Here is a 54,659-nt window from a genome sequence, read left to right as displayed (position 1 = left end):
CCCTCAAAAGCTCAGTTTTTCGCTTAGATCAGCGAAACGCCAACGGCCTGCGGGCCTTTCGCGCCCTGCTCGACCTCGAACTGAACGCGAGCGTTCTCTTCGAGCGAGCGGTAACCGTTGCCGGTGATCTCGGAGTAGTGAACGAAAACGTCGGCAGCCCCACCGTCGGGAGCGATGAAGCCGAAGCCCTTTTCACTGTTGAACCATTTCACAGTGCCCTGTGCCATTGAACTTACTTCCCTCATTTACAAGCGCGACAACCAAAATGCGCGCGACTGACCCTAACACGCACCGAGCTATGGTTGCCCCGGCAGCAGCCTAATCATCAGGCCGTTGGCCTCTGCGAGCAAGTTTTTCTCGCAATCGAATAATTCGGCCTCCACGAACGCCTTGCGTCCCTCGGCCTCGCGGACCCGTCCGCAGGCGATCAACGGCGTGTCGATCGGAGTCACTTTTCGGTACTCGACGTGCAGATATGCGGTTCGGCTGATCGGCCGGCCCGCGGCGTGGATCACCATGCCGAACACCGAATCGAACAGCAGCGGCAGCACGCCGCCATGCACCGCGTAATTCCCGCCGACGTGGAAACGGCTGAACTGCACCTGCAGTTCGACACCGTCCGGATCGAACTTGGAGACCAGCCACGGCGGCATCAGCAGGCTGCCCGCGCCGGGCAGGCTCGGCATCCGGCTGGCCGGGCCCACCCCCTCAGCGGCCTGATAGGGCTCCAGGAGCTCCACCAGAGCCTCGACACGGTCCGCTGCGGCGTCCCAGGTGGCGCTGTCGGGGTCGGCCGAGACCGCGAGGTCCTGGGCGCGGCGCATCGCTGTGAGGAATCGGGCGAAACCCGGGCCCGGGTCAGCGGGCGTGAAGACCGGGAAGCCGCCGTGCTGCTCGAAGATCGACGGCTCGTCGCTCATCGCTGTCGGCTCTTCGCTCACGAGCCGCCCAGCACGTCGCGACGCACGATCGTCTGATCCCGACCCGGCCCGACGCCGATGCACGACATGTGCGCCCCGGCCAGCTCCTCGAGTCGCAAGACGTAGTCCCGTGCCTTGGCGGGCAACTCGTCGAACTCGCGGGCCGTGGAGATGTCCTCCCACCAGCCGGGCAGTTCCTCGTAGATGGGCTGGGCCCGGGCGATGTCGGCCTGGGTCATCGGCATCTCGTCGGTGCGCTTGCCGTCGACGGTGTAGCCCACGCACACCGGCACCGTCTCCAGGCTGGACAACACGTCGAGCTTGGTGAGGAAGTAGTCGGTGATGCCGTTGACTCGTGTCGCGTACCGGGCGATGACGGCGTCGAACCAGCCGCAGCGGCGCGGACGGCCGGTGGTCACACCGACCTCGCCGCCCGTCTTGGCCAGGTAGGCGCCGTGCTCGTCGAACAGCTCGGTGGGGAACGGGCCTGAGCCCACCCGGGTGGTGTAGGCCTTCAGGATGCCCAGCACCGTCGTGATGCGCGTCGGGCCGATGCCCGAGCCCACGGCCGCGCCGCCGGCGGTCGGGTTGGACGACGTGACGAACGGATACGTGCCGTGGTCGACGTCGAGCAGGGTGCCCTGCGAGCCCTCCAGCAGCACTGTTTCACCGGCCTCGAGGGCCTCGTTGAGCAGCAGCCGGGCGTCGGCGATGCGGTGCTTGAAGCCCTCGGCCTGCTCCAGCAGGTTCTCCAGCACCTCGGCCGGGTCCAGGGCCTTGCGGTTGTAGATCTTGACCAGCACCTGGTTCTTGAACTCCAGGGCCGCCTCGATCTTGTTGGACAGCTGTTCCTCGTCCAACACATCGGCGACCCGGATCCCGATGCGGGCGATCTTGTCCTGATAGCAGGGTCCGATCCCGCGGCCGGTGGTGCCGATCTTCTTGCTGCCCATGTACCGCTCGGTCACCTTGTCGATGGCGACGTGATACGGCATGAGCAGGTGCGCATCGGCAGAGATCAGCAGCCCGGACGTGTCGACGCCGCGCTCCTCCAGCCCCGATAGCTCCTTGAGCAACACACCGGGGTCCACGACGACACCGTTGCCGATGACGTTGGTGACGCCCGGGGTGAGGATGCCCGAGGGGATGAGGTGCAACGCGAAGTTCTCGCCCGTGGGTAGCACCACGGTATGACCCGCGTTGTTACCGCCCTGGTAGCGAACAACCCATTGCACGCGTCCACCGAGTAGGTCGGTGGCCTTTCCTTTGCCCTCGTCGCCCCACTGGGCCCCGATGAGCACGATTGCCGGCATGGCATTTCTCCCGCTTAAAGTGATGCAGCCGGTGACCCACCATATCGGAGCGGAGCCATAACAGAGGTGTCGACCACCACAGACGTCGCGTTGCTGCTGTTCGGGGGCCGTCGGATCCCGCGCGGGCTGGGCGACTGTAGTGCGGTGACGGTCGCCGAACCGGCCGATGTGGACACCGCTTTCGCGGCGCGGCGGCTGGTGGTGGTCGGCTCGGATGCCGACCTCGCGACCGTGTTGGGCCGGCTTCTGAAGGCCGATCGGCTCGACATCGAAGTCGCCGTCATGGGCCCGTTCCGGTCCGCCCGGCGCGCCCGCACCGGGCAGGCGCAGCGGATCCCGCTCATCCGGGACGAGACCGGAACGGTTCTCGTCGGCGCCGCGTACTGGCTACCGCCCGACGAGTCCGCACGGCAGATCGAGGGCGAGGCAGTCGTCGACGACACCGTGCTGTTCGACGGCGCGGCCACCGCGGTGCGGATCGAGCCGACGACCGGGCAACCGGGCCTGCGCGCCAGCGTGCTCAGCCCGCGGATGCGGGCCCGGCGCTGGGTGGCCGGGCGTGCCGTCCAGCTCGGCACGACGGGGGCGCTGGTGGTGCGTGACGGGGTCCAGGTTCCGCGTGCCGTCCGGCGGTCGACGTTTTACCGGCACACGCAGGGCTGGCTACGCGTCTAAACGGTAGTTTTCGTGGGGTGAACATCCGGCCCCTGCACCAGTCGGTACGCCCCAGCCCGGTCTTCCTGGCGATCGTCGCGCTCACCGCGGTGGCCGGCGCGCTGGCCTGGTTCTGCGGCGACGCGGTGAAGCCGCTGTCGTACGCCGCGGTGTTCGTCTTCGTCGTCGCGGGCTGGCTGGTGTCGTTGTGTCTGCACGAGTTCGGCCACGCCTACACCGCGTGGCGGTTCGGCGACCGCGACGTCGAGGTCCGCGGTTATCTGACGCTCAACCCGCTGAAGTACTCCAATCCGCTGCTGTCCATCGCCCTTCCGCTGGCGATCATCGCGATCGGCGGGATCGGCCTGCCCGGCGGCGCGGTCTACGTGCGGACCTCGTGGATGACGGCACGCCAGCGCACGCAGGTCAGCCTGGCCGGCCCCGCGGCCAACGCGCTGCTGGCGGTGCTGCTGCTGGTGGTCACGGCCCTGTTCTTCGACTCCGCCCACGGCGTCTTCTGGTCCGGTATGGCGTTCCTGGGCTTCCTGCAGGTGACGGCCCTGCTGCTGAACCTGCTGCCGGTCCCCGGACTGGACGGTTACGGCGCGCTGGAACCACATCTGGGCGAGGACACCCGCCGCGCGCTGGAACCGGCCAAGCAGTGGGGTTTCATCATCCTGTTCATCGTGCTGATGGTCCCGCAGCTCAACCGGGTGTTCTTCGATGTCGTGTTCTGGTTCGTCGAACTGTTCGGGGTACCCGAGCGGCTCGCGTTGATCGGCGGTCAGCTGACCCGGTTCTGGTCCGCCTGGGTCTGACCCTTGCGACATATGCGACTTTGCGCATATATTCACGGGCATGGGTGCAGGACATGATCACAGCCACGGCAGCGAGGCCCGCGTCAGCCGGATGATTCTCGGCGCGGCCATCCTCTCGGTGTTCTTCGTCGTCGAACTGGTCACCGCATTGTCGATCAACTCGATCGCCCTGCTGGCCGACGCCGGCCACATGCTCACCGACCTGGTCGCGATGTTCATGGGCCTGACGGCCGTCCTGCTGGCCCGGCGTGGCTCCACCTCCGCCGCCCGCACCTACGGCTGGCACCGGGCCGAGGTCTTCACCGCCGTCGCCAACGCCGTCCTGCTGCTCGGGGTCGCCGGATTCATCCTCTACGAGGCATTCGAGCGACTCGGCGACGCACCCGAGGTCCCCGGCCTGCCGATGATCATCGTGGCGCTGGTCGGCCTGCTGGCCAACGCCGTGGTCGTACTGCTGCTGCGCTCGCAGTCCGAGTCCAGCCTGGCCGTCAAGGGCGCCTACATGGAGGTCGTCGCCGACACCGTCGGCAGCGTCGGGGTGCTGATCGCCGGCATCGTCACCGTCACCACCAACTGGCCCTACGCCGACGTCGTGGTCGCGGTCCTGGTGGCCCTGTGGGTGCTGCCCCGCGCGTTCGCGCTGGCCCGGGCGGCGCTGCGGATCCTGTCCGAGTCGTCACCGAACCACATCGACGTCGACGAACTGCGCACCGCACTGGCGGCGGTGGACGGCGTCACCGGGGTGCACGACCTGCACGTGTGGACGCTGGTCCCCGGTAAGGACATGGCGACCGCGCACCTGACCAGCACCCGGGAATCCGCCGGCGTGCTCGACGACGCCAAGGCGGTGCTCAACGCACGCGGGTTGGCCCACGCCACGATCCAGGTGGAACCGCCCGACCAGTCGGAGTGCCGGTGCGAGGTGACGGACTAAACGACACCCAGTTCGGTGCGGGCGGCCGGATCACAGTCGTCGAGCAGGTCCAGGCAGCGCGCGTACTCGGGGGTCTCACCGATGGCGTCGGCGGCCTTCGCCAGCGCCGCCACACAGCGCAGGAAGCCGCGGTTCGGTTCGTGGCTGTAGGGCACCGGCCCGAAGCCCTTCCAACCGTTGCGGCGCAGCTGGTCCAGGCCACGGTGATAGCCGGTGCGGGCGTAGGCATAGGCGGTGATGGCCTTGTCGTCGGCCAGCGCCTCCTCGGCCAGCGTGGCCCACGCCACCGATGCACTGGGATGCGCGGCCGCGACGATGGCGGGGTTCTCCCCCGCGTCGAGCTCGTCTTCGGCCTCGACATCGCCCGGCAGTAGTACCGGGTCCGGCCCAAGGAGATCACCCATCCGCGTCATAAGACCCATTGTGCCGTGCGGGTGTTCACAGCCGATCGCTAGGCTTGCGCAGTAGCGTCGGCAAGGGAGGATCGCAGCAGGAATGTCGAACCCAACAGGGCCGGACGATGAGCGGGAATCCGCCAGCCAAACACCAGAGGGTGACGAGCCCGAGCGTCGGTTCACCGCGCCGTCGGGTTACGACGGCTCCACGCAGATCATCGACGCGGTCCCGGAGCCGCCGACCGAGATCTTCTCCACCGAGGACGCCACCGAACTGATCGCGGCGCAGAACGCCGACCTACCCAAAAATGTTGCGCCACAGGTCATTCCACCGCGTGGTGAATCGACCAAACCGGTGCGCACCCGGCGCAGCTGGGGCTGGGTCATCGCGGTCGTGTTGGTCATCGCGGCGCTGGTGGCACTGGCGGTGCTGGGCACCGTCCTGCTGACCCGCAAGAGCGCTCCCGCGGTGTCGCAGGAAGAGTTGGTTCGCACCACGATCGGCAATTTCGACGGCGCGATCCAGAAGGGTGACCTGGCGACCCTGCGCGGCATCACCTGCGGCGCCACCCGGGACAGTTACGTGCAGTACAACGACAAGGCCTGGGCCGAGACGCACGCCCGGGTCGCGGCGGCCAAGCAGTACCCGGTGGTGGCGAGCATCGATCAGGTCATCGTCCACGACCAGCACGCTGAGGCCAACGTCACCACGTTCATGGCCTACGCGCCGCAGACCCGCTCCACCCGCAGCTTCGATCTGCAGTTCCGCGACGAGCAGTGGAAGATCTGCCAGAACTCCTAGAACGACGTCGGCGCGCCCACCCCGCAGGGTGAGCGCGCCGAGATCGTGTGTGGACGTCTAGCCCGCCGAGACGCTCCGGCCGGCGCTGTGCAGGTCCTTGCAGGCCTCGACGACGCGTTCGGTCATCGACGCCTCCGCCTTCTTCAGGTAGCTGCGCGGGTCGTAGAACTTCTTGTTGCCGACCTCGCCGTCGATCTTCAGCACGCCGTCGTAGTTGGCGAACATGTGGCCCGCCAGCGGGCGGGTGAACGCGTACTGGGTGTCGGTGTCGACGTTCATCTTCACCACGCCGTAGCGCAGCGAGTCCTCGATCTCCGACTTCAGCGAGCCCGATCCGCCGTGGAAGACGAAGTCGAACGGCTTCGCACCGTCGGGCAGGCCCAGCTTGGCCGCCGCCACCTTCTGGCCCTCGGCCAGCACCTCGGGCTTGAGCACCACGTTGCCCGGCTTGTACACGCCGTGCACGTTGCCGAACGTCGCCGCCAGCAGGTACTTGCCGTGCTCACCGTGGCCGAGCGCGTCGATGGTCTTCTGGAAATCCTCGGAGCTGGTGTAGAGCTTCTCGTTGATCTCGGCTTCGACGCCGTCCTCTTCGCCGCCGACGACGCCGATCTCGACCTCGAGGATGATCTTGGCGGCCGCGGTCAGCTTGAGCAGCTCCTGCGCGATCTCCAGGTTCTCGTCGATCGGCACGGCCGAGCCGTCCCACATGTGCGACTGGAACAGCGGGTTCTGGCCCTTGGCGACGCGCTCGGCCGAGATGGCGATGAGCGGGCGGACGAAGGTGTCCAGCTTGTCCTTGGGGCAGTGGTCGGTGTGCAGCGCGACCGTGACCGGGTACTTGGCGGCGATGACGTGGGCGAACTCGGCGAGCGCCGTCGCCCCGGTGACCATGTCCTTCACTCCGAGGCCGGAGGCGAATTCGGCGCCGCCGGTAGAGAATTGGATGATCCCGTCACTGCCGGCGTCGGCGAAACCCTTGATGGCGGCGTTGACACTCTCTGAGCCGACACAGTTGATGGCCGGGAAAGCGAAGGAGTGCTCCTTGGCACGGCCCAGCATCTCGGCGTAGACCTCGGGCGTGGCGATGGGCATTGCAAACTTCCTCTCGGCTGTCCGGCTGACCCGGTCAGTATGACAAGAAGCTGGTCGACCGGCAGTGGCCGGTCTCGGTTAGCGTTGCCGGGGTGCGCACCGGTCCGGCCCTGATTCTGCTCGCCCTCTCGCTCGCCGGTTGTGCGCAGCAGCAGGCGCCCGCGCCCACATCGACCACCCCGCCGCCGCCCGCCGCTCCCCCGGCCCCGGTCCTGGCGACGACACTGCCGCCCGGGCAGGCACAGCTGATCGTCAACGGCCGCGACGCCGGGCCGCTGGGCCCGGTGGTCTGCTCCGCCGCCGACGGGTTCGCCCGCTACACCGTCGGCGAGACCTCACGCGGGGTGACCGTGGTGATCACCGATGACGACATGCCGTCGGTGCGGTCGGTGACCATCGGCGACGCCGGCGGTATCTCCATCGGCTACGCCGCCGACGTGTCCGAGGACCCGCCGCAGGCCTTCCGCAACGGCGACACCCTCACCGTGACCGGTGGCGGCAGCGCCACCGACACGACGAATCCGGCCCGCGTCATCCCGACCACCTATCAGATCGCCGTCACCTGTCCGTGAGGTACGGCCGGTATCTTGGGGCCTCATGACCGTCACCACCCTGGCCCTCATGCCGGATTTTCTCGACCCGCTCAAGCTGATCGAGCAATTCGGCACCTGGGCCCTGGTGGGCATCCTGGTCGTCGTCTTCGTCGAATCCGGGGTGCTGTTCCCGATCCTGCCGGGTGACACGTTGCTGTTCGTCGCGGGCATGCTGGCCGCGGGCACCGCCGCGCAGAGCGCCGAGGTGAGCACCAACTTCCAGCTGTGGCAGTTGCTCGTGTTCATCCCGATCGCCGCGATCCTGGGCGGCCAGGTCGGCTATTTCGTCGGCCGCTACCTGGGCACCTCGATGTTCAAGCCGAATGCCAAGGTGCTCAAGCAGAAATACCTCGACGAGGCGCACGCCTTCTTCGAGCAGCGCGGGCCGTTCGCGATCGTGCTGGCCCGCTTCATCCCCATCGTGCGGACACTGGCGCCCATCACCGCCGGCGCGGCCCAGATGAAGTACGCGGTGTTCACGCTGTACAACATCATCGGTGCCGTGCTGTGGGGCGTCGGCCTGACGTTGCTGGGCTACGGCCTCGGCCAGTTCGAGATCATCCAGAAACTGCTCGAGCCCATCTTCATCCTGATCGCCGTCGTCTCCGTCGCCCCGATGGCCTGGGAGTGGTACAAACGGCGCAAGGCCGCCAAGAACACCACCGAATAAGGCTGGCCACCGCCCTAGAGTGTCGTCATGGCGGAGCAGGACCGGGCGGTCGTCGACTTCATCGCGCGGCTCGGCTCCGCGATGCTCGGGGCGGACTACCCGGTCACCATCGTCAAGCGCACCCTGTCCCTCGTCGCCGACAACTACGGCGTGGAATGCCCGGTGCTGGCGTTGCCGAACTTCGTCCAGGCCGGCGAAGGTGAACTGATCCGGGTCGTCAACCGCGACAAGCCATTGCGGTATGACCAGACCTTCCCGTTGGGCGAGCTGGTGCAGCGCGCCGAGCAGGGGCAGGTGACGGTTGCCGAGGGCTGGGCCGAGCTGGACCGCATCCACGCGTTGCGGCGGCGCTTCCCGCCCTGGGTTGCGGTGCTCGGTTGCGCCGTGCAGAGCGCGGCGTACGCCCTGATCCTGCAGCCGACGGTGGTGGCGCTGGTCGCGGCCACCGGTTTCGGCCTGCTGGTGGGCGTGCTGGTGCGGATCACCGGCGACAATCCCGGGCTGCGGCAGCTGCTGCCGGTGGTGAGCGCGTTCCTGGTCACCTACGTCGCGTTCAGCCTGGGCCGGCTGCTGCACATGGGGCACGACAGCTTCCGCGTCCTGATCCCGCCACTGACGTTCTTCCTGCCGGGGGTGGCCATCACCCTCGCGGTGGTCGAGTCGTCGACGGGACAGCTGGTGTCGGGGGCCGCGCGGCTGACGGGTGGACTCATGAGGCTGGCGCAGCTGGCCCTCGGGATCATCATCGCGATCCAGTTGCTCGGCCTGTCCTCCGACGAACTGACCGACTCGCCCGTCAACACGCTGGGATCGTGGGCCCCGTGGCTGGGGGTCGCCGTCTACGCGGTGGGCATCATCCTCAATCTCGGTCCGCCGCGCGAATTCTGGCCATGGTTGCTGCTGGTGCTGTTCATCACCTACGGAGCGCAGGTCGCGACCGCCGCGGTGTTCGGCGGCTACGTGAGCGGCTTCGGCGGCGGCCTGGTCTTGATGTTGTGCGCACTGGCGCTGAGCAGATTGCCGTCGACGCCGGCCGCCCAGGTGGTGCTGGCGCCCGGATTCTGGCTGCTGGTACCGAGTTCCGTGGGTCTGATCGGCATCGCGGAACTCGCCGGTGGGCGCGGTGGCGGCGCCGTGCTGGCGATGCTGGCGTCGATGATGTCGATCGCGCTGGGGTTCCAGATCGGCATCGCGCTGTGGAGCATCTTTCCCCATCGCGACGGCATGGTCAGCGATACCGAGGACTGATGCCGCAACCAGAGTGGGTGTCCGGCACCCGCGCCACCATGACGATCCTCGCCACCGGACTGGGTGCCAGCATCACGGCGGCCGACCCGGTGATCCTCTCGGCGAACATCTCCGATGTGCGCGCCGGACTGCAGTTGTCCGCAGGCAGCACGAGTTTCATCGCCGGGCTGGCGACACTCACCTTGGCCGCAGCGGTGCTCGGTGCGGGCGCGCTGGGCGACAAGTACGGCATGAAGCGGATGTACACGGCCGGCCTGCTGGGCGCCGTGGTGTTCGGGGTGCTGGCCGCGGCGGCGCCGAATGCCGCGGTGCTCATGGTGGCCCGCGCCGGTGCCGGACTGGCGTTCGCGCTGCTGCTCGGGTTGTCGCTGGCCATCATCAACGTGGTGTTTCCCCCGGAGCGCCGATCGCAGGCGATCTCCCTGCACCTGGGTGCAAGCTTCGCCGTGGCGGTCCCGATGCCCGTCCTCGGCAGCCTGCTCGCGGTGCACATCGGTTGGCGCGCTTGCTTTCTGGTGGCACCGGCGGTGGCGCTCGTCGCTCTCGTCCTGGTGTTGCGCTACGTGCCGGACACCCCGCGTAGCGCGCGCCGGCTGGACGTGACCGGTCTGTTGCTGGTGGCCACCGCACTGCTGGCGACGGTGTACGGGCTCTCGCGTCTGCAGTCCGGCATCCACGCCGGCGCGATCGTGCCGATCATGATCGGCGCCGTCGCGCTGGCCGCCTTCATCGCCTTCGAGTTGCGCGTCCGCGACCCCGCTCTGGATCTGCGGATCTTCCGCAACCGCGCTTTCGACGCGGCAGTGTGTTCCGGGGTCGCGTTCAACTTCATCAGCGGTGGTTCGACGATTCTGCTGGCGTTCTATCTGGTCACGGTGCGCGGCGAATCTCCTGCGGTGCTCGGCTTTCTCATGGCTCCGGCCGCACTTCTGTCGGCGGTGGCGGCCGCGGGGGCGGGGCGGGCAGCGGCGCGATCAGGCCCCCGCCCCGTGCTCGTCGCAGGACTGGTGTCGGTGCTGGCAGGCCTGCTGGTGCTGACGACGCTCGGCGAGCACAGCGGGCTCGCGGTGGTGTTCGCGGCCGTGGGACTCAACGCGATCGGCGCCGCCGTCGCCGAGACCATGGAGGCCACCATCATGATGGCGGATGCGCCGGTGGCGCTGAGCGGCGCGGTGGCTGCGGCGAAAAGCGCTGTGGGACAAGCCGCCTACTCGATGGGCCCGGCGGTGTTCGCGTTGGTCGGCACCACCCTGTTCGTGCGGGAGAGCCACGGCATCACCCTCGAGGATGCCCGGGAGGCGCTGCGCCCGGCCCACGGCGGCGCCGGATCGGCGGCAGGCACCAATGTGCTGGACCCGCAACGGGCGCGGGAGGTGGTCGACGGCGCGCACGCCGGCATGATCGAGGCCATCCACACCCTGGGCTGGGTGCTGACCGCGGTGCCGGTGGCCGCGATCATTCTGGTGCTGGTGCTGGTTCCCCGTCGTTCGCGGTGATCGCGTGCGCCGCTTCCATCAGCATCCAGCCGGACAGCTGCACCGAGAGGTCGCGCTCGGGCATCGCGGACGCATAGACCGCGCCCTCGATGAACTCGGCGTCCGTGCTGCCCGTCGTCGGGAGCTCGGCCGAGCGATCCCAGAACGGGCCGAACAACGGCAGCCCGTCCACGGTCTGGCGGTAATCCCACGCCGACTGCGCGGACTTCAGCACCACGTCCCGCGCGGTGACCCGCGCCGCCTCGTCCTCGGCGGTGTCGCCGGGTAGGTCGGTGACCACCAACGCCAGGTAGCGGGCCAGGACCGCGTTGAACAGCCCGCCATCGCCACCACCGGCACCGGCGATGACGCCGTCGGTGGTCATCTGCTCGCTCACCGCGGCGACCAACCGGTGCACCCGGGGCGCGTGTTCGGGATCCTGGGTGCGCACGGCGAGTTCGGTTTCCAGGCCCACCACCACCCCTTGGCAGTAGGTGTACTGAGCCCGCACCATCGACCCGGCCTTGACGCCGTCGAACACCAGATGGGTCTCGGGGTCGATCAGGGTCTCGTCGATCCAGTCCGCCATCTGCTGGGCGCGACGCTGCCGGTCCTCATATCGGGCCAGGAAGATACCTGCCGGCCCGTTGGCCGGGGCGTTGAAGAACTGGTCCTGCTTACGCCAGGGGATACCGCCGCCGTCCTCCGGCACCCAGGCGTTGAGGAATTGTTCGGAGAGCCGCTTGAGCGCGCCGTCGCGGTGCACGCCTGCCAGCCGTCCGGCGCGTTCCAGGGCCAGCGCCAGCCACGCCATGTCGTCGTAGTAGTCGTTGGTCCACTTCAGGTTGCGCAGGTGATGCCCGCGCACCTGCCGGGTGATCTTCGCGATCCGTTCCGGCGCCGGATCGCGCACCTGCGCGTCGACCAGGCAGTCCAGTAGATGAGCCTGCCACCAGTAGTGCCAGGTGCCGAACGACTTCTGTTTACGGGCCGCCGGCCACGCCACGACGCCGAGCTGGGTGCCCGGCAGACCCCACAGTTTCTTCAGGTGCCGCTTGGCGATGGCGGCTTCGGAACTGGCTGCACGGTTGGCCCACACCTGATCCATGGGTTTGATACTGCCCTACAACCCCGCTACCAGGCCGCCGATATGTCGGCATGGGTGCGGATCCAGGCGTGCATGGCGATCCCGGCGGCCACCCCGGCGTTGATGCTGCGGGTCGATCCGAACTGGGCGATGGACACGGTCAGCCCCGCCCCGGCACTGGCCTGGGGGGTGATGCCGGGGCCCTCCTGCCCGAACACCAGCAGGCAATCACGCGGCAGGACAGCGGTTTCCAGCGGGACGGAACCCGGCACGTTGTCGACGGCGACGACGGTCAGTCCCGCCTGGGCGGCGAACTCCAGCAGGTCCTCGATGGTGTCGTGATGCGCCAGTCGCTGGTAGCGGTCGGTGACCATCGCGCCCCGCCGATTCCACCGGCGCTTACCCACGATGTGCACGGTGTGCACCGCGAAGGCGTTCGCGGTGCGCACGACGGTGCCGATGTTGGCGTCGCTGCCGAAATTCTCGATCGCGATGTGCAACGGGTGTCTGCGGGTGTCGATGTCGGCGATGATCGCGTCCCGGGTCCAGTACCGGTAGGCGTCGACGACGTTGCGGGTGTCGCCGTCGCGCAACAACTCCGGGTCGTAACGGGACCCTTCTGGCAGCGGGCCTACCCACGGGCCCACACCCGGGGTCTCACCCCACTCCGTGGGGCCCGGCTTTATTTCGTCCACAGCGCCGCATGGGTGGCCACCACCGACACCGTCGGGTAGAGCAGCGCGGCATTGATCTCGCCCTGGGTGCACATCGAGGCCCGGATCGCCACCGCGTCCAGCGAGGCCTCGGGCAGGACGAGCAGCGACGACCCGTACGCCGAACAGGCATGGGACAGGCCGCTGCCCGGCAGAGTCGGACCGGTGAGCACCATGAGCGGGCCGCCGCGGGTCGCCGAGTCGTCGCGGTACCGCTGCGCCGTGCCGTCGATGGACAGCCCGAGCAGCATGTAGCCGTTGCCGGAGAACGCATTCGGATCACCCAGCGAGGCCTGGGTCAGCTGGTTGCCGTCGGCCCGGAACGCGTCGACACTGGTCGAGTGCAGCACCAGACCCGCTTCGCTGTCCCCGGTGGGCATCAACCCGACGGGAAATGCCGCGGGCCAGGCCACCGTGGTCTTGGGGATGCGTTCCTCGGGTGAGTACATGTACACCCCGCGCACCTGACTCTGGTCCCGCAGCGGGCCCAGACACACTGTGCCGCTGAGATGTTCGGGGTTCGTGGCGGTGACGGGCTGCAGGCTCAACGTGGTGGCGTCGGCGCAGCCACCGATCGCATCGGACTCGATCGGATGAGCCAGCGCGCCGTACAGGCCGAAGCGCAGACTCTCCGGTTTCGCGTGCGCGCTTCCCGCCTGGGCCGGGGCGGCGTCGATGTCGACGAGCACCCGGTCGTTGTCGAAACGCAGATTGGCCACGGACACGTTCCAGCCCAGAATCGTCTGCGATTCACCGATGCGCGCCTGCTGCGCGCCGTACGGGCCTGCTTTGTCGTCACCGCTGGAGCACGCCGCGAGCATCAGCACCGCAAGCGCGGCGACCAACGTCCGCTTCACCCGCATTCAGGTCCGCCCACGGCCCTTACCCACACGTTTGGTCAAGCCTCGCACCAGGCTTCGCGGTGCCAGCCGGCCGGCCGTGGTCAGCACTTTGTACTGCAGGCCGGGCACGATCACCACCTCGCCCTTGGCGACGGCCGCCAGGCAGTCGCGCACCACGTCGGACACCTCCAGCCAGAACCACGACGGCGTGCCCGACATCTCGATGCCGGCGCGGTCGTGGAACTCGGTGTGCACGAATCCCGGGCACAGCGCGTGTACGCCGACGCCGCGGCCGGGCMGCMGCCCGGCCACGCTGGCGACGTTGATGACGGTGCCCTTGCCTGCGGCCAGCATGGGCGGCAGCGCGGCATGGGTCAGCGCCATGACGGCGGTGACGTTGACGTCCAACTGGGACTGCAGGGTGGCGTAGTCGGCGTTCCAGAATTCACCGGAGGTACCGAATCCGGCGTTGTTCACCAGAACCTGCACCCCGGCGGCCAGCCGGTCGCACACCGTACGGCGATCGGTCTCGCGCGCCAGATCGGCGGGTAGCACCTCGACGTGGGCGCCGGCGTGGTCCCGCAGTTCGGCGGCCAGCTCTTCCAGTCGCCCGGCGTCACGGGCCACCAGGACCAGGTCATAGCCGTCGGCGGCGTAGCGGCGGGCGAAGCCCGCACCGATACCCGACGTCGGCCCGGTGATCAGCGCTATGGGTTTTTCGGGGTTGAGCACCCCTGGCTACCGCTGGTAGTGCGGTGACTGCCGGCCGTTGCGCACCGGTGTGCGCTGGTCGACATAACGGCTCACGTCGGCACGGCCGGGCGGCAGGTCGCCGCGTCCGGCGGGCAGCTCGGCGGGCCTGGGCAGCAGCGGACGGCTGGGCGAACCGCTGCGGCGGGCGAGCGCGGGCTGGCCCGCGTGCACGCCGACACCGTTGCGGCCGGGCTGCGGAAGGGGTGGCAGGACGCGCAGCAGGTCGTTGAACTGCCGGACCGTGCGCAGGCCTTCGTCCCACTGGGCGCGGCTGCTGGTGATCGGCATGGCCACCAGCGTCCAGTTCTGCTCGTTCCACATGATCTCGGCGCAGTCGGGCGCGGTGTGGGCGAACGTCACCATCCGGCGGTCACAGGCGCGACGGGCGGCGTCGAGGTTGGTGGAGTACACCATCCGCGGGCCGATGGCGCCGAGCAGCCAGATGTCGCTCTCGCGGGGCTCCTTGATGTCCTTGAGCCGCAGATCGACGACGACGTTCGTGCCGACCTTGCGGTGCAGGGCGATCACGGTTGCCACGTCGTCGAGGTCGAAGATGAACACGGCCTCGCCGCGGATCTGACCGAGCACCACGTTGCGGGCGGTGACGTGCTCGCCGACGGTGGACATCACGCCGCGCTTCCAGCGATCGAGAATTTCGCTGGATTCGTGCTCGTAGTCGAAGCCATGCGACTTCGCCCACGACTTACGCCGCCGGCCCAACCCGCGCCGACGGTCGATATCGACATACAACAACACGGCCGCCCCTGTGAAACAGAGGGCGGACAGTGTGAACCAGAGAGGGACCATTGGGGTCGAGCTTACTTGCTGGGACCCGATTCGCCAGAACTCGTTGTGGTCACAACCCGGTTACTTGCACAAACACAGCGTCATTTCCCCGTCGCTTCGCTCGCCCCGCAATCCCAGCGGCCACTTGTTGCACATGCTTCTCGCGAATCCGTGCAACAAGTGGCCAGTCGGGATCAACCGAGGACGAGTGCCTCACCGTCGGCGCTGAGGTTGACCGGCACCACATCGCCGTCGTGCACCTCGCCGGCCAACAACAACTTGGCCAACTGGTCGCCGATGGCCTGCTGGATCAGCCTGCGCAGCGGACGGGCACCGTAGAGCGGGTCGAACCCACGCTCGGCCAGCCACTGCTTGGCAGGCAGCGACACCTCGAGGTTGAGCCGGCGCTGAGCCAGTCGCTTCTGCAGCTGAGCGAGCTGGATGTCGACGATCGACACCAGTTCGTCGGGCTGCAGCGGATCGAAGACGATCACGTCGTCGAGCCGGTTGATGAACTCGGGCTTGAACGCCGAACGCACCGCCGCCATGACCTGCTCCTCGGTGCCACCGGCACCGAGGTTGCTCGTCAAGATCAGGATGGTGTTCCGGAAGTCGACCGTGCGGCCCTGACCGTCGGTCAGCCGGCCTTCGTCGAGCACCGCGAGCAGCACATCGAACACGTCCGGGTGGGCCTTCTCGACCTCGTCGAACAGCACCACCGAGTACGGGCGCCTGCGGACCGCCTCGGTCAGCTGACCACCCTGGTCGTAACCGATGTAGCCGGGAGGTGCACCGACCAGCCGAGCCACCGAGTGCTTCTCGCCGTACTCGCTCATGTCGATGCGGATCATGGCCCGCTCGTCGTCGAACAGGAATTCCGCCAGCGCCTTGGCCAGCTCGGTCTTACCCACACCCGTCGGGCCGAGGAACATGAACGATCCGGTCGGCCGGTTGGGGTCGGCCACACCGGCGCGGGTTCGGCGCACCGCATCGGAGACAGCGGCCACGGCCTTGCGCTGCCCGACGACGCGCTTGCCCACCTCCTCCTCCATCCGCAGCAGCTTGGCGGTCTCGCCTTCGAGCATCCGGCCGGCCGGGATACCGGTCCAGGCCGACACCACGTCGGCGATGTCGTCGGGGCCGACCTCCTCCTTGAGCATCACGTTCTCGCGAGCCTCGGCGACCGGCAGCGCGGCCTCGAGCTTCTTCTCGATCTCCGGGATACGCCCGTAGCGCAGCTCGGCGGCCTTGGCCAGGTCACCGTCCCGCTCGGCGCGGTCGGCCTCGCCGCGTAGCCTGTCCAGCTGTTCGGTGAAGTCGCGGACGATGTCGATGGCGCCCTTCTCGTTCTGCCACCGGGTCGTCAGCTCGGAGAGCTGCTCCTTCTTGTCGGCCAGTTCGGCGCGCAGCTTCTCCAGCCGGTCCACGGACGCCGCGTCGGTTTCCTTGGCGAGCGCCATCTCCTCGATCTCGAGACGACGGACCAGCCGCTCGACCTCGTCGATCTCGACGGGTCGGGAGTCGATCTCCATGCGCAGCCGGGACGCGGCCTCGTCGACCAGGTCGATGGCCTTATCGGGCAGGAACCGCGACGTGATGTAGCGGTCGCTCAATGTCGCCGCCGCGACCAGCGCGGAGTCGGTGATGCGCACACCGTGGTGCACCTCGTAGCGGTCCTTGAGCCCCCGCAGGATGCCGACGGTGTCGTCGACCGACGGCTCGCCGACCAGCACCTGCTGGAAGCGGCGCTCCAGGGCGGCGTCCTTCTCGATGTACTTGCGGTACTCGTCGAGGGTGGTCGCACCGACCAGCCGCAGCTCGCCGCGGGCCAGCATCGGTTTGATCATGTTGCCCGCGTCCATCGCCGACTCTCCGGTGGCACCGGCGCCGACGATGGTGTGCAGCTCGTCGATGAATGTGATGACCTGACCGGCCGAGTTCTTGATGTCGTCGAGGACGGACTTCAGCCGTTCCTCGAACTCACCGCGGTACTTGGCCCCAGCCACCATGGCGCCCAGGTCCAGGGACACCAGCGTCTTGTCGCGCAGGCTCTCCGGTACGTCGCCGGCGATGATCCGCTGGGCCAGGCCCTCGACGATCGCCGTCTTGCCGACGCCGGGTTCGCCGATGAGCACCGGGTTGTTCTTGGTGCGACGGCTCAGCACCTGCACGACGCGACGAATCTCGTTGTCGCGGCCGATGACCGGGTCGAGCTTGCCCTCGCGGGCGGCCGCGGTCAGGTCGGTGGAGTACTTCTCCAGTGCCTGGTAGGTGCCTTCCGGGTCCGGGCTCGTCACCCGCGCGCTTCCGCGGACCTTGGTGAACGCCTCACGCAGCGCCTGCGGGGACGCACCCGCGCCCGTCAACGCCTTCGCGACCTCGGACGTGCCGGTGGCCAGTCCGACCAGCAGGTGTTCGGTGGAGACGTATTCGTCGTCCATCTCGGTGGCCAGGTGCTGCGCGGTGGTGATCGCTGCGATGGCGTCCGGGGACAACTGCGGTTGCGAGCTGGACCCGCTGGCGCTGGGCAACCGGCCGACGAGACGCTCGGCCTCGGCGCGGATGGTTGCGGGCTCGACTCCGACCGCTTCCAGTAACGGTCCGGCGATGCCGTCGTTCTGGGTGAGCAGTGCCATCAACAGATGAGCGGGAGTGATCTGCGGGTTGCCTGCGGCGGTGGCCGCCTGCAGCGCCGAGGTCAGTGCCGCCTGGGTCTTCGTGGTCGGATTGAACGAGTCCACGACACCTCTCCTTCTTGGGTTGCGCAGCCATCCACGGGCTGCCTGAAAATGCTTGTCGCCTTGAACAACGTCGTCAAGGTTGAGTCTGTTCCGCTCAACTCTAGAAATTTTGCCAGATTTGTCCAGCGGTTCGCGATACCCGGGCCGCCGCGGCATCAATCACGGCATTTCCCGAGGTACCGGGCTAGCGTCGTGGTCATGTCCGGCTACGGTGATTTCGAATTCGAGCGGAAGTTCGTCGTCCGCGAACTCCCCGTGCTCGCGGCATCGGACCCCACCCCGGCCCTGATCGTCCAGGCCTACCTGTTCGCGGCCGACGGGTACGCGGTGCGCATCCGGGTCCAGGGCCCGGCCCCCGCCGACTCCGACCGGACGGCCGGCGACCTGGTGGAGGCGCTCGGCGACGAATCGATCGGCACGATGACCGCCAAGGGCCCCGCGGCCGGCGGAACCCGCTACGAAGCCGAACGTGAACTGGACCCGATGGTCGCCGGGCAGATCGTGCGCCGCGCCGACCACGTCGTCGCCAAGATTCGCTACTCGGTCTGGCTGGGTGAGGACGGCTGGGTCATCGACCGGTTCCTCGGCCGCAACGCTCCCCTTGTCCTTGCCGAGGTCGAGCGCGGCGGACCCGTCGTCGATCTGGTGATCCCGGACTTCTGCGTGACCGAGGTATCCGAGGACGACCGTTTCCGTAACGAGTATCTGGCCCACCAACCGTTCGGCGGCTGGGCCGAGAGTTACCGGACCGAGCTCGGGATCAGCGGCCCGACATTTGTGGACACGTTGGGCCACAACGAATTCGAGGGCACCAGGCCGCCCCGGCACGGCTGAGGTTCAGCGGTTGAGTTGCGCTCGATAGGAAACCAGATCGAACCGCGGCTTGTCGCCGGCCACCATCGCGTCCACCGTGCGCTGGAGGTACTTGTACGCGCTCTCGGCGAGCGCCACGGGGGCGCCCAACGCCAACCGCGGACCCCCTGCCGCCGGAGCGGGCGAGCCGGTGCGCGACCGGGCGGGAATGCCGTAGGTCTCTTGGATCTCCGGCGAGAGGGCTCGGGCGACGCCGCCCAGGGTGCCTCCCGAGTGATTCTCTCCGGTGTCCACATGATGGATGGCACCGCGAAACGGAAGTGGGGCAAGTGGATAGCCATGTCGCTTGGCCCACTGCACCACCCTCATATGGGAGCCGATGATGGTCGCGAGGCGGTCGCCGAACACGTCGAGAACCGCGCCCTGATCCAGGGTGACCGAGGCGTCGTCCGGAACTGCGTATGCGCTGAACGGCAGGATGTATGACGTGCCGCATTGAAGGTGAAACGCGCGCAAACTGCGGTAGACATTCCGTGCGCTCGAATAACGCCAACCGCGCGATATGTACCACCCGGGCGAATCTGGATTACGGGCCGTGAACGCGACGACATCGCGATGCACGAAGTCATCGGCGTCGATGATCATCACATAGTCGGGCTTGTGGTCGCGGGCGGCGATGAGTCCGATCCCGAGTTTGGTGCCCTTGTCCCACACGATGGCCTGATACGAGGTGTCCGACCCGGGCCGGGCCGGCGCCGGAAAGTCCACCACCACCGACTTCACGCGGGCGGGCAGGGGAAACGACAGCGGCACGTTGCTGACGACGAAGACGAGATAGTCCTCCGACGTCTGGCGCGCGATCGAATCCAGCGTGCCTTTCAGCAGGCGTTCGTTTCTCGCGTAGTCCCGCGCATTATCCGGATGACGCAACGAGGTGATGAATGCCAGCAATGGACCCCCCAATCGCAGACTGTGAAAGTCGACGTCCCGAAACGGACTTTACAAGACGGCGCCAGGGGTGGCGATCTGAATTTCATGAACATCTCGGGCATGAATCGGCCCGACGGCCGCTGATCGGCGACACTGGATCGATGCGCACCACTACGTCGGCTCTTGGCGTGCTCGCCGCCGCGCTGCTCATCGCCATCACCGGCTGCACCACTGTGACGCCAGGCGCCGCCGTCGCGCCGCCCGGCGTCACCGCCGAGCCCCAGTCCGACGAGGACCAGATCGCCGACGTCGTCGACCGGTTCGAAACAGCCTGGAATGCAAGGAAGTTCGGCGAACTGCGCGACCTGATGTGCGCCGAGATGCAGGACCAGAGCGAGTTCGACGAGGACGGCCTGCGGGAGGCGCGGTCCAGTTCCGGCCGACTGGACCTCGAGATCACCGAACTTCAGGTCACCGGCGACAGCGCCGAGGCGATCATCGACAACGACGGGGAGGACCCCGACGACATCGCTTTCGTGCGTGAGGGCGACGAATGGAAATGGTGCGAGTTCTGAGCCAGGTTCATCTGAACGGATGACAAGGCTCAGCTCGGGTAGTCCCAGAACTGCAACCAGGTGATGCTCGCGAACACCGCCAACGTGACGACATAGACGCCGACCACCACCGCGGCACCACGCAGACTGACTCTCCCGCTCTTTCCCTCGACGGGGTCCAGCCAGCGCCGCCACCGCACGACGGCGAACGGCATCAGCACCCACTGCAGCAGGGACACACTGGCCACCTCACTGAGCCACATGGCCAGCCAGGGCTCGGCACCGACCCGGTCCAGCACCGGGCCGACGAACCGCGTCAACAGCATCACCGTCGGGTACAGCACCATCAGCACGAGCATCGCCGTCTTCCAGCTGGGCGTCATCTCCGTCTCGCCGTTCTCGAACCGGACGGTGGTGCCCAACGGAGTGGTGTGCGAGAAGGTGGAGAAGTCGCCGTCCAGCGCCGAGCGCAGCGACGGCAGCGCATCCAGGCGCTGCTCCGATTTCAGCCAGCCGGACAGCAGCCGCTCGGTCCGGAACCGGATCAGCGTCATCCACTGTGTCCCGGCTCCCGGGGGGAAGACCACCGTGCCCTGGTATCCCGAGAACTGTGCGCTCGCCCCGGTCAGATCACCCTGCGCGGTCACGAAGTCGGCGTCGCGGCCCGCCGACACGCTGTGCCGGAACACCGCGATTCCCGGCGGGGTGATCTGCCCGTCCACCACGACCAGATCGGTGGAGGCCTGGTGCACACCGCGCGCCCGCCCGTCGCTCAGCACGGCCGCGTGCGCGTCGCTGTCCAGCCAGGCGTGGAGCCGGCCCTCGGTGGTGAAGGTCGCGGAGATCGCCGGTTCCAGGCGCGGGTCGGTGTGCACCGACACCACCGCGTCGACGAATCCGGGTGCGGCGCCGGCGGCGGCGAGCAGACCCGGGGCCCACTCGTCGAACGCCGGCCCCTCGGCGGGGCGGTGAAAAATGGTGACGACGATGGCACTCATGACATCCTCCTAAGCCGGGTTCAGGCGCCGACCCTGGACGTAGACCTGGGCCACCGATGATTCGCGAAGGCCCATCAGCAAGGCGAAAAGCGTTTGATCACGCGCCATATCGGGCGCCGCGGAGCGCACCCCGCGAGTCAGCGCCGCGGCCAGCGCGGGAGTTCCGCCCGGGTCGACGACGACGAAGTCGGCCTCCTTGCCCACGTCGAAATTGCCGAACCGGCTTTCCATGTCCAGCGCTCTGGCCCCGCCGAGCGTACCCAGGAACAGCATCTCGGCGGGATGCAGTGAAGTTCCTGCGGCACCGTCCTCTGAGATGTGCACCTTGAAGGCATCACCCAGCACCCGGGGAATCAGCCATTCGTCGCCGCCCCCGAAATCCGTTCCAGCGGAGAGGTTCACACCCGCTGCCACGGTGCGCCGCCACGGCATGGTGCCCGAGCCGAGGAACAACTGCGACACCGGGCAGTGCGAGATGGAGGTGCCGGTCTCGGCCATCCGGGCCAGTTCCTCGTCGGTGCAGTGCACGCCGTGCGCCAGAATGGTCCGCCGGCCCAACAGGCTCGAACCGCCCACCTCCGAACCCGGCAGGAACTTGCCGTCGTAGGTGTCCAGATACGAGTTCACCTGGTAGGTCGACTTCGTGACGTCGATCTCGCCGGTACCGGGACGGTTGTTCTCGTTCAGGTGAGTGTGTACGTACACGCCTGCGGAGCGCACCGAATCATAGAGTTCGCCAAGGCTTTTCAGTGTCTCCGTGGTGACCGACAGGGAGAACCTCGGCACCACTGCGACGTGCAGCAATGCGGTGTCGACGTCACCGGTGTCGGCGGCGTGCCATTTCTCGATCTCCGCGCGGGTCAGCCGGATGGCGTCGGCCTCCGAGGTCAGCAGCGGACCCGCCGATTCCGGGCCGACGGTCTGGATGCCGCGCCCGCTGACGATCCGCAGTCCGCGCCGACGGGTCTCGGCGAACAGCGCGTCCTGCGCGTGCGGGAATGCCGAGCCGAACACCATGGCCGCGGTGGTGCCCGCAGCGATCCGCCGGTCGCAGAACTCGACGGCGGCCCTGGCCGCGAAGCCGGGATCGGCGAACCGCGACTCCGACGGGAAGATGCACTGGGTGAGCCACTCCAGCAGTTGCCCGCCGCCGTAGGAGTCACCGGCGTAGGTCTGCGGGAAATGGATGTGGGTGTCGACGAATCCGGGCAGCAAATAACCGTGCCGGTGGTCGTGCACCTGGGAGGCCGCGTACTCGGACGGGATATCGGTTCTGCTGCCGCAGAAAGCGATCCGGCCACGGCCGTCGAGCACCAATGCCCCATCGGGGATCGACACCAGGGCGCCCGGCGCGTCGGAGATGACGGGACTGCCCGCGATGTGGAAGATGTGTCCGTAGTGGATGTGGCTCACGGACTCTAGGGGACCACGGACCCCGGCACATTGCCGAGCATGTAACCAAAACGTCCGTCCCACCCGCCAGAACGACATAGTCTCAGCACACCGCGGGGGCCGTGAGGAGTACACCTTGGATCTCAACACGGTCACCGACGTCGTTCGGCAACCCACCGAACCGCCCGGCGCCCTGTGGCGCCCCGGTGATGCCTGGCTGGCCGGCGGCACCTGGCTGTTCTCCGATCCGCAGCCGAATCTGCGCAGGCTCATCGATCTGGCACCGCTGGGCTGGAGCGAGCTCACCGTCTCGGAGGCGGGGCTGAGCATCGGCGCCATGTGCACCATCCGCGACCTGTATGCGCTCACCCCGCCCGCACGGTGGGCGGCGGGCGCCCTGATCCCCTTCAGCTGTGAGGCCTTCCTGGCGTCGTTCAAGATCTGGAATGCGGCGACCGTCGGCGGCAACATCTGCATGTCGCTGCCCGCGGGCCCGATGATCACCCTGACGACCGCCCTGGAAGCCGACTACCGGCTGCACGCCCCCGACGGCGCCGAACGAACCGTGCCCGCAGCCGAATTCGTCACCGGCAACAACCGCAACGTGCTGGCTCCCGGCGAACTCCTGCGCCGCATCGACATTCCCGAGCACGCGCTGCGCAAGCGCGTCGCCCACCGCCGGTTCACCCTGACCAAGCTGGGCCGCTCCAGCGTGTTCCTGATCGGCACCAAGGGCGAGGACGGGGCGGTCCTGCTCACCTTGACGGCGGGCACCACCCATCCGGTGCAGTTGGTATTCGCAGCCGACCCCGACCCGGCGGCGTTGCAGGAGCGCATCGACGGCCTACCCGAGGACATCTGGTTCGACGACGCCAACGGCACCCCCGACCATCGCACCCACCTGACAAAGCATTTCGCTTCGGAGATCGCGGCGGAGCTGCGCTCATGACCTACACCGTCAACGGACGAACCTTCGACGCCGAACCCCGGCCCGGTCAATGCCTGCGCACGTTCGTGCGTTCGCTGGGCTGGCATGGGGTGAAGAAGGGGTGCGACGCCGGTGACTGCGGCGCGTGCACCGTGTGGCTGGACGGCGACCCGGTGCACAGCTGCATCACCCCGGCATTCCGGGCCGACGGTCGCGAGGTCACCACCGTGGAAGGTCTCGGCACCCCGGACGACCTGCATCCGATGCAGCGCCGCTTCCTGGAGGCCCCGGGGTTTCAGTGCGGCTTCTGCACGGCGGGGATGATCATGACCTCGGCCGCGCTCACCGACGAGCAGAAGCAGGACCTGCCCCGTGCGCTGAAGGGAAACCTGTGCCGCTGCACCGGTTACCGGGCCATCGAGGATGCGGTGCACGGCCGGGTGGCGATCGAGGAGGCCGAGCCCGGTGATGCCGTGGGCACCAGTGTGGGTGCACCGGCGGGTCTGGACGTGGTGACGGGGCGGGCCGAGTTCACCATGGACACCGCCCCCGAGGGCCTGTTGCATCTGAAGGTGCTGCACTCACCACATGCTCATGCCCGCATCGTGTCCATCGACACCACGGCAGCGCTCGGGGTGCCCGGCGTGCACCGCGTCTACACGTGGAAAGACGTGCCGCGCAAGCGGTTCACCACCGCCATCCACACCGATCACCTGGTCGACCCGGATGACACCTACATCCTCGACGACGTGATGCGCTTCGTCGGGCAGCGGGTGGTCGCGGTGCTGGCGGATTCGGTCGGGGCCGCGGAGGAGGGTTGCCGGCAGGTCGTCGTCGACTACGAGGTGCTGCCCGCGGTGTTCGACCCGGAGGAGGCGATGGCCGACGGGGCACCGCAGCTGCACGGCTCCGACGATCCGTTCGTGCGCGACCCGGAGCACAACATCCTGCTCGAATTGCACGGCCAGATCGGCGATGTGGAGACGGGTTTCGCCGCGGCCGACGTCATCCACGAGGCCACCTACTTCTCGCCCCGGGTGCAGCATGTGCACCTGGAGACGCACGGGTCGATCGCGTGGATGGAAGGTGGCAGGTTGATGGTGCGCACCGCGTCGCAGTCACCGTCGATCGCGAAGGTGAAGTTGTCGCACCTGTTCGACCTGCGGCCCGATCAGCTGCGGGTGTTCTGCATGCGGGTCGGCGGCGGGTTCGGCGGGAAGCAGGAGGTCATCTCGGAGGATCTCGTCGCGCTGGCCACCCTGGACACCGGACGGCCGGTCAGCTTCGAGTACACCCGCGAGGAGGAGTTCACCACCGCCTCACCCCGGCATCCGATGAAGATCACCATGAAGCTCGGCGCGAAGGCCGACGGCACCCTGACCGCGATCAGCTTCCGCAACGTGTCCAACACCGGCGCCTACGGCAACCACGGCGGGGAGACCTTGTTCGCCGCCGCGGCGGCGATCGCGTTATACCGTTGCCCCAACAAGAAATTCGACGCCTACTCCGTGTACACCAACACCCTGCCCAGCGGTGCGCTCCGCGGCTACGGGATGACGCAGCCGGCGTTCGCGGTCGAATCCGCCATCTCCGAGCTGGCGGTCGCCCTCGGCATCGACCCGTTGGAGCTGCGCCGCCGCAACATCGTGCGGCCCGGCGACGCGCTGCTGGCCATGGACGACAATCCCGACGACGTGGAATTCACCGAGGACGGCATAGCGCAGTGCATCGACCTGGTCGACGAGGCGTTGCGCCGCACCGATGGTCAGACCGGCCCAGATCAGGACTGGCTGGTCGGCGTCGGCACCGCGACGTCGCTGCACGAAACCGCTCCGCCCACCGAACACATCTCGGAGGCCTGGGCCACGTTGTGTGAGGACGGCACCTACCAGATCGCGGTCGGCACGGTGGAATTCGGTGAGGGCACCTCGACCGCGCATGTGCAGATCGCCGCCACCCGGCTGGGCACCACACCGGCACGCATCCACCTGGTGCAGTCCGACACCGACCGCACCGGGTTCGACACCGGGGCCTTCGCCAGTGCCGGACTGTTCGTCGCGGGCAATGCGGTGGACCGGGCGTCGATCGCCCTGCGGGACCGGCTGCGGGCGTTCGCCGCCGTGCACGCCGGTGTCCCCGTCGCCGACTGCGTGCTGCGCCACGACGGGGTGGACTGCGCGGGCAGCATGGTATCCCTGTCCGAGATCCTGGCCGCCGGCCGGGAACGCGGCATCCGGTTCACCGAGGCGCGTAAGGCCTACGGTTCGCCGCGCAGCGTCACCTCCAACACGCACGGGTTCCGCATCGCGGTGCACCGGATCACCGGCGAGATCCGCATCCTGTACAGCGTGCAGGCCACCGACGCCGGGGTGGTGATCAACCCCGCCCAGGTGCGGGGGCAGGTGGAAGGTGGTGTGGCGCAAGGGCTGGGTTTCGTGTTGACGGAGAACCACCATGTGGACGGCGACGGCGTGATGACCAACCCGAACCTGCGCAACTACCGCATCCCCACCTACGCCGACGCCCCGCGCACCGAGGTGCTACTGGTGCCGTCGACCGATTCGGTCGGGCCCATGCGGTCCAAGGGGATGGCCGAATGCTGCATCAACCCGGTGGCGCCCGCACTGGCCAACGCCCTGCACGACGCCACCGGGCTCCGGTTTCGCGAGCTGCCGTTGACTCCCGAGCGGATCTACCGGCGGCTGAACGACTTGATCCCGGCCACTTGAAGCGATGGATGCCAGAATGAACACCGACATGGCGGCCACCGTCATCATCGGCCAGCGGGTACGCACCGGCCGGGAGCGGGAATTCGAGGCCTGGCAACAGGATCTGAACCGGGTGGCCGCGGAGTACCCGGGCTTCCTGGCCGCCGAGGTCAGCCCACCCACCGCGGTGCAGCCCGACTGGGTGGTGGTGTACCGGTTCGATTCGGTCGCCCATGTGCAAGCCTGGATCAACAGCGCCGCGCGGCAGGAACGCGTCGCCGCGGGGGCCGACTTCTTCGACGGGCCGGGTACCCAGCAGGTGATCGGCGGCGGCGCCCGCCCGACTGATCCGCTCGTGACCGTCGTGGTCAGCCACCGGGTGAACCCGGAGAACGTCGAGGATTTCCTGGCCTGGCAGGAGCGACTCCGGCTGGCGGAGAGCACGTTCCGCGGATTCCGCGGCACCGAACTGTTCCGCCCGGTGGCCGGCGTGCAGGACGAGTGGACGGCGCTCTATCGCTACGAGAATGCCGACGATCTGGATGCYTGGCTGATCTCCCCGCAGCGGCGTCAGCTGCTCGCCGAAGGTGAGCGGTTCTCCGACTTCCACGCCAGCACCATCGACAATTCGTTCGGCAGCTGGTTCGCCTTCGACGAGCACGGCGTTCCCGCGGCCCCACCGTCGGATGTCAAGACGTCCATCGCGGTGTGGGTGGGCCTGTATCCCACCGTCGTGCTGCTGTCCTTGGCGCTGTCCCCGCTGAAGATGCCGCTGTGGGTCGGCCTGCTCATCGGAAATCTGTTGTCCAGCTTCATCATGACGTTCGTGACCATGCCCTACTACGTGAACCCGTTGCTCAAGCACTGGTTGCGCCCACCCCCCGGGATGGCCGCGGCGAAGGCGAACTGGCGTGGTCTCGGCACTGTGGTGGGCGCATTGGCCGCCTCCACCGTGCTGGTCTATCTGCTGACGCAGGTCTTCTGGCAGCTGCCCTAGCGGGCACCGAGCGGCACCGGGGCGGCCACCCCCGGGATCGGCGGCAGCATGGTGATCAACTTGGGGTCAAGGGATTTCGCATCCGGCGCGGACCGGTTCAGCACGTACTTGTGGACCTCCCCCACCCCGCCCGTCACCAGTAGGTCCGCCCCGTAGACGGTGCTGGTGGCCGCCACGGTGGCCCCCCCGGCGCGGAACGGCGCGAACGACGAGATCGGCTGGTAATTCACGTTTTCCTCGTGATGGTTCGGGCTTTCCAGGTACATCGACGGCTGACCGTCCAGCAGCGACCCGCTGGACCACACGACCACCTTGCCCTCACCCCCGAGCTGGCTGGTGACGATGCTCTTCGAGCCGCCCTGGGCGCCGGCGACCCAGCCGGCGGACAGCGCGACCCCGTCGTGATAGTTCTCGTCGTACGCCAGGAACTGCGAGGTCATCCTCGGATCCGACGGCTTGCCCGCGTGCTGCGGGGTGGCCGTGCCGCTGGCCTGTGCCCGGGCGGTCGGGGTGTAGAGGTCCCAGCGGAACGATTTGATCAGCGGTGGCTCACCGGGTCCCGGCGCGGTCACGATGCTCTCCCGGCCCGACCCGGATTCCACCATGCCGGTGGCCAGGGTGACACCGGACTGCGACCCGGGATAGGGCGTGAAGGCGGAGAACACCTCCGGCGCCTTGCCGTGCTCGGGCAGCTTCGACGAGAACACCTTCACCTGGGATTCCCGGCCCGGGCCGGTACCCACGATGATGTTGTCCGACATCGAATTTCCGTCGATGTCGGTGGCGGCGACGCTGACCCCACCGGTGAACTCGGCCTCGAACGGGGCGAACCGCGCGATCTCGGTCTTGAACAATCCTTCTCGGGTGTTGTTGCCGTCGTACACCGCGACCTTGGGGGCCACCCCCTTCCCGGTGCCGGCCACCAGGTCCAGGATGCCGTCCCCGTTGACGTCGGCCATCGCGACCGACGGGGTGCCCTCGAAGTCGGGGAACGGGTAGACGGTCTGCAACACCTTGTCGCCGTTGGCATCCCGCACCTGCACCGACGCCGGCTTACCGTTGCCGCCGGGCACCGCCACCGCATACGTGGACACCTCGGGGATGACGTTGATGGTGGCCATCAGGCCGTTGTCCTCATGGTTGAGCCGGTGGCAGTGGATGACGTAGGTCCCGACGAACTCCAGGAACTCCTGGCGCAACGTCAGTGTCGCCGGGGTGCTGACCACGTGCATGTCGTTGAACACCGGGGCGGGCACGTTGACGTTGTCTAGGCCCCACGGTTGCACGCCGGTCTTACCGCGATGCGGGTCGTCGATCTCCATCACCTGAAAGTCGTTGACGTGGATGTGCATCGGATGGGCGTCATTGTTGAAGTTGGTGATCTTCCACTCCTCCACCGAGTTCAGCCTCGGCTGGATCAGCGGTACGTTCGGGAACCCGGCGGGCTCGAACATGTAGATGACGGCCTTCGGGTCGTTGTTGCTGGCCTTGTCCCCGCCGATGGTGTCGACGATCGTCATCTCCCGTTTGACGGCGGGAGTCATCACCGACGTGTCGACGAAAGAGGTGTAGGCATCCAGGTTTTGGCCGGGTTCGAAGGGGGTGGTCTGCCCGGGACCGCTGGTGTCCGGTGTGGCGTGGATCAGGGTCTGGGTCGGGAACACGAAGAAGCCGTCGGCGAAACTCATGTACTTGGGATCGACGGTGAGCGTGCCCAGCACCGCGGGAGTGTTCCTGGTTCCGTTGTTCGTGTACACCACGCCGGGCAGCATGAGCGGCTTGGCCTCCGGATTGGGCGGGAACTCCAGGACCAGATCGCCGTCCTTCGGCATCGTCACCGCTATCGCATAACGCGAGCCGGGCGGCACGCTGAGCGTGGTGCCGTCGCCGTAGACGGGCCGCTGCACCTGGGTGTAGGGATTGCCGTCCTGCCCGACGATGGCGAACTTGGGATGATTCCCGGTGGCGGTCTCGGTCAATCGGACTGTCATGTAAGCGATGTCGCTGACGTTGGCCACCGCCCAGATCTCCGTCTGACCCGGTTTGATCTTCAGCTCCGGCTGGAACTGGCCGTTGACGGTGAACTGCACGTCACGCTCGTTCTCGGGTAGCGCGGCGTTCTCGGGGATCTTCAGCGTGGGGCTGTCGAAGCTCATCAGGTTCTGCGGGATGAACTGGGTCTGGCCGCGGTTGTTGTGTGGCGACAGCGGTCCGGCCCACCAGGGCGTCAGGTATTGGGCACCCATGCTGGTGTCGGCGATGTTCACCGGCGCGAGGCTCGGCTGATACGTCCCGTCCGCCAGCTGGGACCCCTCGGGCGGTTTGAGCGTGCTGACGAACTGCGGCCAGCTGTAGTTGTTGAGCTGGTGTCCGTTGCCTTTGCGGTCGAACACGTAGTTGTACTGGAACGCCATGTTGCGCAAGGGAATCTTGTTCTTGGTGACCAGCGGCAGGTTGCCGTCGGGCCTGCCGATCTCCAGCAGCCCGGCCAGTCCCAGGTAGGTCTGCTGGGTGGTCATCGTGTGGCGGTGGCTGTGATACCAGTACAGCCCGTTGGGCATGTTTTTCGGCACGTCGTACAGGTAGGTGTTGCCCATGCCCGCGGGGATACTCAGCAGGACGTTGTCGGCGTTACCGGTCGGGCTGACATGCAGGCCGTGGGTGTGCAGGTTCAGCGGCGACTCGGTGAGTGTCGGCGGATACAGCGGCACCTCGCCCCCCTTGGGGGTGAACGCCGGATCGTAGAAGTCCTGGATCGTCAGGCCCTGTAAGTCGTTGTCGTAGTGGACGATCAGGCGCTGGCCGGGATCCACGTGCAGCGTCGGTGCGGGGTAGAGGTTGTCGCCCTTGGTGGATCCGTCCGAGGCGGCGCCCTTGATGACGTCGTAGCCGAAGACCAGGAAATTGCTGACGGGTTCCTTGACGGTATCGAGCGGAACGGTGCCCTGATGGGCGGACAGGCGCACCTCGAGCACGCCGTCGACGGCCTGCAGCCGGACCGGTTCCCGGAACGGGGCGGGTTTGCCATCGGGCCCCGCGTTCACACCGGCCAACGGCGCGGGCGCCACCTTGGTCCCCGCGCACGACGCGGTGAGCATCGCGACGAGTGAGACGACAACCACCAGCGCGGCCAACCGGGTCTTACCTCTGCGAATCTGCACGTCGTCCCCGTTCCCAGGACTCCCGGCCCGCCCCGCAGCAGACCGCATCGCAGACTACCCAGCGGCGCCGCCGACGGCCGCCTTTTGACAGTATTGCCAGTTTGCCGTCCCGACTGCTCAGGCCGGACTTTCCCGCGCCGAAACAGCCGTCCCGACTTTGGTGTTAGGTTCTGCGCTATGTCCGGGAACTTCGGCTCAACTCTCACCGAGCTCATCCCGCTCGCTCTGGTGATCGCGTTCTCCCCGCTGACCATCATCCCGGCCGTGCTGGCGCTGCACACCGCGCGCCCGCGTCCGACGGGGCTGGCCTTCCTGCTCGGGTGGATCATCGGCACCGGCGGGCTGACGGCGATCTTCGTCTTGGTGGCCGACCTGATGGGCACCCTGGACAAACCCCCGGCCTGGGCATCCTGGGTGCGGATCGTGGTGGGCGTCCTGCTCATCGTCTTCGGTGCGTACCGCTGGTTGCGCCGCAAGCAGTCCGAGCACTCGCCGGCGTGGCTACGCAAGATGGCCGATCTCACCCCGGGCCGGGCCCTGGTGACCGCGATGGTGCTGGCGGTGATCAACCCGAAGGTATTGTTCATCTGCGCCGCAGCGGGTTTGGCGATCGGCACCGCCGGGGTCGGCGTGGCGCACGCCTGGATTGCGCTCGCCTGGTTCGTGGCGGTGGCCGCGTCCACCGCGGCCATCCCGATCCTGGCCTACGCCGTCACGGGCGACCGGTTGGCACAGCCGCTGGTGCGGCTCAAGGACTGGATGGAGCGCCAGCACGCCAGCCTGGTGGCGGGCATCCTGCTGGTGATCGGCGTTTTGGTGCTGTACAAGGGAATTCACGGTCTCTGACCGAACGCCTCCCGGGTTCCCAGCGCCGGCAACTACACTCGTCGCACGTGGGACTCGACGACCGCGACGCACTTGCCGTGCTGCACGCTGTCATCGACGCGGACATGGTCGGCCGGTTCTACACCCGCTGGTTCGCCGTGGACGCCTCCGCGCGTGACCTGTTCCCCCCAGACCTGGCCCACCAGCGCGCCAACTTCGCCCACGCGTTGACCTGGCTGCTGACCGAGATGATCGCCCAGCGCGCTGACGAACCGGTCGCGTTTCTCGCCCAACTCGGCCGGGACCACCGCATGTACGGAGTCACCCCGGCGCACTACGACAGCCTGGCCACCGCACTGCTCGGCACCCTGCGCACCGAGTTGCGCGACAGGTGGGATGCCCGGCTCGCCGAAACCGCCGGGGATGTGGTGCATCTGCTGGTCGGCGTCATGCGCGGCGCCGCCGATGCCGCCCCCGGTCTGCCGTTTCACGACGGCACCGTCATCGACCACATCCGCGTCACCCGCGACGTCTCGATGATCCGGCTGCAGCTCGATCATCCGCTGGACTACCACCCCGGCCAGTACCTCACCGCCCAGGTGCCGCAGTGGCCGCGGCGCTGGCGGTACCTGTCGCCATCGATCCCGGCCGATCCCGGCGGGGCCATCGAGTTCCACATCAGGTCGGTCAGCGGTGGGATGGTGAGTACCGCGATCGTCGCCGAGACCGCACCGGGTGACCGCTGGCGATTGTCGAACCCGCACGGCGCCATGCACGTCGACCGGGACGGCGGCGACGTGCTGATGGTCGCAGGCAGCACCGGTCTGGCACCGCTGCGCACGCTGATCATGGACCTGTGCCGGTTCGGGGTGAATCCGCGGGTGCACCTGTTCTTCGGCGGCCGGTTCCCGTGCGATCTCTACGATCTGCGCACCCTGTGGGAGATCGCCTCGACCAACCCGTGGCTGTCGGTCACCCCGGTGTCAGAGTTCGCGACCGACCCGCCGTGGGCCACCGACTACCCGGACGTCCAGCCGCCGCGCGGGCTGCACGTCCGGCAGAACGGACTGCTCGCCGATGTCGTCACGCGCTACGGCGGCTGGGGCGACCGGCAGATCCTGGTGTGCGGCGGACCGGACATGGTGACCGCGACCAGGGCCGCCCTGATCGCCAAAGGCGCTCCCGCCGAACGTATCCAGCACGATCCGCTGCACTGAGAGAGGATGCAACGGTGTCCGACAACGTCACCTTGAGCGATCCATCGTCCGCCTTGACCGCCACCTTCGTACCCGGTGCGGGCATGATCGGCACCTCGCTGGCCGAGGACGGCGTGGAGTACCTGGGCCAGCGCCGCGGCCTGGATGCCTACGTCGCCAACGGCAAGACCATGGGCATCCCGCTGCTGTATCCGTGGGCGAACCGGCTGAGCGCAGCCAGCTACGACGTCGACGGTGCGGTGGTGACGCTGACCCCGGGGTCCGGCGGGGTCCGAGCCGACCCGAACGGTCTGCCCATCCACGGGGTGCTGGCCGCCTACCCGGGCTGGCTGGTCACCGAGCGCACCGCGAACCGGCTGACGGCCACCGTCGACTACCGCGGGAACCCGCGACTGCTGGCGGCGTTCCCGTTCCCGCATGTGCTGACCCAGGACATCACGCTGGCCGATCGCACGCTGACCATCGCCACCACGGTCACGCCGTCGTCGGCTGCGCCGGTGCCGCTGTGTTTCGGCTATCACCCGTATCTGCAGATCCCCGGAGTGCCCCGTGCCGAGTGGGTGCTGGAGACCCCGGCGCTGCGGCGCTTGCCGGTCGACGATTCCGGCATCCCGACGGGTGCGCACGAGCTGTGGCCGGCCTCAGCCGAACCGTTGGGGGAACGCACGCTCGACGACGGTTTCGAGGGGGTGACCGACGGAGCGGTGTTCGCGCTCTCCGGCGGTGGGCGCCGCATCGAGGTGACCTACCTGCAGGGGTACCCGGCCGCTCAGCTCTTCGCCCCCGCGGCCGACGATCTGGTGGCCGTCGAGCCGATGGCGGCCACCACCGACGCACTGCGCCGCGGCGACTACTCGGTGGCCGCGGGCGCTCCGGTGACCGCAATGTTCTCGATCCGGGTCACGTAGCCACCGCAAACAGGTGCACCAGTCCGGACGCGACCGCGTACCGGGGGCCGTGCATGCCGTCGATGTCGGCCCGGCCCACCACCACCTCACCGCGCAGCGACTCGCCGACGGTGCGGATCAGTTCGTCGTCGAGTGCCCCGCCACCGGCCAGCACCAGCACGGCGGGCATCCGGTCGAACACCCGTAGGCACCGCACGATGTTCGCTCCCACCGTGGCCTGCTTGACGGCGAGGCGCAGGCTGCGCCATTCCTCGGCGGCCAGCGTTCGGGAGAACGGCACCAGGCCTGCGCTGCCGCCGGTGCACAGCCGTCCGATGGCGTCGGCCGAAGCCGGGGTGTCCAGGAACACCCGCCGGCCGTCCTCCTCGTGCGCCAGATGTGGTCCTTCCACCCGCAACGCGGGGCTGCGTTTGACGCGTTCGGCCAGGGCCCGCGGGATGGACAGCACGCGGGCCACCGCCGAGGTGATGGTCTCCCCCGCCCCCGCCGCCGTGACGATGCCGCCCGCCCCCACCAGATCGACTGTGCCGCCGCCGATATCGCAGACGATCACGTCGTCGGGCAGGCCCGGCGTGGTGCGGGCTCCCCGCGCGGCGGCGGCAGGTTCTCCGCCCAGCGTGCGAGCCGGCCGGCCCGTCAACTCGGTCATCGTCTCGGCCGCGTCGGCCACGTGATCGGCAGCCAGCAGGGCGACGACGGCGCCGCGGGTGTCGGCGACCCCGCGACGCAGCCATGCCCCGTTGTCGATGGCCGCCAGATCGGTGAAATAGGCGTCGTCGACGGCGATCCCGTCCTCGGCGGACATGCACGACCGCAATCGGACCCGCACCGCGGTGCCCGGTGGTTCGGTGCGCAGCAGCGGATAGGCCTGTTCGGGTGAGAACCGCACCGTCTCACCCCGGACCAGGCAGTCGACGTAATCATCGTCGGTCGCAGGCGGTTCGGGGGCGCGGGTACGCCGGGTCACCGCGATGGCGGGCGCGTCCGCCAGTTCCCTGGTGAACTCAGCGACCCACGGAAGTTCGGCTGGATCGATCCGCAGGGCCGCGGCCAGTGCGATGGGGTCGGCGAGTGACCGGTGGGCACGGCCTTCCTCGACCACCTCGACAGCGACGAGCACGTCGGGCTCCAGCAGGTGGGTGTCGGCCTCGTCGACGACGGGTACCGGGACCGGGATGCGGTTGGCGATCAGCACCGCGTCGTCCTCGGCGGCGAGCACCCCGGCGATCGTCCAGCCGGCCGCCACCGCATCGCAGATGCGTTGTGCGGCTTCCTCGAAGTCGATGTCCGGCCCGATCGAGACGATCACCGGGTCGACGGCTGGCGGTCCGGTCAGCGCATGCACCGGCACGTGGCGCCCGACGCCGTAGCCGGTACCGGCCGGGGTGCTGGCGTCGGGGCGGCGCAGGCTGATCACCGGTGAGCGGGGTGAGGCGGCCGGGGGCAGCGGCGCGGTCGTGGTGTCGACGGGCCGGATCGCCGACAGCAGCACCTCGTCCGCGCGCACCCCGGCGTCCCCCTCGATGCGGGTCAGCAGGGCGGCCGCCCCCTCCAGGGAGTCGCGGGATCCCTTGCGGCCACGCGTCGGAGACTGGCCGTGCGCGAAGGGTTCGGCCCGACCGGCGGACACCCTGGCCAGCACGATCTCGGTGGTGTGGTTGCCGACATCGATGCCTGCCACTACTGCACTCAACGCAACAAGCCCCGCCTGGCGTACACGGCCGCGGCCTGCGCCACCAGCACGGCGCAGCGCGACGCGCCCCGGGTGTCGAGCGACACCCGCAGTGCCTCCAGTTCGGCGGCCGTCGAGCGGTGCGGGCGCAGCGCCTCGTAGAGCGCCATCACCTCTTCCCCGTCGATCAACGCCAATTCGGCTGCGCGCAGGAAGTTCTCGGCGAGCTGCGGATTGCCGTGCTCCTCGGCGACGACGGCCTGGTGGGCCAGCGTGGCCGGGTCCATCTGCAGATCCGCGAGCGTCAGCCGGCCCTCGACAGCGGCTGCCACGGTGTACTCACTCATGCCCGCGTCACCTGCACGGTGAGCGGCGCGGCACCGGGTTCACTGGCCTCGCGCTCCAGGGCGACCAGCGCGACGGCGCGGGCGTGATAGCGCGCCGAGATCGATTCATCGGTACCTCCGGTGAGGATGGGGACGGGCGCCATGCCCTTGGCGTGCCGGGCGGCGTTGCGGCCGAGTTCGCGGTAGTTGCGCGCCGTGAGCAGCGGCGCCACGCTGAACAGTTCCAGGTTGGCCAGCGGCGCCAGGTCGCGGCGGTGGATCAGCGCGGTGCCCTTGCCCTGCAAGCCGATTCCGATGCCCGAGCCGGACAACTTCGCCGCGGTCAGCCCGATCATGCCGACGTCGATGGTGGAGCGCACCTGCACGAACCGCGGTACGCAGCCCTCCTCTTCCAGTCCCGCCGTGAGCTGGCGGATGGCCTCGCCGACCGTCAACCCGCACAGCGTCAGCCAGACGGTGCGCCCCAGCGCGGGCGACAGGCCGATGCAGACCTCGCGCGGGTCTGCGCCCTGGCGCGCCTCTTCGATCTCGGTGACCACGAGGTGGCCGTGATACTCGGCCTGGTCGGCGGTGAGTTCGCTGGTGGTGCGGGCCTGCCGGATGTCGTCGATCTCGGTGCGGCGCGCGTCGGTCAGCGCGTAACCCGTTCCGGGACCGCGATAGTCGTTGGGATCGGTGACCTTGGACAGCACCCGCATCTGTTCGTCGAAGATCGCCGATGTCTGCAGCTGGTCGCCGCGTAGTCGCTCGGCGGTGAGCGCCATGATGGCCTGCGCCTCCTCGGTGTAGCCGGTGCGGTGCAGCGACGCGATGACGTCGAACACCGTCAGCTGGCGGGCTTCGATGGCGGCCGCGGCCTCGGCGACGGCCTTCGGGTCCCCGGGCGGCAGGTCGCGGGAGTCGTTGGCGACGACGGCGGCGGTGACGCGGTCGTCGTCGTAATCGGCCAGCCCGAGGTCGCGGTACACGGCCTGCACGGCGGTGGCTGCCCGCCGCCGCACCCGCTCCAGGTGCTGCGGGCTGACGGTGCGAAGCCCGCCGTCGACTCCCCAGTCCCGTTGCAGCACAAGGAAATCATCCATGTCGTCGGCGTTGAAGTTGGACAGCGCGAAGGCGTTGTCGTAGCGCGGTATCGAGCCGAAGCCGGAGAAGATGAAGTCGGCGCCGCCCAGCAGCACCGGCAGGGTGTGCGCGCTGCGCCGTACGTCGGACTCGGAGATCAGGTTGTCGTTGCCCGCACAGGATTCCAGGTCACGCATCATCACCATGAGGTTCTCGGCCAGCAGTTCCTTCATACCCTCGGGCACCGAGGACACCACCCCGACACCGTCGATGCCGCCGTTCTGCACGCCCTGGGAGCCCAACGCCCTTGCCAGGGAGACGCACCGGGATTCGAGGTAGAGGATGGAGCATTTCTCGGCCGCACCCATCAGGACCTCGGCGCCGCCGCCGCTGGTGACCCGCATCTTCAGGCCGCGCGACGCGTAGGCGGAGGTCAGGATGGCTTTGGAGAACGGGGTGTCGTCGCCGTCGGTGAAGACCTGTTCGGTGCCGTAGATGGAGATGGTCTCGGCGTAACTGGTCAGGCCGCGCAGGCCCAGCCGCAGTTCCAGCGCCTCCTCGATGGAGCACTGGGCCATCGCGCCCGGCACGCCCACCTGCGAGCCGATCAACAGCGCGACCGCGTTGGACGGTGCGTCGCCGAGTACCGGCACGGTGGTCTCGACCTCACGGAAGCCGTAGGCCACAGCACTGGCGGCGTCGGCGGCGATCAGCAGCGGATCGTCGAGCTGATTGGTGACGTGCGCCTGGTTGCTCGGGGTGCGCCGGGCCCGCATCTTGCTCATCGCGACCTGCATCTCGGCCGGGCTGAGGACCGCGACGACGCGCGCCAGTTTGGCCGGGGTGGTGCCGCCGATGAGCCGGACCACCTCGGCGCGGGACACGTTGATGTCGACGGTCATCCGGGCCAGCGTGGCGTCGTCGAGCGCCATGGCCTCCTGCGCCGCGGCCAGATCGATGCCGTACTGCGCGATGAATTCGTCGATGACGTCGAAGTCCTGTGCCGGTTTGCCGTCCAATTCGACGACCGCGCCGTCGCGGATGACCAGCGACGGCGCCGGGTCGAACGGGCTGCTCATCGCGGCCAGCCCGAGTTCGGGTGTCGCGACGCTGAACCCGTCCAGGTTGATCGGCTTGGCGTCCAACACACGAAAACGGCCCAGTTCAGGGGAGGATTCGGCCATGCCCGAATCCTCCCCTGACTGGACCGTTTTCGTAAAGGGTTAGTCCATTTGTCGGGGTGTCCCAACCAAAAGACGGGGTTAGCGGACCCTGCGTGCGTGCGGCTGCCACAGCACCACGGCGGTGCTGGGCTTACGCCCCCGATCGAGCTCCGCGGACAGCTCGGCGACCCGGGCCTGGAGCGCCTCGACCTGGTTGGTCAGTTCGATGATCCGTTTGATCCCGGCCAGATTGACGCCCTCGTCCTGAGACAGTCGCTGGACTTCCCGAAGCAGATCGACATCATGCTCCGAGTAGCGGCGACCGCCTCCGGACGTGCGCTGCGGGCTGACCAAACCGAGCCGGTCATACGTGCGCAAGGTCTGAGCGTGCATACCGGCCAACTCGGCGGCTACCGAGATGAGGAAGGTACGCGCGTCGTTCTCCTTGCTCACGACAAGCTCCCGGCCCAGCCCGCACGCGGGTCGAAGCCGCTGGCGCGTTCCGCCTTGGCGTAGGCCTCCAGCGCCTCGGCCGCCTCACCCTCCAGGTTCGGCGGCACCGCGACCTTGACGGTGACCAACAGGTCGCCGTGGCCGCCGGAGCGCTTGGGCACACCGCGTCCCCGCACCCGCAGGATCCGGCCGTCGGAGGTGCCCTTGGGCACCCGCACGCCGACCTTGCCCTCCAGAGTGGGGATGGAAAGGGTTGTGCCCAAAGCCAACTCGTGGAAACTCACCGGAACGGTGACCGTCAGGTCGTCGCCGTCACGGCCGAACACCTTGTCCGGTCGCACATGCACGGTGACGTACAGATCGCCCGATGGCGCACCACGCAGGCCCGCCTCACCCTGGCCGGCCAACCGGATGCGCTGCCCGTCCTCGACGCCCGGAGGGATCCGGACGTTGATGGTGCGGGTCCGGGTGGTCACCCCGGTGCCCTTGCACTCATCGCAGGGGTGCTCGATGATCGACCCGCTGCCCCGGCATTCCGTGCACGGTTCGGAGAATCCGAATGCGCCCTGATTGCGGTTTACCACCCCGGCGCCGTTGCAGTTCGCGCACACCTTGGGGCTGGTGCCCGGACGTGCGCCGCTGCCATGACAGTTCGTGCACGGGGCCGGGCTGGTGAGCCGCAACGGCATCGCCACGCCCTTGGTGGCCTCCATGAACGACAGTTCGGTTTCGGTCTCCAGATCATTGCCCCGTCGTGGCCGGCTCGGCCTGGGCTGCTGTGCGCCCCGGCCGAACAGACCACCGAAGAGGTCACCGATGTTCGCCCCGCCGGACTGGCCGGCCTGGTCGAACAGGTCACCGAGGTTGAACTCGGCGCCGTCGGAGCTGAATCCTCCGCCGCCGTAGGGACCTGCTCCGCCACCACCGCTGCGACGCCCGAACCCGCCGCTGGCGAACAGCCGGCGGGTCTCGTCGTACTCCTTCTTCTTGGCCTCGTCCGACAGCACGCTGTACGCCTCAGACACCGCCTTGAACCGCTCGGCCCCGTCCGGATTCTTGTCCGGGTGCAGCTCGGAAGCCAGCTTGCGATAGGCGCTCTTGATGGTCTTGGCGTCAGCGTCGGAGGAGACGCCGAGCTCCTTGTAGAAGTCCTTCTCGACCCATTCACGCTGGGCCATGCGTCACCTCCCTACGGGGCCTAGTCTTCTGATTCTGCGGGTTGTTGTGCGCCGGAGCCTGCATTGACAGCACTCTCGACCGTGTCGACCACACCGACCATGGCGTGGCGGACCACAAGGTCTCCGACCTTGTAGCCCTGCCGCATGACGGTGCCCAGTACCGGGTTGGATCCGTCGCCCTCGTGCTGCACGGCCTCGTGCAGCGACGGGTCGAACGGGTCCCCCTCGGCGCCGAAGGACGAAAGTCCCAGTCCTTCAAGGGTGCTCACCAACTTCTCGGCCACACCCTTGAGCGGTCCGGATTCCAGATCGCCGTGGCTGCGGGCCCGGTCCAGGTCGTCGAGGACACCCACCAACTGGGTGATCACGGCGACCTTCGCGCGGTCCGCGGCGACCTGCTGGTCACGCAGGGCACGCTTGCGATAATTCGCGAATTCGGCCTGCACCCGCTGCAGATCGGCGGTCAGCTCGGCAACCTTGTCGCTGTCGGTGTCGGCGGGTGCCGCCTCCCCAGATTCCTCTGGGGAGGACGGCGCCTGCTCACGAATTTCACCGGTGACCGGATCGACGCGCCGTTTGTCGGTGATGGTCACCGGCTCCTGCGAATCGTCCTGAGTCACTTGTTCTCCCGGTTGTCCTCGCCGTTGACCCCGTCGTCCTCGACAACCTCGGCATCGACGACGTTGTCGTCGGCCGGGGCGGCGTCACCGTCGGCACCCTGCTCGGCCTGGGTGGCCTCGTAGATGGCCTGGCCCAGGGCCTGGCTCTCGGTGCCCAGCTTCTCCATCGCGGTCTTGATGGCCGCGATGTCGGTGCCGGCGAGGGCCGTCTTGGCCTCGGCGATGGCTCCGTCGACCTTGGTCAAGGTCTCCTCGGGGACCTTCGAACCGCCTTCGGCGCTGCGCTGCTCGGTGACGAACTTCTCCGTCTGGTAGACCAGCGACTCGGCCTGGTTGCGGACGTCGGCCTCTTCGCGGCGCTGACGGTCCTCGTCGGCGTGCGCTTCGGCGTCCTTGATCATCCGGTCGATCTCCTCCTTGGAAAGGCCGGAGCCCTCCTGGATCTTGATCGTGTTCTCCTTGCCGGTGCCTTTGTCCTTGGCGGTGACGTGCACGATGCCGTTGGCGTCGATGTCGAAGGTGACCTCGATCTGCGGCACGCCACGCGGGGCCGGCGGGATGCCGGTCAGCTCGAAGGAGCCGAGCAGCTTGTTGTGCGAGGCGATCTCACGCTCACCCTGGAACACCTGGATCTGCACCGAGGGCTGATTGTCATCGGCCGTGGTGAAGGTCTCGGAGCGCTTGGTCGGGATGGTGGTGTTGCGCTCGATGAGCTTGGTCATCACGCCACCCTTGGTTTCGATACCGAGGGACAGCGGGGTGACGTCAAGCAGCAGAACGTCTTTCACCTCACCCTTGAGCACACCGGCCTGCAGCGCGGCGCCCGCGGCGACAACCTCATCGGGGTTGACGCCCTTGTTGGGCTCCTTGCCGCCGGTCAGTTCCTTGACCAGGTCGGTGACGGCGGGCATACGCGTCGAACCACCGACGAGCACCACGTGATCGATTTCGCCGACGGAGATGCCGGCGTCCTTGATCACCTGCTGGAACGGCGCACGGGTGCGGTCCAGCAGGTCCTGGGTGATGCGCTGGAACTCGGCGCGGGTCAGCTGCTCGTCGAGGAACAGCGGGTTCTTGTCCGCGTCGACGGTGATGTAGGGCAGGTTGATCGAGGTGCTCTGTCCGGAGCTCAGCTCGATCTTGGCCTTCTCGGCGGCTTCACGAAGCCGCTGCATGGCCATCTTGTCCTTGGTCAGGTCGATGCCGCTGGTGCTCTTGAACTTGTCGACGAGCCATTCGACGATCCGGTCGTCCCAGTCGTCGCCACCGAGGTGGTTGTCACCGGAGGTCGCGCGGACCTCGACGACGCCGTCGCCGATTTCCAGCAGGGACACGTCGAAGGTGCCGCCACCGAGGTCGAAGACCAGGATGGTCTGTTCCTTCTCGCCCTTGTCCAGGCCGTAGGCCAGCGCGGCCGCGGTGGGCTCGTTGACGATGCGCAGGACGTTGAGGCCGGCGATCTGGCCGGCTTCCTTGGTGGCCTGGCGCTGGGCATCGTTGAAGTACGCGGGCACCGTGATGACGGCGTCGGCGATGTCTTCGCCCAGGTAGGCCTCGGCGTCGCGCTTGAGCTTCTGCAGGATGCGCGCGCTGATTTCCTGGGGGTTGTAGTCCTTACCGTCGATCGCAACGGTCCAGTCGGTGCCGATATGACGCTTGACCGAACGGATGGTCCGGTCCACGTTGGTCACTGCCTGGTTCTTGGCTGGCTGACCGACCAGCACCTCGCCGTTGCGCGCGAACGCGACGACCGACGGGGTGGTCCGGGAGCCCTCGGAGTTGGCGACGACGACGGGGTCGCCACCCTCCAGCACTGCGACGACGGAGTTGGTGGTCCCGAGGTCGATACCGACCGCACGAGCCATAGTTAGTTCCTCCTGAATAGCTTTACTAGGATCTGAGTGAACCTCGCTCAAGCCTGCACCTGCGGATGGTTGCCTGTCAAGCCAGAGTTGAGTCTGATGCACTCAAGTTGTCGAAATGGTCAACGGCGGGTGTGCGCGATTTGTTCCCAGCTAGCTCGACATCGACGAAATGGCTGCCCGGGATCCTGCCCAGCAGCCATGTCGTCGTTCCCGGACGGCCGCGTCAGCCCTCGGTATCGGTGGGCGACGCCGGCGCGGTCGGCTTTGATTCGGTGGCGGTGGCCACCGGGGTCTGCTTGTCTTCGCGATGGGACCGCGCGGGGCGCTGCTGATTCGTTCGGAACGCATCGCGCACCGCCTGCCGGAGCTTCTTCGGTGTATTGGCACGTCGCGGTGACTCGTCACTTTCGACTGCAGGCACGTCGCGCTTCTCGACGGCATCGGCCTGCAGCGGTGGCGGCACCGTGCCGGTTTCCGGCACCGTTTCGACCGCGATCACCTTTGGGGAGTCGTCCACTTTGCCGGAAGCGTTGGCCACAACGTGGTCCGCCGGCCTCTTGATGGGTTTCGGCGCGGCGAGGTCCACCGCCGTCGCCGTCTTCGCGATCGCCGGTCCCCTTGACGCCACTTGCGGGGCCAGGGCAGTCTTCGCCGCCGGACCGGTTGGCGGCGCCGACTTTTCGGGCATCTCGGGAATCTTCAGGAGCGGTGGCAGCCCGACGAGAGCCAGGGCGTTGTTGATGCCCTGCCCGATCGCGACCATCAGATCGCGGGCGACCTTCACCGGATTCAACTTGGGGATCAGCCGCGCCGGTGTCGGCTGCCACGCCGGGATGGTGCGGTCGTAGCCGAGTTCTACCAGCACGCGGAAGACCGGCTCGACCACGTCGATCAGCTTCTCGGGCACTCCCAGCACGCGCAGCGGGGCGAACAGCGGAAGATCCTGGGATTCGAAGAAGTAGTAGCTGGTGTCGCCATGCTTGCCTTGGTATGCAGGGGAATCCGCGGGCTTCGACGGCAGGCTGACATCGAACGGCCACCCGTGCACGTACGCGATGCCGAGAACCGCGTTCAGGGTGGCCACGAGGTTCAGCGGATACAACGGGAAATCGACGAAGCCGTCGTACTGCCGGTTGATCTCGACCGTGTCGAACTTGGTGTCCGTCTTCGTGGGCCCGTTGAACGGAAAATCCAGAATCGGTATGTAGAAGCCCCAGAACCGGGTCATCAAGCCGCCGTTGGGCAGATTTGGGTCACCGCCCAAGACGAAGTCGATATCGGGAGCGTCGGTCCCCGCGTACTGCGCAGCCAGTCTGCGCTTCACCACGTTCGCGACGCCTGCGCCCTGCGAGTAGCCGTAGATGACCTGCTGCTCGCTGGGGTTCGCCAGCATCGCCTTCTCCAGAGCGGCCGCCCCGGCCCGCAACGATTGGTTGGCGGTGAGGTCGAAGAGTCCGGATAGTTTCCACCACGGCTCATCCGGCCACGCGCCACCACCGGGTCCCGCCAACCTCGGGTCTGCCGCCCCGGACAGGAGCAGGCGCGCGAGCCCGGTCAGTGGCCAAAGCTCCCCCGGTGCGGTCACCGCAACCGTCGTGACCTTGTCACCCGGAAGCGTCGGATGGGTCGGCGTGACGAACTGGTCCATGATGAGCCCAAGATCGGCAGGCCGCCATGTCGGACACGTCGTCCCGCACAGCGCAAGAACCGTTGAGTCGGCAGTCAGTCTCACCATTGGCGGCACAGTCACCGGCGATCCCGACAGTTCCGGTGCCGTGACCAGGAGTGCTGCGGCCGCCACCGACGCCGTGATCCGGGTCGCGCTGCGCAGAACCTTGCGTTTCGGAATACCCATCATCGACCTCCACCTGGACCCGGGCGAAACGATGGCCTACCGGGTCCGGCGCCGAGTTCCGCGAAAGAAATGCTCCTCGCGTGCCGCATCGCGGAGTCGAGTAACCCACTACTCGAATCTCACGTCACCGAGCTGATCAGCGGACTGCAGAAGGGCATCCCGATGCCGAGGTCGCGGGCCTGGAACGTGTTGGGCGCGATCACCACCACCGAGCCCCAGCGCGGGCACATGCCGCCGTTCGCCGGGTTCGTGTCGCTGGATTGCAGGTCCGCGGTGGCCACGTCGCCGGGCTGCAACGTCAGGTGCGGCGCCGCGTTCTGCATCCGCCGCTCGACGTGCACGACGGGCCCGGTCTCGTTGACCAGGTCGGCGCCGGGATAACCGGACAGCGTGCACGCACGCGAGGACGCGTTGGTGAAGTGCAGCACCAGGCGGTACTCCGAGCCCTGGTTCTCGAGGTCCTTATGCGACACCTTGAGGTCGGCATCAGTGCACGGTCCCGGCGGGAGGTCCACCGGCGCAGCGGTCGGGGCCACCGTGACCGGGGACGGGGACGGGGACAGGGACGCCGTGGTGGGCGACGGCTGAGCCGTCACCGTGATGGTGGTCGGCGCGGGTGATTGCGCATCGGTCGAGCAGGCGGCGACGAGTGCGACGGCCGCGATCGGGAGCAGAAGCTTCATACAGAAATCACACAGCATCAGAACAGCTACCGATCCCAATGCGCCACATTCACCCCCTAAGGTTTCAGACCATGCAGAACACCGTGAAGCGCGCGGCCGGCAGGTTCGCCGCGGCCGCCGCCACCGCATTGATGCCCCTCGCGTTCACCGCCGCTGTCGGTCACGCCGATCCGATCCCCAACTGCGAGAACGGCTGGTGGGATCCGGTGGCCAACATCTGCCGGCCCGCCATCGCGACGACTCCGCTGGCGTGCGACAACGGGTGGTGGTGGGATCCGGTGGGCAACGTGTGCCGCCCACCGCTGCTGCCCCCGCAATAGCAAAGCCCGCCCGGCCCGCCCCACGGTTCCACCGGGTACCGTGCCGTAATCACCAACCGTCGGTCAGGGTCGACCACGGCTGACCTCGGCGCACCTGGGGAGATCGATGGCGCAGGACATCTCGAAGCACGAACCGGACGTCACCGATGACGAACCGGTCAACCGCGAGGGGCACGAGCGCCGGGGGTTCAGGTGGGCCACCCCGGTCGGCGACCTCGCCGTCGTCATCCGCACACCGAAGCGCCGTCCGCTGCTCCCCAAGCGTTTCGATCCCTTCGGCATCGCCGACCGCGCGCTGGCCGCCGCCGAGGTCGGCTTCAAATTGGCGACCTGGGGCGAGGAACAGTTGGCCACGCTGGTGAAGAACCGGCTCGAGTCGCTGGAATCCGCGCCGCGCACCCTGCCGTCGGCCAAACCGGCCGCCGGGGATTCGCTGAACCACAAGATGGGCAAACTGCTGGACCGGGCGCTGGACCAGAGCACAGCCGGTAGCCAGGTCGAACTGTTCCACCGTTTGCTGGACCAGCTGGTGGCCGACGAGGCCCGCATCGTCGGCGCGCTTTCCGAGGGCGCGACGTCGCCGTTGGTCGATGTGTATTCACGGTCGCGCGCCTCCAGCGGGCCGGTGCTGGAGAACGCCTGCCTGATCGGCCGGACCGCCAATGTGGCTTTGCCCAATATGGTCCCGCAGTACGTCAGCCATCTGCTATCTCTTGGGTTGGTCGAGACCGGCCCCGAGGATTCCGCCAAGAAAGCCGACTACGAGGTGCTCATGGCGGAGCCGATGGTGTTGCGAGCCATCAAGAACGCATCCCGGGGGCCGCTCATCGCACGGGTGGACAAGCAGACCCTGAGCCTGTCGGCTCTGGGACGCGGGTTGTGGGAGGCAGCAATGCAGCAGGACGGCCCGTGAGTGCCATATGAGTAGCGAGACGATTCTCGCTATCCAATCCTGGCAGGAGATCAAAGCCGACTTCAGCGTCAACTGGCTGATCTATCTCTCGATGCCGTTCGTGGCCGCCTTCGTCGGCTGGAGCACCAAGATCGTCGCGCTGGAAATGCTGTACCGGCCGCAGGAATTCAAGGGCATCGGCCCGTTCGGCTGGCAGGGCATCGTGCCAAGAAGGGCCGGCAAGGTCGGGTCCAAAACCATCGAGCTGCTCACCCAGAAACTGCTCAAACCCGAAGAGCTGCTGCAGAAGGTCGACGCCAAAGAGGCCGTCGAGGCGCTGCGCGAACCGTTGACCCAGGCGGTCGACGAGATCTCGCGTGATCTGGCCGAGCAGATCCGGCCCGGGCTGTGGGACTCGCTGCCCGAAGCCGGCCGCAACGCGATCAAGGCGCGGATCAACGCCGAGACACCGCGCGTGGTCGAGAACCTGCTGCACGAGATGCAGGCCGATCTACCGCGGTTCGTCGACATCCAGTTCCTGGCCATCACCACCCTGGTCCGCAACAAGGACAAGCTCAACAAGTTGATGCGCGGGCTCGGCGACGACGCGATGGCGTTCGTCCGGCGCAGCGGCATCTACTTCGGTCTGGTCATCGGCCTGGTGCAGATGGTCGCCTGGGCCTTGTTCCAGAACCCCTGGATCATGCCCGCCTTCGGCTTCGGTGTCGGTTTCATCAGCGACTACATCGCTTTGAACATGTTGTTCCGGCCGATCAAACCGACCAAGTTCTTCGGCTTCATCCCCTTCCAGGGATTGCTGCATGCGCAGCGCGAGACCGTCACCGCGGACTACGCGCGCATCCTGTCCGAGGACCTGTTCTCCCCGGAAATCCTGTTCGACGGGGTGCTCCGCGGCCCGGGCGCCGACAAACTCTTCGCCCTGGTGGCCAAGGAAGTCGACGCCGCGATCGACGCGCAGACCGGCGTGGCCACCCCGCTGGTCAAGTTCGCGGTCGGCACCGAGCGGTACAACGCGCTGAAGAACACCCTGGTGCACATGGTCCTGGAGAAGCTGCCGACCACCTTGAACGAGGCCCAGGATTACGCGATGGAAGCCCTGGACCTGGAGCAGACCATCATCGACAAGATGGGCCAGCTCTCCAACGAGGAGTACGAGTCCATCCTGCGGCCGGTGTTCAAGGACGACGAGCCGACGATGATCGCCGTGGGCGCTGTCCTCGGCGGCGTCGTCGGTGAGATCCAGGTGCAGCTCATCGAGAACTTCGGCAACGAGCCGCCGCACGTCGCACTGTCCGAACTGACGCGCGTCATCCTGCGCCAGTAGCCCGGACCGACTCCTCGGACTGCCGATCGACGATGTCCTGTTCGGGCCGTTGATCTTTCGCCGGACGAGTGGTCGCCGCTCCTCGGAGTACTACCGGCCGGCGCATGAGCGCACCACTTGCGACGCCGCCGAGACTCAGCGCCACACAGCCCGCGGCGGCGACCGCACCCAGCGTCCAGCCTGCGACAGCGGTGCCGAGCAGGAACGGCGGCACCCACTCGACCACCCGCACCCAGGACGGCACCGGCGCATGGCCGTGCGCCCTGGCCCGCGCGTACTCCGGGTAGAAGTCGTTGAACGCCACCGCGAACAGCAGTGCCGCCAATTGCAGCACCCAGCCGGTCCAGAAGTTGTCTGTGTCGTGGACCACCGCATCGCCGACGAAGCCACTGATGGCGGCGAATGCGAACGCGCCTGCCCACACACCGGTGATCACCAGATGCACCCGCACGAAAAGTGATGTGCCCCAACGTTCACGGGGCACCGCGTGGCGGGCGTACACCATCGTGTACGGCCGCCGCAGCAGCAGCGTCACCGCGGCGTACCCGGCGAGCAGTGCACTGGTGATGTCGCCGGACCACAACTCCAGCCAGGCCTTCGTGGCACTGGAGGCATGCAGGCCGACGATCGCCAGCATGACGAAGTAGGACACCCCGAGAAACTCGATGACATGCACCGGAATTCCGCGCTGCCAGCACATCGCCAGGATCAGCAGCGACACCGCGAGCGCACCGGACACCGCCACCTCGAACCGGCCGGGGCCGGCCAGCATCGCCATCCACACCCATGGCGCCAAACCGGAGAACGGCGAATCCAGAAACCGGTCGAGTAACCGGATGCCATGTCTCCCGAACATCCCGCCGACCCTAGGCGGCAAGGCTGTGAAGTTACCGATACGCGACCAAACGTTCCCAAGGCAGCGACATTCCAGCCGGTAGCCTCGGTATGTGGCCAGGGGCATTCGAGTAGCGATATGTGCGGCCGCGATGGTGCTGAGCATCGGTGGCTGCTCCGACTTCATCCACGGCAAACCGACCGGATCACCGGCCAACGACGGCATCGAGCCGACGGTGCAGACCCCGCGGCCCAGCCGCAGCACCCCCGCACCGCCGAGCACCCCGAGCCCGTCCAGTCCGGCGCCGACCGCGACCGCCGCACCCCCGAGCGCGGACACCCTCGCGCCACAGAACGGATATGTCTTCATCGAGACGAAGTCCGGCTTGACCCGGTGCCAGATCTCCACCTCCCAGGTCAACTGCGAGGCCCAGTTCGAAGACGCTCCTGTCAAGGACGGCGAGCCCGCCAACGGGGTCCGCGTCACCGCGGACGGTGCGCTGGATTGGGTCGTCGGCAATCTGGGTGACATTCCGACCGTCCCGCTGGACTACAAGACCTACCGGGCGCTGGGCTGGACCATCGGGGCGTCCTCGGACGGGACCCGGTTCACCAACGACGGCACCAAGCACGGCATGCTGGTGCGTATCGAGGGAGTGGAGGCATTTTGATGCTGGGCGAGCGAAGCGACGGGGAAAATTCTGTAGGCGAGCGAAGCGACGGGGAAATATAGATGTCTGTCGCACGACGCGAGCGCGCGGCGCTGGTCGCCACCATGCGTGAGACGGGGCCCGACGCCCCCACCTTGTGCGATGGGTGGACCACCCGCGACCTGGCCGCGCATCTGGTGGTGCGCGAACGCCGACTCGATGCCGCGCCCGGCATCCTGGTCCCGGCGCTGGCCGGCTACACCGCGAAGGTGCAGGAGCAGGTGACCGCGTCCAACGACTGGGCCGAGCTGATCGACAAGGTCGCGTCCGGGCCGCCGATCTACTCCCCCTTCATCGTGCTCGACCCGCTGGTCAACGTCGCCGAGATGTTCATCCACCACGAGGATGTTCGGCGAGCCGGAAGCACCTGGGAGCCAAGGGTTCTCGATGAGCAGACCACGACGGCACTGGCCCGCCAGGTTTCGCAGTTCGCCCGGATGACGCTGTCCAAGTCGCCGGCGCGCGTGAGCCTCGCCACCCCCGACGGCAAGGTGCTGGCCACCGCCGGTCACGGCGCCGAGGTGACGGTCACCGGCGACCCGGGCGAGCTGCTGCTGTTCGCCGCCGGCCGTGAACCCACACAGGTGACGTTGCGCGGGGACGACGACGCCGTCGCCGCACTGCGGGCGGCCAGCCGCGGCCTCTAGTCTTGTTGACATGGGAACAACCGACTTCCGTGTCTTCGTCGAACCGCAACAAGGTGCCACCTATGGCGACCAGCTCGCCGTGGCGCAGGCCGCCGAACGACTCGGCTTCTCGGCGTTCTTCCGAAGCGACCACTACCTGGCGATGAGCGGCGACGGGCTGCCCGGGCCCACCGATTCGTGGGTGACGCTGGGCGGCATCGCGCGCGAGACCTCCACCATCCGGCTGGGCACCATGGTCACCTCGGCTACCTTCCGACACCCCGGACCGCTGGCCATCGCGGTCGCGCAGGTCGACGAAATGAGCGGCGGCCGAGTCGAATTGGGGATCGGGGCCGGATGGTTCGAGTCCGAGCACCAGGCCTACGCCATCCCATTCCCACCCTTGGACGAACGGTTCGACCGGCTCACCGAACAGCTGCAGATCCTGACCGGCCTGTGGGAGACGCCCGTCGGTGAGACCTTCGACTTCACCGGCGCGCACTACTCGGTCAAAGATTCGCCGGCCCTGCCCAAACCCGTGCAGTCCCCGCTGCCGATCATCATCGGCGGTGGCGGCCCCAAACGCACCCCCGCGCTGGCGGCCCGGTTCGCCGGTGAGTTCAACATTCCGTTCGCGCCGCTGGACAAGGTCACCGAGCAGTTCGAGCGGGTGGCTGCCGCCGTGGACGCGGCCGGTCGCACCCCCGACTCGCTGACCTACTCCGCGGCGTTCGTGCTCTGCGCAGGCCGCGACGACGCCGAGCTGAGCCGGCGCGCCGCCACCATCGGGCGTGAACTGGACGAGATGCGCGGCAACTCTCCGACCGTCGGCACTCCGTCGGAGATCGTGGACAAGCTGAGCGCGTTCACCTCGGCCGGAGTTCAGCGTGTTTACCTGCAGGTTCTGGACATGTCGGATCTCGATCACCTGGAGTTCTTCGCTTCCGAGGTCATCGGCAAACTCGGTTGACTCGGCAAGGGACCGATCGGCGCGGTTACTATCGGTGCCCGTGACGGGCGAGCGGAAGTGGCATGAGCGCACGTCCACGCTGGCCGGCGTCAGCGTCGCTGCGCTGGCCGCGATCGCGCTGATCGTCTGGGGTGCCCTGTTCGTCACGCGGCAGGTCAACCAGCCCCAGCAGGCGCCGACGGAGTTCGTCACGCCCAGCTTCTCGGATCGCTCGACGTCGGGGCCGACGACGACCACCGAGACGATCACCAGCACCGTGCCGCCCGCCACCACCGACATCAACGATCCCGATGCCACCACGTCGTCGACGACGTCGTCGAGCACGTCCTCGACGACCACGACGACCCGTCGGCCGACGACCGAAACCCGGGACGACGAGACCACCACCACCCGCCGCCGACCGCGGTTCAACGAGACCAGGACGCTGTCGCCTTAGCTACTACCGGCCGTGCGCGTGGTACTCCGCCACCAACCCCTCGGCGCTGCGCACGGCCGCCCGGCACGCCCTGGTGGTGAACGGATCATTGAGCGGATGATCGGCCCTGCGCCGCCAGCGCTGCGCCGCCGCGAAGGCCGCCCGCGGCCCGTCGTAGGGATCGTCGGACCGCAGGCCCAGCCGGCTGGCCGCGTCGGTGCCGGACCCACCGATCACCCGGCGCAGCGACGCCATCTCGTCATCGTTCAAAGTGGTTGGCCGGGAGCGCAATTGACTCAGCAGCCGGAGCTCCTCGAAGGCGTGCGCGTCGGCCAGCAACGGGTCGATGTCGGCCAGGATCTGCCTGCTCGCGTAGATCGGGTTGACTTGCACGAACCGCCGCAGGGCCAGCAGCGCGGTGTGCGCCTTGAGCAGATCTGAGCGCTGCGCGAACTGCTGGTCGATGACATCGCGCAGGGCGATCAACCCGCTGCGTTCCAGCAGCTCGTCGGCCAAGGCCACCGAATCGCTGATCCCGGCGCGCAGCACCGCGATCGAGATCCGGATCCCGAAGATGCCGAACCGGTCCAACAGCGCGGCCCTGGTTGCGGCATCCACCGGTAAGGAGCTGTCCTCGCGGACGAACCGGTCCACGCTGAGCATCGCCTTGTTCAGTTCGGCGGGTTCGACCCCGGCCAGCTTCTCCAGTGCGACGAACTCGCTCTGCCGCAGGGTGCGTGCAGTGAGCGCCAGCAGACCCGACACCGGGACCACCGCCTGACAGATCCCCGTCTTCTCCATCTCGGCGGTGAAGCGGGTCGCGACATCGCGGGCCGACAGCATCGCATCGATGCGGCCGGCGCCGATCTCGTCGGCGCGCGACGCCACCCCGATCACCCCGAGGGCGCCCGCCGAGCCGCCGACCAGCTCGCCGATCTGTTTGAGCAGCGCGATATCGGCGGCGTTCAAGGTGCGCAGCAGGAACACCACCGCGTCCACCCGGGGCACACCGTCCTCGGGGACCAGCAGCCGCAGCGTGCGTGCCGACACATCGCGTGACAACGACGAGGTGCCGGGGGTGTCGATGATGGTGGTGTCGATCAGTTCGGCGGCCGGCCACTGCACGTCCAGGTCCTCGACGTCACCGGCGTCCAGGCCGTCGAAGCTGAACGTCAGGCACCTGTCGCGCGGATCCCGGGCGATCGGCACGTTCGAGCGCCGTCCGCCGTGATGGTTCGCCGTGACCTTCGGGGTCGGTCCGTGCCGGAACCGGGTGACCAGACGGGTGGCCTCGGTGGCGTCGGTCGGGGCGATGTCCTCCCCCACCAAGGCGTTGACCAGAGTGGACTTGCCGGCTTTGAGGGTGCCGGCCAGCGCGATCCGGATCGGCTCGTTGAGCCGGGCGCCGATCCGCCGGAGTTCGTTGTGCACGTCGGGCCGATCCCGGTACGCAGGATCGGCCTGATACGCCTGGATGGTGCCGCCGAGGATCGCGCGCACGTTGTCGCTGGTGCTCATACGGGCGTCAAGCTTATTCGGACAATTTGTCCGCGTTGTCGATGACCTGGCGCAGGATGTTGAGTTCCCGCTCGAGCTCATTGACGCGGGCGTTGCGCTCGTTCTCCTCCAGCTTGGCCGACGCCAGGGTGGCCTGCAGCGATTCGTTGAGCGAACGGGACGTCTGGTTCGCGATGCCGCGGTAGTGGTCACGGAGCTGACGCTGAATGGCGCGCAACCGGTCTCGGGATTCCTTGTTGACCACGAACGACACATCATCGATGAACCGGCGCATATTGGTCTTGGCCTCGTTGCGCACCCGCAGCATCCGGTTCTCCATGTCCTCCTTGTAGGCCTTGCGCCCCAACAGAAGTCCGGCGCCCAGTGACAGCGGGTTGAACATGCCCAGGCCCGCGAACGAGGTCAGCATGCCGAACATCAGCACACCTCCGTAGGAGCCGCGCATCCCGGTGACGACCTTGTGCCCGGCCTTGATCGGTTTGGCGGCCAACCGGGCCAGCGCGTTGAACTCGCCGAGATCGGCGCCCATCTCCCGGGCGCTGACATGCGGCGCCTCGATGGCATCGAGGCCGGCCTCGGTGAAGGTCCTGGCCACCTCGGCCGCCAGCGCCTCGGCGCGCTGGTAGGCCCAGACGAAGTTGTCGCCGACGGCGGTGGCGATGGCGTTCTCCAGCTCGGTACCGATCTCGGCCCAATGCTGGGTGGGATCGCAGGAGTCGATGACCCCTTCGGTATGGGCGGTGATGTGGCGGAACCGGTTCCGCAGATCGTGATCGATGTCGGCGGTCAGGTCGGCGATTCCGTCGTTGAGCACCTGCTGCCACAACGCGGTCTGCGTCAGCGCGTCCTGGGCTTCCTGTTTGCGCCGCTCCAGTTCGGTCGTGAGCTTCTCGCGGGTGTCGGGGTCGTTCAGCGCTTCCAGTTCGCTGCCGGCCGTCAATGCCAGATGTTCTGCGGCGGCGCGGATCTCGTTGATCACGTGGTCGCGGACCCGGTCCGTTTCGCGGGACATCACCTTGTCACTGAGGAACTTGACGAGCTCGGGGAAGTTGGATTCCTCGTTGAGTTCCTTGTCATTGAGCGTGATGGCGTGACTGCGCAGGACCGAGCTCACGGGTGTGATCGCAGCGTCGATGCCTGCGCGTTGCAGATGGTTGGTGTTGGCCGCGACGATCTCCCGCCAATGCGGGTAGAGGTCGGTCTTGGTGGCGAGAATCGAAGTCAGCGGGCAGATTTCGACGGCCTGCCGGATGAAGGTCAGTTCGGGTTCGGTGAATTCCTGGCTGGTGTCGCTGATCATCAGCAGCGCGTCCGCCTCGGGCAGCAGGCCCAGGGTCGCCGACAGATGCGGCTGACCATGGCCGCCGACGCCGGGGGTGTCGATGAAGGTCAGACCACCCTTGAGCATCGGACTGGGCACCCCGACCTCGACGCGCAATACTTCGCGGCCCTGTGCGGCCGGGGCGTAGCGCAGATCGTTGCGCAGTTCGGCCATGTCGATGGCGACGAACTCCGGCTCGCCGTCGGGCCGGGCGAGCGCCAGCCGGGCCGATGCGGTCTCGGCGTAGTAGACGACGGTGGCCAACACCGTGCTCTCGTCGTCGCCGACCCGCGCCACCGGCATGTTCAGCAGCGAGTTGAGCAGTTGGCTCTTGCCCTGCTTGAGCTGACCGGCGATGACCACCCGGATCTGCGGGTCGGAGATGCGTTCCTTGGCGATACGCAGCCGCTCCACCAGGTCGGCACGGTCGTGCCCGCCGGCGATGCGGGAGCTGTGGTCGATGAGCTCGACGATCACCGGAACTTTGCGGTCATGCGGTTGGGTCATCTCGTCCTCTCCTGATCATCAAACTCCCATGCGCGCCGATCGGCGGGGACCTTGCGGTCCCCGCCGATCAGGTGTCGATCAGAACGCGTGGAAATCGGTGTGCGGCTCGATGTTCGTGGTGTTGTGCAGGTCGGTGTCCGCGTAGGTGTTGAGGGCGCCGGCCTGGTGCACCGACTCGTCGGTCACCGTGGTGTGCACGGAGCTGTCCTCGTGGACCGAGCTGTCGGCATGCACCGAGTTGTCGATCGTGCCGAGCCCGCTCGCCGAGGTGCTCGTCGAGGTGTGGCTGGAGGTGTCCACCACGCTGGTGTTGCCGCTGCCCAGGTCGTGCCCGGCCGTGGTCTGGTTGCCGCCGACAGAGGTGGTGTTGGTGGAGCCGTGGCTGTCGTTGATCACGATGCTGCCACCGCTGGCACCGTCGCCGCCGTTGGCGTGACCGCCGCCCAGGAGGCCGCCGCCGGCGCTGGCGCCACCGCCGTTGCCGCCGCTGGTGTCGACGTCCTTGATGACGGGTCCGCTGTTGTGCGAGATGACGTCACCGCCCGCGGTCTGTGAGCTGTCGTGCACGCCGTTGCCCGTCCCGACGATCACCGGCGAGTGGCTGCCGGCCAGCACGTCGTGGACGTTGGTGTTGTCGTCGCCGATGGTGTTGTCGTGCCCGGTGGTGACGGTGCCGTCGTTGTGACCGTCGACCACCACGCCGCCGTTGGTGGCGGTGGTCGTGGTCGTGGTGGTGGTCTTGCTGCCGAACAGGGTGACGTCACCGAAGCCGAGGTTGAACGCACCCTGCTGGGCGTTGGCGCCGGCGTCCTGGTTGGGGCTCAGCAGCGGCACGTTGTTGTGGCTGGCGAAATCGGTGCTGTTGTGGCTGGCGAAGTCGGTCTGCGGCGCGAAGGTCGGCTGCGAGCTGTAGGAGGTCTGCGGCGAGAACGGCGAGGCGAAGTTGTGGTAGCTCGACACCGCGTTCTGCAGGCCGTACACCGGGTCGCCGTTGCCGAGTGCGACGCCGGCCGGGGCGACGCTGGCCGCGACG

At 67.8% G+C, this 54,659-nt stretch carries 51 protein-coding genes (1 of these 51 only partly in view); 23 read left to right on the top strand and 28 right to left on the bottom strand.

Annotated elements, in window-relative coordinates:
* Window positions 1–23: 23 nt before the first annotated feature.
* The 3 genes from AC1DY7_RS26675 to AC1DY7_RS26665 all read right to left on the bottom strand — a co-directional run bounded on the left by AC1DY7_RS26675 (window position 24) and on the right by AC1DY7_RS26665 (window position 2,233).
* Window positions 24–227 carry a cold-shock protein gene (locus tag AC1DY7_RS26675; protein WP_090358761.1) on the bottom strand — a complete coding sequence of 68 codons (204 nt, stop codon included), beginning with the start codon at window positions 225–227 and terminating at the stop codon, window positions 24–26.
* A 69-nt stretch (window positions 228–296) separates the two neighbouring features.
* Window positions 297–920 carry a PaaI family thioesterase gene (locus AC1DY7_RS26670; protein WP_477496763.1) on the bottom strand — a complete coding sequence of 208 codons (624 nt, stop codon included), beginning with the start codon at window positions 918–920 and terminating at the stop codon, window positions 297–299.
* 17 nt (window positions 921–937) lie between these two features.
* Window positions 938–2,233 (bottom strand): adenylosuccinate synthase, encoded by a 1,296-nt coding sequence (locus AC1DY7_RS26665; RefSeq protein WP_477496749.1) that lies wholly within the window; start codon window positions 2,231–2,233, stop codon window positions 938–940.
* 57 nt (window positions 2,234–2,290) lie between these two features.
* Here AC1DY7_RS26665 and AC1DY7_RS26660 point away from each other — a divergent pair, with 57 nt between their 5' ends.
* The 3 genes from AC1DY7_RS26660 to AC1DY7_RS26650 are packed head-to-tail and all read left to right on the top strand — an operon-like array spanning window position 2,291 to window position 4,639.
* Window positions 2,291–2,908 carry a peptidase M50 gene (locus AC1DY7_RS26660; protein WP_477496762.1) on the top strand — a complete coding sequence of 206 codons (618 nt, stop codon included), beginning with the start codon at window positions 2,291–2,293 and terminating at the stop codon, window positions 2,906–2,908.
* Between the two features lie 17 nt (window positions 2,909–2,925).
* A complete protein-coding gene (locus AC1DY7_RS26655) occupies window positions 2,926–3,705 on the top strand; it encodes a site-2 protease family protein (protein ID WP_477496748.1) in 780 nt (259 codons plus the stop codon).
* A gap of 40 nt (window positions 3,706–3,745) precedes the next feature.
* A complete protein-coding gene (locus AC1DY7_RS26650; RefSeq protein WP_477496747.1) occupies window positions 3,746–4,639 on the top strand; it encodes a cation diffusion facilitator family transporter in 894 nt (297 codons plus the stop codon).
* Here AC1DY7_RS26650 and AC1DY7_RS26645 read toward each other — a convergent pair.
* Window positions 4,636–5,052 carry a DUF3151 domain-containing protein gene (locus AC1DY7_RS26645; protein WP_477496746.1) on the bottom strand — a complete coding sequence of 139 codons (417 nt, stop codon included), beginning with the start codon at window positions 5,050–5,052 and terminating at the stop codon, window positions 4,636–4,638. The genes AC1DY7_RS26650 and AC1DY7_RS26645 overlap by 4 nt on opposite strands.
* A gap of 82 nt (window positions 5,053–5,134) precedes the next feature.
* On the opposite strand from AC1DY7_RS26645, the gene AC1DY7_RS26640 reads away from it, so the two are divergent.
* Window positions 5,135–5,836 carry an Rv0361 family membrane protein gene (locus tag AC1DY7_RS26640; protein WP_477496745.1) on the top strand — a complete coding sequence of 234 codons (702 nt, stop codon included), beginning with the start codon at window positions 5,135–5,137 and terminating at the stop codon, window positions 5,834–5,836.
* Between the two features lie 57 nt (window positions 5,837–5,893).
* Here AC1DY7_RS26640 and fbaA read toward each other — a convergent pair whose 3' ends face one another.
* A complete protein-coding gene (gene fbaA, locus AC1DY7_RS26635) occupies window positions 5,894–6,931 on the bottom strand; it encodes a class II fructose-bisphosphate aldolase (protein ID WP_477496744.1) in 1,038 nt (345 codons plus the stop codon).
* A gap of 92 nt (window positions 6,932–7,023) precedes the next feature.
* On the opposite strand from fbaA, the gene AC1DY7_RS26630 reads away from it, so the two are divergent.
* From AC1DY7_RS26630 to AC1DY7_RS26615, 4 genes are read left to right on the top strand one after another with little or no spacing between them, the layout of a single operon-like run.
* A complete protein-coding gene (locus AC1DY7_RS26630; protein WP_477496743.1) occupies window positions 7,024–7,503 on the top strand; it encodes a lipoprotein LpqH in 480 nt (159 codons plus the stop codon).
* A gap of 25 nt (window positions 7,504–7,528) precedes the next feature.
* The gene (locus AC1DY7_RS26625) at window positions 7,529–8,194 is read left to right on the top strand and encodes a VTT domain-containing protein (protein ID WP_477496742.1); all 666 of its coding nucleotides are present in this window, start codon (window positions 7,529–7,531) and stop codon (window positions 8,192–8,194) included.
* A gap of 27 nt (window positions 8,195–8,221) precedes the next feature.
* A complete protein-coding gene (locus AC1DY7_RS26620; RefSeq protein ID WP_477496741.1) occupies window positions 8,222–9,442 on the top strand; it encodes a threonine/serine exporter family protein in 1,221 nt (406 codons plus the stop codon).
* Complete coding sequence (locus AC1DY7_RS26615; RefSeq protein ID WP_477496740.1) at window positions 9,442–10,938, top strand: MFS transporter; 1,497 nt, start codon at window positions 9,442–9,444, stop codon at window positions 10,936–10,938. Before AC1DY7_RS26620 ends, AC1DY7_RS26615 begins: the two co-directional genes overlap by 1 nt.
* Here AC1DY7_RS26615 and AC1DY7_RS26610 read toward each other — a convergent pair.
* The 6 genes from AC1DY7_RS26610 to clpB form a co-directional block, all read right to left on the bottom strand.
* Window positions 10,898–12,025, bottom strand: a complete 1,128-nt coding sequence (locus AC1DY7_RS26610; protein ID WP_477496739.1) for a glycoside hydrolase family 76 protein — start codon at window positions 12,023–12,025, stop codon at window positions 10,898–10,900. The genes AC1DY7_RS26615 and AC1DY7_RS26610 overlap by 41 nt on opposite strands.
* Window positions 12,026–12,051: 26 nt before the next feature.
* A complete protein-coding gene (locus AC1DY7_RS26605; RefSeq protein ID WP_477496761.1) occupies window positions 12,052–12,690 on the bottom strand; it encodes a TrmH family RNA methyltransferase in 639 nt (212 codons plus the stop codon).
* Entirely contained in the window at window positions 12,687–13,580 is an 894-nt protein-coding gene (locus AC1DY7_RS26600; RefSeq protein ID WP_477496738.1) for a hypothetical protein, read from the bottom strand. Before AC1DY7_RS26600 ends, AC1DY7_RS26605 begins: the two co-directional genes overlap by 4 nt.
* Window positions 13,581–14,291, bottom strand: coding sequence for an SDR family NAD(P)-dependent oxidoreductase (locus AC1DY7_RS26595; protein ID WP_477496737.1), 711 nt, complete (start codon window positions 14,289–14,291; stop codon window positions 13,581–13,583). It abuts the gene before it with no gap.
* A gap of 6 nt (window positions 14,292–14,297) precedes the next feature.
* Entirely contained in the window at window positions 14,298–15,119 is an 822-nt protein-coding gene (ttfA, locus tag AC1DY7_RS26590; protein ID WP_477496736.1) for a trehalose monomycolate transport factor TtfA, read from the bottom strand.
* Window positions 15,120–15,292: 173 nt separating this feature from the next.
* Complete coding sequence (clpB, locus tag AC1DY7_RS26585) at window positions 15,293–17,839, bottom strand: ATP-dependent chaperone ClpB (RefSeq protein ID WP_477496735.1); 2,547 nt, start codon at window positions 17,837–17,839, stop codon at window positions 15,293–15,295.
* 198 nt (window positions 17,840–18,037) lie between these two features.
* Here clpB and AC1DY7_RS26580 point away from each other — a divergent pair, with 198 nt between their 5' ends.
* Window positions 18,038–18,673: a CYTH domain-containing protein gene (locus AC1DY7_RS26580; RefSeq protein ID WP_477496734.1), complete on the top strand. Its 636-nt coding sequence runs from the start codon at window positions 18,038–18,040 to the stop codon at window positions 18,671–18,673.
* A gap of 3 nt (window positions 18,674–18,676) precedes the next feature.
* On the opposite strand, the gene AC1DY7_RS26575 is transcribed toward AC1DY7_RS26580, so the two are convergent.
* On the bottom strand, window positions 18,677–19,615 hold the full coding sequence (locus AC1DY7_RS26575) for a glycosyltransferase family A protein (protein WP_477496733.1): 939 nt from the start codon (window positions 19,613–19,615) through the stop codon (window positions 18,677–18,679).
* A 128-nt stretch (window positions 19,616–19,743) separates the two neighbouring features.
* Here AC1DY7_RS26575 and AC1DY7_RS26570 point away from each other — a divergent pair, with 128 nt between their 5' ends.
* A complete protein-coding gene (locus AC1DY7_RS26570) occupies window positions 19,744–20,157 on the top strand; it encodes an Rv0361 family membrane protein (protein ID WP_477496732.1) in 414 nt (137 codons plus the stop codon).
* A 29-nt stretch (window positions 20,158–20,186) separates the two neighbouring features.
* Here the strand turns inward: AC1DY7_RS26570 and AC1DY7_RS26565 are convergent, their stop codons facing one another.
* Both AC1DY7_RS26565 and AC1DY7_RS26560 read right to left on the bottom strand, forming a co-directional pair.
* Entirely contained in the window at window positions 20,187–21,134 is a 948-nt protein-coding gene (locus tag AC1DY7_RS26565) for an antibiotic biosynthesis monooxygenase (RefSeq protein ID WP_477496731.1), read from the bottom strand.
* 9 nt (window positions 21,135–21,143) lie between these two features.
* Complete coding sequence (locus AC1DY7_RS26560) at window positions 21,144–22,547, bottom strand: guanine deaminase (RefSeq protein ID WP_477496730.1); 1,404 nt, start codon at window positions 22,545–22,547, stop codon at window positions 21,144–21,146.
* Window positions 22,548–22,662: 115 nt separating this feature from the next.
* Between AC1DY7_RS26560 and AC1DY7_RS26555 the strand changes: the two genes are divergently transcribed.
* From AC1DY7_RS26555 to AC1DY7_RS26545, 3 genes are read left to right on the top strand one after another with little or no spacing between them, the layout of a single operon-like run.
* A complete protein-coding gene (locus tag AC1DY7_RS26555; protein WP_477496729.1) occupies window positions 22,663–23,475 on the top strand; it encodes an FAD binding domain-containing protein in 813 nt (270 codons plus the stop codon).
* On the top strand, window positions 23,472–26,183 hold the full coding sequence (locus AC1DY7_RS26550; protein ID WP_477496728.1) for a molybdopterin-dependent oxidoreductase: 2,712 nt from the start codon (window positions 23,472–23,474) through the stop codon (window positions 26,181–26,183). Before AC1DY7_RS26555 ends, AC1DY7_RS26550 begins: the two co-directional genes overlap by 4 nt.
* Window positions 26,184–26,199: 16 nt before the next feature.
* Window positions 26,200–27,159, top strand: a complete 960-nt coding sequence (locus tag AC1DY7_RS26545; protein ID WP_477496727.1) for an antibiotic biosynthesis monooxygenase — start codon at window positions 26,200–26,202, stop codon at window positions 27,157–27,159.
* Here AC1DY7_RS26545 and AC1DY7_RS26540 read toward each other — a convergent pair.
* Window positions 27,156–30,320, bottom strand: coding sequence for a multicopper oxidase domain-containing protein (locus tag AC1DY7_RS26540; RefSeq protein ID WP_477496726.1), 3,165 nt, complete (start codon window positions 30,318–30,320; stop codon window positions 27,156–27,158). The two genes, AC1DY7_RS26545 and AC1DY7_RS26540, sit on opposite strands and share 4 nt — an antisense overlap.
* Window positions 30,321–30,497: 177 nt before the next feature.
* Between AC1DY7_RS26540 and AC1DY7_RS26535 the strand changes: the two genes are divergently transcribed.
* Genes AC1DY7_RS26535 through AC1DY7_RS26525 form a run of 3 tightly spaced genes read left to right on the top strand, consistent with a single transcriptional unit; the run spans window position 30,498 to window position 33,270 of the window.
* Window positions 30,498–31,166: a GAP family protein gene (locus AC1DY7_RS26535; protein WP_477496725.1), complete on the top strand. Its 669-nt coding sequence runs from the start codon at window positions 30,498–30,500 to the stop codon at window positions 31,164–31,166.
* Between the two features lie 47 nt (window positions 31,167–31,213).
* Entirely contained in the window at window positions 31,214–32,362 is a 1,149-nt protein-coding gene (locus AC1DY7_RS26530) for an FAD-binding oxidoreductase (protein WP_477496724.1), read from the top strand.
* Between the two features lie 14 nt (window positions 32,363–32,376).
* On the top strand, window positions 32,377–33,270 hold the full coding sequence (locus AC1DY7_RS26525) for an aldose 1-epimerase (RefSeq protein WP_477496723.1): 894 nt from the start codon (window positions 32,377–32,379) through the stop codon (window positions 33,268–33,270).
* Here AC1DY7_RS26525 and AC1DY7_RS26520 read toward each other — a convergent pair.
* The 9 genes from AC1DY7_RS26520 to AC1DY7_RS26480 all read right to left on the bottom strand — a co-directional run bounded on the left by AC1DY7_RS26520 (window position 33,263) and on the right by AC1DY7_RS26480 (window position 44,168).
* Window positions 33,263–34,951 carry a diol dehydratase reactivase ATPase-like domain-containing protein gene (locus AC1DY7_RS26520; protein ID WP_477496722.1) on the bottom strand — a complete coding sequence of 563 codons (1,689 nt, stop codon included), beginning with the start codon at window positions 34,949–34,951 and terminating at the stop codon, window positions 33,263–33,265. The genes AC1DY7_RS26525 and AC1DY7_RS26520 overlap by 8 nt on opposite strands.
* Before the next feature lie 8 nt (window positions 34,952–34,959).
* Window positions 34,960–35,289 carry a diol dehydratase small subunit gene (locus AC1DY7_RS26515; RefSeq protein ID WP_477496721.1) on the bottom strand — a complete coding sequence of 110 codons (330 nt, stop codon included), beginning with the start codon at window positions 35,287–35,289 and terminating at the stop codon, window positions 34,960–34,962.
* Window positions 35,286–37,535: a propanediol/glycerol family dehydratase large subunit gene (locus tag AC1DY7_RS26510; protein ID WP_477496720.1), complete on the bottom strand. Its 2,250-nt coding sequence runs from the start codon at window positions 37,533–37,535 to the stop codon at window positions 35,286–35,288. Before AC1DY7_RS26510 ends, AC1DY7_RS26515 begins: the two co-directional genes overlap by 4 nt.
* 78 nt (window positions 37,536–37,613) lie before the next feature.
* On the bottom strand, window positions 37,614–37,907 hold the full coding sequence (locus tag AC1DY7_RS26505; protein WP_477496760.1) for a heat shock protein transcriptional repressor HspR: 294 nt from the start codon (window positions 37,905–37,907) through the stop codon (window positions 37,614–37,616).
* A gap of 56 nt (window positions 37,908–37,963) precedes the next feature.
* Window positions 37,964–39,145, bottom strand: a complete 1,182-nt coding sequence (gene dnaJ, locus AC1DY7_RS26500; protein ID WP_477496719.1) for a molecular chaperone DnaJ — start codon at window positions 39,143–39,145, stop codon at window positions 37,964–37,966.
* Between the two features lie 20 nt (window positions 39,146–39,165).
* Window positions 39,166–39,765, bottom strand: a complete 600-nt coding sequence (grpE, locus tag AC1DY7_RS26495) for a nucleotide exchange factor GrpE (protein WP_477496718.1) — start codon at window positions 39,763–39,765, stop codon at window positions 39,166–39,168.
* Window positions 39,762–41,630 (bottom strand): molecular chaperone DnaK, encoded by a 1,869-nt coding sequence (dnaK, locus tag AC1DY7_RS26490; RefSeq protein ID WP_477496717.1) that lies wholly within the window; start codon window positions 41,628–41,630, stop codon window positions 39,762–39,764. The genes grpE and dnaK overlap by 4 nt, the downstream gene beginning before the upstream one ends.
* 223 nt (window positions 41,631–41,853) lie before the next feature.
* Window positions 41,854–43,485 carry a PE-PPE domain-containing protein gene (locus tag AC1DY7_RS26485; protein WP_477496716.1) on the bottom strand — a complete coding sequence of 544 codons (1,632 nt, stop codon included), beginning with the start codon at window positions 43,483–43,485 and terminating at the stop codon, window positions 41,854–41,856.
* 119 nt (window positions 43,486–43,604) lie between these two features.
* Window positions 43,605–44,168 carry a DUF4232 domain-containing protein gene (locus AC1DY7_RS26480; RefSeq protein ID WP_477496715.1) on the bottom strand — a complete coding sequence of 188 codons (564 nt, stop codon included), beginning with the start codon at window positions 44,166–44,168 and terminating at the stop codon, window positions 43,605–43,607.
* Between the two features lie 83 nt (window positions 44,169–44,251).
* Here AC1DY7_RS26480 and AC1DY7_RS26475 point away from each other — a divergent pair, with 83 nt between their 5' ends.
* From AC1DY7_RS26475 to AC1DY7_RS26465, 3 genes are all read left to right on the top strand, one after another.
* Window positions 44,252–44,488, top strand: coding sequence for a hypothetical protein (locus AC1DY7_RS26475; protein ID WP_477496759.1), 237 nt, complete (start codon window positions 44,252–44,254; stop codon window positions 44,486–44,488).
* A 106-nt stretch (window positions 44,489–44,594) separates the two neighbouring features.
* Window positions 44,595–45,401 carry an Abi-alpha family protein gene (locus AC1DY7_RS26470; RefSeq protein WP_477496714.1) on the top strand — a complete coding sequence of 269 codons (807 nt, stop codon included), beginning with the start codon at window positions 44,595–44,597 and terminating at the stop codon, window positions 45,399–45,401.
* Window positions 45,402–45,408: 7 nt separating this feature from the next.
* Window positions 45,409–46,725: a DUF445 domain-containing protein gene (locus AC1DY7_RS26465; protein ID WP_477496713.1), complete on the top strand. Its 1,317-nt coding sequence runs from the start codon at window positions 45,409–45,411 to the stop codon at window positions 46,723–46,725.
* On the opposite strand, the gene AC1DY7_RS26460 is transcribed toward AC1DY7_RS26465, so the two are convergent.
* Window positions 46,709–47,581, bottom strand: coding sequence for a hypothetical protein (locus tag AC1DY7_RS26460; RefSeq protein ID WP_477496712.1), 873 nt, complete (start codon window positions 47,579–47,581; stop codon window positions 46,709–46,711). The genes AC1DY7_RS26465 and AC1DY7_RS26460 overlap by 17 nt on opposite strands.
* 130 nt (window positions 47,582–47,711) lie before the next feature.
* Here AC1DY7_RS26460 and AC1DY7_RS26455 point away from each other — a divergent pair, with 130 nt between their 5' ends.
* The 4 genes from AC1DY7_RS26455 (at window position 47,712) to AC1DY7_RS26440 (ending at window position 50,301) form a co-directional block, all read left to right on the top strand.
* A complete protein-coding gene (locus AC1DY7_RS26455) occupies window positions 47,712–48,230 on the top strand; it encodes a hypothetical protein (protein WP_477496758.1) in 519 nt (172 codons plus the stop codon).
* A gap of 62 nt (window positions 48,231–48,292) precedes the next feature.
* Window positions 48,293–48,916, top strand: a complete 624-nt coding sequence (locus tag AC1DY7_RS26450) for a TIGR03085 family metal-binding protein (RefSeq protein ID WP_477496711.1) — start codon at window positions 48,293–48,295, stop codon at window positions 48,914–48,916.
* Between the two features lie 10 nt (window positions 48,917–48,926).
* Window positions 48,927–49,865 carry an LLM class F420-dependent oxidoreductase gene (locus AC1DY7_RS26445; protein ID WP_477496710.1) on the top strand — a complete coding sequence of 313 codons (939 nt, stop codon included), beginning with the start codon at window positions 48,927–48,929 and terminating at the stop codon, window positions 49,863–49,865.
* Window positions 49,866–49,905: 40 nt separating this feature from the next.
* A complete protein-coding gene (locus AC1DY7_RS26440; protein ID WP_477496709.1) occupies window positions 49,906–50,301 on the top strand; it encodes a hypothetical protein in 396 nt (131 codons plus the stop codon).
* A 3-nt stretch (window positions 50,302–50,304) separates the two neighbouring features.
* Here AC1DY7_RS26440 and AC1DY7_RS26435 read toward each other — a convergent pair whose 3' ends face one another.
* The 3 genes from AC1DY7_RS26435 to AC1DY7_RS26425 form a co-directional block, all read right to left on the bottom strand.
* Window positions 50,305–51,798: a dynamin family protein gene (locus tag AC1DY7_RS26435; protein WP_477496708.1), complete on the bottom strand. Its 1,494-nt coding sequence runs from the start codon at window positions 51,796–51,798 to the stop codon at window positions 50,305–50,307.
* Between the two features lie 13 nt (window positions 51,799–51,811).
* Window positions 51,812–53,626, bottom strand: coding sequence for a dynamin family protein (locus AC1DY7_RS26430; protein ID WP_477496707.1), 1,815 nt, complete (start codon window positions 53,624–53,626; stop codon window positions 51,812–51,814).
* 78 nt (window positions 53,627–53,704) lie between these two features.
* Window positions 53,705–54,659, bottom strand: the 3' portion of a protein-coding gene (locus tag AC1DY7_RS26425) for an IniB N-terminal domain-containing protein (RefSeq protein ID WP_477496706.1). Its footprint extends 131 nt past the window's final position; only the last 955 of its 1,086 coding nucleotides appear in the window; the start codon falls outside the window, past its right edge; it ends in the stop codon at window positions 53,705–53,707.

It is taken from the genome of Mycobacterium sp. P2_H7 (genome assembly GCF_056403275.1).
The sequence above is the reverse complement of the archived record's forward strand: the minus strand, read 5'-3'. Positions and strand labels throughout refer to the sequence as shown.

What these genes read in the sequence shown, in the direction of transcription:
- AC1DY7_RS26675 (WP_090358761.1), bottom strand. Translation starts at nt 227, where the DNA reads ATGGCACAGGGCACTGTGAAATGGTTCAACAGTGAAAAGGGCTTCGGC.
- AC1DY7_RS26670 (WP_477496763.1), bottom strand. Translation starts at nt 920, where the DNA reads ATGAGCGACGAGCCGTCGATCTTCGAGCAGCACGGCGGCTTCCCGGTC.
- AC1DY7_RS26665 (WP_477496749.1), bottom strand. Translation starts at nt 2,233, where the DNA reads ATGCCGGCAATCGTGCTCATCGGGGCCCAGTGGGGCGACGAGGGCAAA.
- AC1DY7_RS26650 (WP_477496747.1), top strand. Translation starts at nt 3,746, where the DNA reads ATGGGTGCAGGACATGATCACAGCCACGGCAGCGAGGCCCGCGTCAGC.
- AC1DY7_RS26645 (WP_477496746.1), bottom strand. Translation starts at nt 5,052, where the DNA reads ATGACGCGGATGGGTGATCTCCTTGGGCCGGACCCGGTACTACTGCCG.
- AC1DY7_RS26640 (WP_477496745.1), top strand. Translation starts at nt 5,135, where the DNA reads ATGTCGAACCCAACAGGGCCGGACGATGAGCGGGAATCCGCCAGCCAA.
- fbaA (WP_477496744.1), bottom strand. Translation starts at nt 6,931, where the DNA reads ATGCCCATCGCCACGCCCGAGGTCTACGCCGAGATGCTGGGCCGTGCC.
- AC1DY7_RS26625 (WP_477496742.1), top strand. Translation starts at nt 7,529, where the DNA reads ATGACCGTCACCACCCTGGCCCTCATGCCGGATTTTCTCGACCCGCTC.
- AC1DY7_RS26620 (WP_477496741.1), top strand. Translation starts at nt 8,222, where the DNA reads ATGGCGGAGCAGGACCGGGCGGTCGTCGACTTCATCGCGCGGCTCGGC.
- AC1DY7_RS26615 (WP_477496740.1), top strand. Translation starts at nt 9,442, where the DNA reads ATGCCGCAACCAGAGTGGGTGTCCGGCACCCGCGCCACCATGACGATC.
- AC1DY7_RS26610 (WP_477496739.1), bottom strand. Translation starts at nt 12,025, where the DNA reads ATGGATCAGGTGTGGGCCAACCGTGCAGCCAGTTCCGAAGCCGCCATC.
- AC1DY7_RS26600 (WP_477496738.1), bottom strand. Translation starts at nt 13,580, where the DNA reads ATGCGGGTGAAGCGGACGTTGGTCGCCGCGCTTGCGGTGCTGATGCTC.
- ttfA (WP_477496736.1), bottom strand. Translation starts at nt 15,119, where the DNA reads ATGGTCCCTCTCTGGTTCACACTGTCCGCCCTCTGTTTCACAGGGGCG.
- AC1DY7_RS26580 (WP_477496734.1), top strand. Translation starts at nt 18,038, where the DNA reads ATGTCCGGCTACGGTGATTTCGAATTCGAGCGGAAGTTCGTCGTCCGC.
- AC1DY7_RS26570 (WP_477496732.1), top strand. Translation starts at nt 19,744, where the DNA reads ATGCGCACCACTACGTCGGCTCTTGGCGTGCTCGCCGCCGCGCTGCTC.
- AC1DY7_RS26565 (WP_477496731.1), bottom strand. Translation starts at nt 21,134, where the DNA reads ATGAGTGCCATCGTCGTCACCATTTTTCACCGCCCCGCCGAGGGGCCG.
- AC1DY7_RS26550 (WP_477496728.1), top strand. Translation starts at nt 23,472, where the DNA reads ATGACCTACACCGTCAACGGACGAACCTTCGACGCCGAACCCCGGCCC.
- AC1DY7_RS26535 (WP_477496725.1), top strand. Translation starts at nt 30,498, where the DNA reads ATGTCCGGGAACTTCGGCTCAACTCTCACCGAGCTCATCCCGCTCGCT.
- AC1DY7_RS26515 (WP_477496721.1), bottom strand. Translation starts at nt 35,289, where the DNA reads ATGAGTGAGTACACCGTGGCAGCCGCTGTCGAGGGCCGGCTGACGCTC.
- AC1DY7_RS26510 (WP_477496720.1), bottom strand. Translation starts at nt 37,535, where the DNA reads ATGGCCGAATCCTCCCCTGAACTGGGCCGTTTTCGTGTGTTGGACGCC.
- AC1DY7_RS26505 (WP_477496760.1), bottom strand. Translation starts at nt 37,907, where the DNA reads ATGCACGCTCAGACCTTGCGCACGTATGACCGGCTCGGTTTGGTCAGC.
- dnaJ (WP_477496719.1), bottom strand. Translation starts at nt 39,145, where the DNA reads ATGGCCCAGCGTGAATGGGTCGAGAAGGACTTCTACAAGGAGCTCGGC.
- dnaK (WP_477496717.1), bottom strand. Translation starts at nt 41,630, where the DNA reads ATGGCTCGTGCGGTCGGTATCGACCTCGGGACCACCAACTCCGTCGTC.
- AC1DY7_RS26485 (WP_477496716.1), bottom strand. Translation starts at nt 43,485, where the DNA reads ATGGGTATTCCGAAACGCAAGGTTCTGCGCAGCGCGACCCGGATCACG.
- AC1DY7_RS26480 (WP_477496715.1), bottom strand. Translation starts at nt 44,168, where the DNA reads ATGAAGCTTCTGCTCCCGATCGCGGCCGTCGCACTCGTCGCCGCCTGC.
- AC1DY7_RS26470 (WP_477496714.1), top strand. Translation starts at nt 44,595, where the DNA reads ATGGCGCAGGACATCTCGAAGCACGAACCGGACGTCACCGATGACGAA.
- AC1DY7_RS26465 (WP_477496713.1), top strand. Translation starts at nt 45,409, where the DNA reads ATGAGTAGCGAGACGATTCTCGCTATCCAATCCTGGCAGGAGATCAAA.
- AC1DY7_RS26460 (WP_477496712.1), bottom strand. Translation starts at nt 47,581, where the DNA reads ATGTTCGGGAGACATGGCATCCGGTTACTCGACCGGTTTCTGGATTCG.
- AC1DY7_RS26455 (WP_477496758.1), top strand. Translation starts at nt 47,712, where the DNA reads ATGGTGCTGAGCATCGGTGGCTGCTCCGACTTCATCCACGGCAAACCG.
- AC1DY7_RS26450 (WP_477496711.1), top strand. Translation starts at nt 48,293, where the DNA reads ATGTCTGTCGCACGACGCGAGCGCGCGGCGCTGGTCGCCACCATGCGT.
- AC1DY7_RS26445 (WP_477496710.1), top strand. Translation starts at nt 48,927, where the DNA reads ATGGGAACAACCGACTTCCGTGTCTTCGTCGAACCGCAACAAGGTGCC.
- AC1DY7_RS26435 (WP_477496708.1), bottom strand. Translation starts at nt 51,798, where the DNA reads ATGAGCACCAGCGACAACGTGCGCGCGATCCTCGGCGGCACCATCCAG.
- AC1DY7_RS26430 (WP_477496707.1), bottom strand. Translation starts at nt 53,626, where the DNA reads ATGACCCAACCGCATGACCGCAAAGTTCCGGTGATCGTCGAGCTCATC.